The sequence below is a fragment of the Streptomyces sp. NPDC058534 genome (genome assembly GCF_042717365.1).
Taxonomy (GTDB): domain Bacteria; phylum Actinomycetota; class Actinomycetes; order Streptomycetales; family Streptomycetaceae; genus Streptomyces.
In genome coordinates this window covers 21,121-69,530 of the sequence record NZ_JBHXNW010000002.1, presented here as the reverse complement: position 1 = coordinate 69,530, position 48,410 = coordinate 21,121, and the positions used below count along the sequence as shown (strand labels likewise).

General features: G+C 72.3%; 28 protein-coding genes, 1 tRNA gene and 6 pseudogenes. 13 read left to right on the top strand and 22 right to left on the bottom strand.

The features are described 5' to 3' along the window. Positions 1-95: 95 nt before the first annotated feature. The 4 genes from ACFWR9_RS01355 to ACFWR9_RS01340 all read left to right on the top strand — a co-directional run bounded on the left by ACFWR9_RS01355 (position 96) and on the right by ACFWR9_RS01340 (position 11,413). Complete coding sequence (locus tag ACFWR9_RS01355) at positions 96-1,331, top strand: AAA family ATPase (protein ID WP_383833667.1); 1,236 nt, start codon at positions 96-98, stop codon at positions 1,329-1,331. Continuing rightward, positions 1,328-1,999 carry a hypothetical protein gene (locus ACFWR9_RS01350; RefSeq protein ID WP_383833664.1) on the top strand — a complete coding sequence of 224 codons (672 nt, stop codon included), beginning with the start codon at positions 1,328-1,330 and terminating at the stop codon, positions 1,997-1,999. The genes ACFWR9_RS01355 and ACFWR9_RS01350 overlap by 4 nt, the downstream gene beginning before the upstream one ends. Positions 2,000-2,243: 244 nt before the next feature. Beyond that, positions 2,244-9,149, top strand: a complete 6,906-nt coding sequence (locus ACFWR9_RS01345; protein WP_383833662.1) for a DEAD/DEAH box helicase — start codon at positions 2,244-2,246, stop codon at positions 9,147-9,149. Then, positions 9,146-11,413, top strand: coding sequence for a UvrD-helicase domain-containing protein (locus tag ACFWR9_RS01340; protein WP_383833659.1), 2,268 nt, complete (start codon positions 9,146-9,148; stop codon positions 11,411-11,413). The genes ACFWR9_RS01345 and ACFWR9_RS01340 overlap by 4 nt, the downstream gene beginning before the upstream one ends. Here the strand turns inward: ACFWR9_RS01340 and ACFWR9_RS01335 are convergent. From ACFWR9_RS01335 to ACFWR9_RS01320, 4 genes are all read right to left on the bottom strand, one after another. Continuing rightward, the gene (locus ACFWR9_RS01335) at positions 11,403-12,344 is read right to left on the bottom strand and encodes a serine/threonine-protein kinase (RefSeq protein ID WP_383833656.1); all 942 of its coding nucleotides are present in this window, start codon (positions 12,342-12,344) and stop codon (positions 11,403-11,405) included. The two genes, ACFWR9_RS01340 and ACFWR9_RS01335, sit on opposite strands and share 11 nt — an antisense overlap. 322 nt (positions 12,345-12,666) lie before the next feature. Beyond that, a complete protein-coding gene (locus tag ACFWR9_RS01330; protein ID WP_383833653.1) occupies positions 12,667-14,019 on the bottom strand; it encodes a M64 family metallopeptidase in 1,353 nt (450 codons plus the stop codon). A gap of 136 nt (positions 14,020-14,155) precedes the next feature. Continuing rightward, positions 14,156-15,187, bottom strand: coding sequence for an alpha/beta hydrolase (locus ACFWR9_RS01325; protein WP_383833650.1), 1,032 nt, complete (start codon positions 15,185-15,187; stop codon positions 14,156-14,158). A 72-nt stretch (positions 15,188-15,259) separates the two neighbouring features. Continuing rightward, positions 15,260-16,921 carry a phosphodiester glycosidase family protein gene (locus tag ACFWR9_RS01320; protein WP_383833648.1) on the bottom strand — a complete coding sequence of 554 codons (1,662 nt, stop codon included), beginning with the start codon at positions 16,919-16,921 and terminating at the stop codon, positions 15,260-15,262. 167 nt (positions 16,922-17,088) lie between these two features. Between ACFWR9_RS01320 and ACFWR9_RS01315 the strand changes: the two genes are divergently transcribed. Further along, positions 17,089-17,907, top strand: a complete 819-nt coding sequence (locus ACFWR9_RS01315) for an SAM-dependent methyltransferase (protein ID WP_383833644.1) — start codon at positions 17,089-17,091, stop codon at positions 17,905-17,907. Positions 17,908-17,997: 90 nt separating this feature from the next. Here ACFWR9_RS01315 and ACFWR9_RS01310 read toward each other — a convergent pair whose 3' ends face one another. From ACFWR9_RS01310 to ACFWR9_RS01295, 4 genes are read right to left on the bottom strand one after another with little or no spacing between them, the layout of a single operon-like run. Continuing rightward, positions 17,998-19,356 carry a GH1 family beta-glucosidase gene (locus tag ACFWR9_RS01310; RefSeq protein WP_383833988.1) on the bottom strand — a complete coding sequence of 453 codons (1,359 nt, stop codon included), beginning with the start codon at positions 19,354-19,356 and terminating at the stop codon, positions 17,998-18,000. A 35-nt stretch (positions 19,357-19,391) separates the two neighbouring features. After that, on the bottom strand, positions 19,392-20,246 hold the full coding sequence (locus tag ACFWR9_RS01305; protein ID WP_383833641.1) for a carbohydrate ABC transporter permease: 855 nt from the start codon (positions 20,244-20,246) through the stop codon (positions 19,392-19,394). Then, positions 20,239-21,249: a carbohydrate ABC transporter permease gene (locus ACFWR9_RS01300; RefSeq protein WP_383833638.1), complete on the bottom strand. Its 1,011-nt coding sequence runs from the start codon at positions 21,247-21,249 to the stop codon at positions 20,239-20,241. The genes ACFWR9_RS01305 and ACFWR9_RS01300 overlap by 8 nt, the downstream gene beginning before the upstream one ends. 58 nt (positions 21,250-21,307) lie before the next feature. Then, positions 21,308-22,624 (bottom strand): ABC transporter substrate-binding protein, encoded by a 1,317-nt coding sequence (locus ACFWR9_RS01295; protein WP_383833635.1) that lies wholly within the window; start codon positions 22,622-22,624, stop codon positions 21,308-21,310. 176 nt (positions 22,625-22,800) lie between these two features. On the opposite strand from ACFWR9_RS01295, the gene ACFWR9_RS01290 reads away from it, so the two are divergent. Continuing rightward, positions 22,801-24,117, top strand: a complete 1,317-nt coding sequence (locus tag ACFWR9_RS01290) for an ROK family protein (RefSeq protein WP_383833632.1) — start codon at positions 22,801-22,803, stop codon at positions 24,115-24,117. Positions 24,118-24,497: 380 nt separating this feature from the next. Here the strand turns inward: ACFWR9_RS01290 and fusA are convergent. Then, positions 24,498-26,542: pseudogene (fusA, locus tag ACFWR9_RS01285) on the bottom strand (elongation factor G). A gap of 406 nt (positions 26,543-26,948) precedes the next feature. Between fusA and ACFWR9_RS01280 the strand changes: the two are divergent. From ACFWR9_RS01280 to fxsT, 3 genes are all read left to right on the top strand, one after another. Next, the gene (locus ACFWR9_RS01280; protein ID WP_383833629.1) at positions 26,949-27,257 is read left to right on the top strand and encodes a trypco2 family protein; all 309 of its coding nucleotides are present in this window, start codon (positions 26,949-26,951) and stop codon (positions 27,255-27,257) included. 99 nt (positions 27,258-27,356) lie between these two features. Continuing rightward, complete coding sequence (locus ACFWR9_RS01275) at positions 27,357-28,844, top strand: hypothetical protein (protein ID WP_383833626.1); 1,488 nt, start codon at positions 27,357-27,359, stop codon at positions 28,842-28,844. Positions 28,845-29,039: 195 nt separating this feature from the next. Next, complete coding sequence (gene fxsT, locus ACFWR9_RS01270) at positions 29,040-32,936, top strand: FxSxx-COOH system tetratricopeptide repeat protein (protein ID WP_383833623.1); 3,897 nt, start codon at positions 29,040-29,042, stop codon at positions 32,934-32,936. An 82-nt stretch (positions 32,937-33,018) separates the two neighbouring features. Here the strand turns inward: fxsT and ACFWR9_RS01265 are convergent, their stop codons facing one another. The 4 genes from ACFWR9_RS01265 to ACFWR9_RS01250 form a co-directional block, all read right to left on the bottom strand. Next, positions 33,019-34,893, bottom strand: a complete 1,875-nt coding sequence (locus ACFWR9_RS01265; RefSeq protein WP_383833620.1) for an HEXXH motif domain-containing protein — start codon at positions 34,891-34,893, stop codon at positions 33,019-33,021. 29 nt (positions 34,894-34,922) lie between these two features. Next, on the bottom strand, positions 34,923-35,120 hold the full coding sequence (locus ACFWR9_RS01260; RefSeq protein WP_383833617.1) for a hypothetical protein: 198 nt from the start codon (positions 35,118-35,120) through the stop codon (positions 34,923-34,925). A gap of 119 nt (positions 35,121-35,239) precedes the next feature. Then, positions 35,240-36,343 carry a trypsin-like peptidase domain-containing protein gene (locus ACFWR9_RS01255; RefSeq protein ID WP_383833614.1) on the bottom strand — a complete coding sequence of 368 codons (1,104 nt, stop codon included), beginning with the start codon at positions 36,341-36,343 and terminating at the stop codon, positions 35,240-35,242. Positions 36,344-36,388: 45 nt separating this feature from the next. After that, a tRNA-Leu gene (locus ACFWR9_RS01250) sits at positions 36,389-36,473 on the bottom strand. Positions 36,474-36,613: 140 nt separating this feature from the next. Between ACFWR9_RS01250 and ACFWR9_RS01245 the strand changes: the two genes are divergently transcribed. Beyond that, positions 36,614-37,954 carry a DUF2254 domain-containing protein gene (locus ACFWR9_RS01245; protein WP_383833611.1) on the top strand — a complete coding sequence of 447 codons (1,341 nt, stop codon included), beginning with the start codon at positions 36,614-36,616 and terminating at the stop codon, positions 37,952-37,954. A 17-nt stretch (positions 37,955-37,971) separates the two neighbouring features. Here the strand turns inward: ACFWR9_RS01245 and ACFWR9_RS01240 are convergent. Beyond that, positions 37,972-38,400: pseudogene (locus ACFWR9_RS01240) on the bottom strand (aldehyde dehydrogenase family protein); the annotation flags it as partial. Between ACFWR9_RS01240 and ACFWR9_RS01235 the strand changes: the two are divergent. From ACFWR9_RS01235 to ACFWR9_RS01225, 3 pseudogenes are all read left to right on the top strand, one after another. Next, positions 38,399-38,931, top strand: a pseudogene (locus ACFWR9_RS01235) (MFS transporter); the annotation flags it as partial. The pseudogenes ACFWR9_RS01240 and ACFWR9_RS01235 overlap by 2 nt on opposite strands. Continuing rightward, positions 38,921-39,199 (top strand): annotated as a pseudogene (locus tag ACFWR9_RS01230) (zinc ribbon domain-containing protein); the annotation flags it as partial. The pseudogenes ACFWR9_RS01235 and ACFWR9_RS01230, both read left to right, overlap by 11 nt. A 36-nt stretch (positions 39,200-39,235) precedes the next feature. Continuing rightward, positions 39,236-39,433: pseudogene (locus ACFWR9_RS01225) on the top strand (MFS transporter); the annotation flags it as partial. Between the two features lie 102 nt (positions 39,434-39,535). Here ACFWR9_RS01225 and ACFWR9_RS01220 read toward each other — a convergent pair. The 8 genes and pseudogenes from ACFWR9_RS01220 to ACFWR9_RS01185 form a co-directional block, all read right to left on the bottom strand. Continuing rightward, a pseudogene (locus ACFWR9_RS01220) lies at positions 39,536-40,738 on the bottom strand (sugar phosphate isomerase/epimerase family protein); the annotation flags it as partial. A 112-nt stretch (positions 40,739-40,850) separates the two neighbouring features. Continuing rightward, positions 40,851-42,230 carry an alkaline phosphatase family protein gene (locus ACFWR9_RS01215; RefSeq protein WP_383833608.1) on the bottom strand — a complete coding sequence of 460 codons (1,380 nt, stop codon included), beginning with the start codon at positions 42,228-42,230 and terminating at the stop codon, positions 40,851-40,853. Beyond that, the gene (eboE, locus tag ACFWR9_RS01210; protein WP_383833604.1) at positions 42,227-43,399 is read right to left on the bottom strand and encodes a metabolite traffic protein EboE; all 1,173 of its coding nucleotides are present in this window, start codon (positions 43,397-43,399) and stop codon (positions 42,227-42,229) included. Before eboE ends, ACFWR9_RS01215 begins: the two co-directional genes overlap by 4 nt. 3 nt (positions 43,400-43,402) lie before the next feature. Continuing rightward, positions 43,403-44,251, bottom strand: coding sequence for a TatD family hydrolase (locus ACFWR9_RS01205; protein ID WP_383833601.1), 849 nt, complete (start codon positions 44,249-44,251; stop codon positions 43,403-43,405). Next, positions 44,251-44,988 (bottom strand): EboA domain-containing protein, encoded by a 738-nt coding sequence (locus ACFWR9_RS01200; RefSeq protein ID WP_383833598.1) that lies wholly within the window; start codon positions 44,986-44,988, stop codon positions 44,251-44,253. Before ACFWR9_RS01200 ends, ACFWR9_RS01205 begins: the two co-directional genes overlap by 1 nt. Before the next feature lie 14 nt (positions 44,989-45,002). Beyond that, positions 45,003-45,983, bottom strand: a complete 981-nt coding sequence (locus ACFWR9_RS01195; RefSeq protein ID WP_383833985.1) for a sugar phosphate isomerase/epimerase family protein — start codon at positions 45,981-45,983, stop codon at positions 45,003-45,005. Between the two features lie 128 nt (positions 45,984-46,111). Beyond that, the gene (locus ACFWR9_RS01190; RefSeq protein ID WP_383833981.1) at positions 46,112-47,083 is read right to left on the bottom strand and encodes an SCO3242 family prenyltransferase; all 972 of its coding nucleotides are present in this window, start codon (positions 47,081-47,083) and stop codon (positions 46,112-46,114) included. Between the two features lie 452 nt (positions 47,084-47,535). Beyond that, positions 47,536-48,410: inositol-3-phosphate synthase (locus ACFWR9_RS01185; protein WP_383833595.1), on the bottom strand; the 875-nt coding region annotated here is incomplete at its 5' end.

The following is a 48,410-nucleotide window of genomic DNA, read 5'->3' as shown; positions in this document are numbered from 1 at the left end:
GCCCCGCCCCCGCCCCCCCGGTTGTCCCCGGGGGGGCCCCCCCCCCCCCCCCCGCCCCGGGAAGCCGCCCTTCGCACCCACTCGATAGGTTCTCCATGCCCGGTCGTCTCCTCGAACTGCACGTCGAGAACTTCCGCAGCCTCCGTGACGTGACCGTGCCGCTCGGCCCGCTCACGGTGTTGGTGGGGCCGAACGGAGCGGGCAAATCCAACGTGCTCAAGGTGTTCGACTTCCTCGCCGACATCATCCGCACGGACCTCCAGCCGGCGCTCGACACGCGCGGCGGGTTCGACGAAGTCGCGTTCTGGGGCGGGAGCAGGCCGCCGACATCCATGCGAATCCATCTGAAGGCCACCTGGACCAGCAACTCGACGCTCAATGCTCCCGATGAGTACAACCTCAGCATTCGGCGTCGTTCCCTGCCTGCCAATCGGGACGGCAAGCGACTGACCTACGCCCTTTCCCGGGTGGAAAGCTTCGCGTTCAAACGCAGGCAGGGACGTGGTCGGCGCATCACCATCTCGGGTGAGGAAGCCCGTGTGGTCGACGAGCGGGCCGGTCAGACGAAGGACAGTGGCAATTTCAGCATTCGACGGCTGAGCAGCGGGCTGTCGACCCTTCCCCGCCTCGGGCCCGCCGACGGGGGCGACGAGGTGACACGGGTCGCCGACCGGCTGTCATCCTTTCGTGTCTTCGACGTCGACGTGGCGGCGGCCCGGCAACCCACCCGCCTACGGGGTGCGGACTTCGGCACCCTCTCCCCGAACGCCGAGAATCTTGCCGGCTTCCTGATCCACCTCAGTGGCCGCGAGGAGATCTGGGACGATCTCGTCGCCGACGCCCGTACGGTCCTGCCGCAGCTGGAGAACATCGAGTTCGAGGAGGTGGGCGGAGCGACCGACCAGCTGACCGTCGTGCTGCGGGAGCGCGGCCTGCGCCACCTGACACCGCTCGCCGACGCCTCCTACGGCACGGTCCGCCTGCTCGGCCTGCTCGCCCTGCTGTACGACCCCAACCCGCCGGCCTTCACGTGCATCGAGGAGATCGACCACGGGCTGCATCCGCAGGCGCTGGAACTCGTCGTGCAGCGGCTGCGCGAGGCGGCCGAGAGGACTCAGTTCATCGTCGCCACCCACTCGCCCGCGCTCGTCAACCGGCTGCGTCCGGAGGAGTTCGTCGTGTGTGACCGCGATGAGGACGGCGCATCGATCATTCCTGCCCTCACCGTCGACGAGGTGAAGGAAATCGTCGAGGAGTCGGGTGACCAGCCGCTCGGGGAGTTGTGGTTCTCCGGCGTGCTGGGCGGCGACCTCACCGGGGGTGAGCTGTGACCCCGAACAGGCAGCAGGGCGGCGGAAGGCCGACCCGGGCGCGGGAGCGGGGCGTCATCGTTCTGGCCGGCGAGGACCAGAACGACTGCGAGATTCTGGCCTCGCTCATACGCGCCCACCGGCCCGATCTCGAGGCGGCGGCCAAACTGGTCCGCATCAACGACCCCGTGCGGCTGCGCAGGAAGGCCGGACCGGACCTGGCCGCCGCGATGAAGACCCTGGTCGGCAAGGCGCGGGCCAAGGCATTACAGCAGCGCGCCGACCTGCTCGGCTTCGTCGTCCACGAGGACCTGGACGGCTACGCCGACGCGCGGTACGACCGGATCCGCGCAACGCTCGGCGCCGAACTCACGCGCCAGTGCCCGGGACTGTGGACGGCGCTCGCGCTCGCCGCGTGGGAGACCGAGGGCTGGCTGCTGCTCTTCCCCGACGCCTTCCCTCATGTGCGTCCGAAGTGGAAGGTCCCCGACCGCCTGGTCGGCAAGGACTCCGGTCGCATCAAGGATGCCAAGGAGGAGCTGAAGCGGGGGCTCGGCTCACCGGTCTTCCGGGAGAGCGACGGTCCCACGGTCGCGCGCGAGGCGCTGAAGCACCGGCTGATCCCCTCACCTCGCGGCAGCAACCGCTCGTACGAGGACTTCGTCGGAGACCTGACGCACTGGGCCTGAACCGGCGGGCTGACGGTGCCGGACGGATACCGGCCGGGCCTGATCACATGTACACGCGATCACCGTGACCAATTGCCGCTTCTGCCGCCTTTGTTCCCCTTGGCGGAAGCCCCAATTCGGCCGGGTGGGTGTCGATGTCCGAGGTGGGCGTTATTTTTGATGCTGATCGTCATGATGCCTTCGCCGGCTGTCACGGTGGTGCGCACGGGCGGTCGCCGCAACCCGACTTGCCCGAAAGGTCCTCGTGAAGCCCACCCTGGCCGCCGCGCAGCTCCGCGGCAGTCTCACGCAGTACCTCACGACGACGTACGCGCTGGCCGACGAGGACACGCGGCTCGCGCTGGAGCGGTTCCTCGGGGATCCGGAGACGGGGATCTTCCGGGGGCCGTATCTGCGGATCAGGACGCCGTTCCATCCGGCCGGCGACGGGTGGCAGGCCGCGCTGGAGTGGCAGCCGTCGTTCACGCCGTGGCGGCACCAGGCGAAGGCGTGGGAGCGGCTGAGCACGTACAAGGGAGCGGCCGAGCCGACGCTCGTGACGACCGGCACCGGGTCGGGCAAGACGGAGTCGTTCCTGATCCCCGTACTCGACCACTGCCGGCGGCAGAAGGCGCTGGGACGGCGCGGGGTGAAGGCCGTACTGCTGTATCCGATGAACGCGCTCGCCACCGACCAGGCCGGCCGCATCGGCGACTACCTGGCGCAGCCGGAGCTGGCGCAGGTGACGGCCGGACTCTACATCGGGGACAAACCGGATACGGACTTCCGGCGGGTGATGACGCGGCGCGAGGAGATGCGCCAGGCGCCGCCGGACGTGCTGATCACCAACTACAAGATGCTGGACCTGCTGCTGCAGCGGGCCGAGGACCGGCCGCTGTGGGAGGGCGCGGACCCGGCATACGTGGTGCTGGACGAGTTCCACACCTACGACGGCGCGCAGGGCACCGATGTCGCCATGCTGCTGCGGCGGCTGGCGTCCGCCGTGGGCGCCTCGAAGCCGGAGCGGCCGCTCGGGGCGATCTGCCCGGTGGCGACCTCGGCGACCCTCGGTGAGGGTGGGGGCGACAGCAGCGGCATCCTCACCGTCGCCGAGCAGGTGTTCGGCATGCCGTTCGGTCCGGATTCGGTGATCGGTGAGGAGCGGCTGAGCGCCGACGACTTCGTCGGCGACATCGACTACGAACTGCCGGAGCCTCCCGATCCCAAGGAGGTCATCGACGTCTCGGGCGGGCCGGGCGTCGAGTCGGACCCCGACCGGCTCGATCTGGACGGGCTCGCCGAGCGGCTGCTCGGGCGGCGCGGCATGGACGCCTTCCGGATCGGGCGGCTGCTGAAGAAGCACGACTTCACCCACGGGGTGCTCGCACTGCTGAACGGCGAGCCGCTCGACGAATGGGGACTGCGGGACCGCATGGCCCGCTTCGGGTACGCGTGGGCGCGCACCGCGCGGGAGAACCCGCGGCTCGCGCTGGAGGCGCTGTCGCGGTTCGTGGCGCTGCTGTCGTCCGCCCGGGACCCGGAGTCCGACGAGCGCCGGCCGCGTCCGCTGCTGCACATCGAGGCGCACCTGTGGGTGCGGCCGGTGGGGCGGGTGCTGAGCGGGGTGGGCGCCCGGCCGGAGTTCCGCTGGTACGAGGACGAGCGGACCCTCGCCCGGCGCTCCGCGCTCACCGCGGCGTCCGCGTCCGAGGAGTCGTCCGACAGCGACGAGTGGCCGGCGGCGGACTCCCGGCGGCCCGAGTCACTGCCCGGCTCCGACACCGTGCAGCGGCCGGCGCAGGCGCATCTGCCGGCCGTCTACTGCCGGGTGTGCGGGCGTTCGGGATGGGCCGCCCTGTCCCCCGAGGCCGATCCGCAGAAGCTGGAGACCGGACCGCCGAAGATCTGGCAGGCCTCCGTCGGACGCGACAAGCGGCGGCTGCGGTACTTCATCTCCGCGACCCCGGCCGAGGCGCGGGACGCCCTCGCGGCGCTCACCGGCGCCGCGCCGAAGCAGGCGGGCGGCGTCGACCCGCAGTCCGTGGTGGTTCTGGACGGGGCGGGGGGCACGTACCGGATGCCCGTCGCCGAGGACGGGGAAGGGCTGCAGGACGCCTGGTTCGCGCGGGCCGTCCTGGACAAGAAGACCGCCGACCGGGCCGCCAAGGACGACACCTGTCCCGCGTGCAACACCGACAACGGCATCCGGTTCCTCGGCACCGCGCTCGCCGCCCTGGCCTCCGCCACGGTCACCCAGTTGTTCACCGGCGGCCAGGAGATCGCGCTGGCGCCGGAGGAGCGCAAGACGCTGCTGTTCAACGACTCCACGCAGGACGCGGCGCACCGGGCCGGATACGTCGCCAACGCCTCGTACAAGTTCTCGCTGCGCTCGCTCCTCGCACACCGGCTGGACGACAACGGCGCACCGCTCCCGCTCAACGACCTCATCGGCGACGTCCTGGACTCCGTGGACGACCCGGGGACGCTGGCCGCGGTCGTCCCGCCGGACCTGCACGACGAACCGGGCGTGGACCGGCTCCTGTCGGGACGCGGCACCGGGGACGCCCGGACCTGGAAGCTCATCGGGGAGCGGCTCGCGTTCGCGACCGTCATGGAGTTCGGGCTGCGCTCGCGGCTCGGACGCACTCTCGAGCTGACCCGGACCACGGCCGCGGAGGTGGTGATCGCCGAACCGGACCGGATCGTCGGGCTCGCCCGCGACCTGCACCTGGCGCTGCCGGGACAGCTCGGCCTGGACGGCGGGCTGCCCACTCCCGACCGGTATCTGGCGTACGTGCGCGGGCTGCTGGAGCGGATGCGGCTGCGCGGCGGCGTCCGGCACCGGTGGCTGGACACCTGGATCAAGGAAGCGGGTGTCAACCAGTACCTCATCTCGGGTCAGCGGCCGGAGGGTATGCCCGCCTTCCCCGAGGGGTACGTGGCACCGCCGAGGTTCCTGCTCGCCGGACCCAAGGAGAAGACCAAGTTCGACACGATCGCGGGTCGCGGAAACTGGTACCAGGACTGGACGCGGCGCTGCCTCGGCCTGGACGCGGCCCAGGCGACCGAATACCTGCGCCGTCTGCTGCCCGTACTCGCGGACGAGGGCGTGGTGTCGGCGCGCACCGCGAAGGACCGCACCACCCGCGTGTACGGGCTGCAGCCTGGCCACATCCAGGTGCGCCTCCTCGCGGACGACCTGGTCAACAAGGCGTTCGTGGCCTGTGAGGAGTGCGGTTGGCAGCAGGTCGTACCGCCCGAGCGGCGCACGCGCTGGTACGGGCATCCCTGCCCGCGCTGGCGCTGCACCGGCGTCCTCACGCCTCCCCAGTACGGCATGTCGTCGACCGGGGCGGGCAGTGGCGGCTTCGGCGGGAAGCTGGAGCGCGACTACCGGGCGGACTACTACCGCCGCCTGTATCTGACCGGCGGCACCTACCGGGTCGTCACCGCCGAGCACACCGGCATGTTGACCCGGCCCGAACGGGAGGGCGTGGAGCGGGCGTTCCGTCAGGGCGTCCACTACACCGACCCCAACGTGCTGTCCTGTACGCCCACACTGGAACTGGGCATCGACATCGGCGACCTGTCGACGGTGCTGCTCGGTTCGCTGCCGGGCGGCCCGGCGAACTACGTGCAGCGTGCCGGGCGCGCCGGGCGCCGGACCGGCAACGCCCTGGTGGTCGCCTTCGGCGGTCGCCGGGCCCGCGACCGTTATTACCTGGACGACCCGACGGAGATGATCGCCGGCGACATCGTGCCGCCGGGCTGCTACCTGTCGGCCGTCGAGATCCTGCGCCGCCAGTACACCGCGCACCTGCTGGACCGGGCGGCGCGCGGCGAACTGACCACGGCCGACGGCGAGCCGCTCATGCCCGTGCCGCGCCTGTCGTCGGCGCTGTTCGGCACGACCGGCTGGTGCCAGGACCTGTCGGACGCGGCGCTCACCCACGGGGCCCGCCTGGTCGAGGAGTTCCTGGCGCTGTTCCCGCAGGCGCCGGGCGGTCCGGGCGACGACCGGGGCGTGTCCCCGCACGCCGCGGAGGAGCTGCGCGCGTACGCGACCGGCGGCATCGCGCGCACGCTGGCCGAGGCCGAGGAGGAGTGGACGGCGCGCCGCGAGGAACTGCGCCGTCGCATCGCCACCATCGACACCGCGGTCGACGGACTGCTGGCCGAGGACCGCGAACAGGGCGCCGAACGACGCGAGTTGCTCGCGGAACGGCGCGCCACGGGCGAGCTGCTGCGCCAGCTGAGCCAGACCGGTGCCCACGGCGCCCTCGTCGAACTCGGCCTGCTGCCCAACTACAGCCTGACCGATACCACGACATCCCTGGAGGCCACTCTCTACTGGAAGGAGGCCGCCGGCAGCGACGACGGGGCGGACGCCTCGGAGGGCGACGAGGAGCGCCGGGAATGGGTGTACCGCAGCCAGATGCGCGACTACGAGCGGTCCCGCAAACTGGCGCTCACCGAACTCGCGCCCGGCAACAGCTTCTACGTCAACGGCTACCGGCACGTCGTACGCGCCCTCGACATCGGCAGCCCGGAGCGGCGCGCCTGGTCGGTGTGGCGTCTCTGCCCGGCCTGCGGGTACGCGCGCACGCACGGCGACCCGAAGAGCGACACCTCGCCGTGCCCGCGGTGCGGCTCCCGGGAGATCGCCGACGCGGGTTGCGTACACCACGTACTGGAGCCCCGCCGCGTGACGTCCCGGGACAAGCGGGACGACGCCCGGGTGCGGGACGACCGCGACGAGCGGGACCGCAGGCGGTACGCGGTCCTCACCACCGTCGACATCGACCCGGCGTATCTGGCGGCCGGATCGTGGCGGCACGACAGGGCGGTCTTCGGCGCCGACTTCACGCGCAAGGCCGTCGTCCGCACCCTGAACCTCGGGGTCGACCGCCAGGACGGCAGCAGCACCGTCCCGCTGGCCGGGGACGACGTACGCCTGAACCCCTTCTACGTGTGTACCAGTTGCGGCGGTGCGACGGCCGACGGACGGCCCGTCGTCGACCAGTCGCAGCACGCGCTCACCGCGTCACTCGCCCGTTCCACCCGCGCGAGCGCCCACCACCAGCTGTGGTGTCCGCGCCGCCGGCTGCGCGGCGACGGGGAGGGACAGGGCGCCGGGGTGGACGTGCCGCTGCTGCTGGCGCACGAGCTGACCACGGAGGCCGTGCGCATCCTGCTGCCGGCGTCCGTGGCGCGCGCCAAGGAGAGGCTCGCCTCGTTCACCGCCGCGCTGTTCGCGGGCATAGCGGCCCGCTACGGGGGCGATCCCGACCACATCGACATCACCGCCGCGTCCATGCCGGACGGCGAGGACCGTGACTGGCCGCGCCGGTTCCTCGTGGTCTACGACCGGCTGCCCGGCGGCACCGGGTACCTGCACCGCCTGGCGACCTCCGACGGCTTCCGCGAGGTCCTGCTGAAGGCCCGCGAGGTGATCGAGGGCTGCGGCTGCCTGGAGAAGGGCCTCGACGGCTGCCACCGCTGCCTGCTGCGCCGCGTCCCGCCGGCCGACTACGACAAGGTCAGCCGCAACGAGGTCCGGCAGATGCTGGACGAACTGCTCGGCGCGGACGGCGAGCGCTGGGCCACCTCGCCCGTCACCACCACCCAGCACATCCCGATGCACCAGCAGGCCGAGAGCGACCTCGAGGTCCTGTTCATCGACACGCTGCGGGAGTGGGCCCGGCTGCCCGAGAGCCGCGCCGGCGGCGACGCCTACATCACGCCGGCCGGCACCCATGCGCTGGACCTGCGGCTGACCGCGGCCGACGGCTCCACGCTGAGCTGGCGGGTGTCGCAGCAGCGGGTCCTCGACGGCACCCGCCCCGACGTCCTCTTCGAACGGCTCGACGCGCCCGGCCCGCGCGTGGCGCTCTACCTGGACGGCTACGAGTTCCACGCCGGCCGGGAGCACAACAGGGCGGGCGACGACGCCGACAAGCGCACCCGGCTGCGCGCGGAAGGCCTCCGGGTCTTCCAGCTCACCTACGGCGACGTGCGGGACTGGCTGCGCCGCGTCCGGGACACCGGCAACGGGGGCTCGGGACCGGCCGACCCGGTGTGGGAGCCGTACGGCGACCGGGCCAGTGGCAAGGCCCGTGACTACTACGCCAACGTGCGGGGCGGGCTCCCCGGCGAGCTCGCGGAGACGGTGTGGGTCAACCCGGCCGTGCAACTCGTGGAGTACCTGCGCCGACCGGACGCGGAGCGCTGGCAGTGGCGTGCGGAGGCCGCCCTGGCGGGCTTCATGGGCGCCGGGGCCAGCCCGTCGGCGCTCACTCCGGACGTGCTGGGCGCGCAGATCACGGCGGCCCTGCGTGGCGCGGCGCCCGCCGGGCCGCGCGGCCCGGTGCAGTTGTTCGCGGTGACCGACCGCTCGGAACTGCCGCTGGTCTTCGCCGCCGACAGCCGGGCCAAGCCCCCCGCGTGGACCGGCATCGTCCTGCTCGACGACACGCCAGGCGTCCACGCCAGGGAGAAGGCGCACAAGCGCCGCTGGCGGGCCTGGCTGTACTGGTCCAACCTGCTGCAGTTCCTGGACACCGGCGGCGGCGACGCCGTCCAGCTCACGACCGGCCACCTCGACGGGTTCCCCGTGGAGACGCTGGCGGTCACGGGCGGCGGAGGCGTTCTGGAGAGCGTCCGCGCCACGCTCGCCGTCACCCCGCCCGCCGACCGCACGCCCGCGCCGGCCGAGACCGAGCCGCCGGTGCCCGCGGCCGCCGAGGTGTCCACCAGGGGTGGCACGCCGCCCGCCCGGGACACGGCATGGGACCGGGTGCTCGAGTACCTCGACCCGGACGAGCCCGGCCTGCCGGCGCTCGCCGAGGCGCTCGCCGCGCGCCGCGTCCCGGCACCCGAGGACGGCTACGAACTCGACTCGAACGGCTGGCTGGCCGAGCTGGCCTGGCCCGCCGCACGTGTCGGTGTCGTCCTCGCCGCCCGCCCGCCGAAGGGCGAGGACGAAGACCCGGAGGCCGTCGACCGGGACCGCGCGTTCGCCGCGGCAGGCTGGGAGGTACGGCCCGCCGCCGACTGGACCGCCGACGCCCTCGCCGACCGCCTCGGCGGCGCACAACCATCCGGCGACCGGGAAGGTCGTACCCAGCCAGACGGCACCACCAAGGACAACGGGGGGAACGAACAGCCGTGACCGGCAAGAACGTCACACTGCGCCTGCTCGACAAGGCGGACCGGGAGATCCTCAAGCTCCCCCGCCCGGTCAAGGGCGCGATCTACGACTTCCAGCACAAGTTCAAGACCAACCCCGACTCCGCGGGCCTGCGCCTCAAGCAGTTGCAGGGGCACGACAAGCTGTACTCGGCGCGGGTCAACGACGAGTACCGCGCGCTGCTGCTGCGGCTGGCCGACGACGACTGGCTGATCGTCTCGGTCAAGCACCGCAAGGACGTCTACGCGCATCTGGACCGCCTCACCTACTCGGTGAACCGCGTCACCGGCGGCATCGAGTACGTGGACCTGCAGGTCGTTCACGAGTCGGTGCTCCGTCCCGCGGCTCCGCCGACCGCTGCGCCCAGCGAACCCGTCGAGCCCGCCCGTCCCGCCGAGCCGACCGCTTCCCGGCCGCTGTTCGAGAAGTGGTCGGAGCAGCAGCTCACCGACCTGGGTGTGGCACCGTCCCTCGTCCCGGTCGTCGCCGCGCTGACCACCGAGGACCAGCTCCTCGGCCTCGTCGAGTACGCGCCGCAGCTCACCGGCGAGGTACTGCTGGCGCTGTACGACGGCAAGGAGTACGACGACGTCCTGGAGCAGGTCACCGCCCCCGTCGCGGCGCCCGACCCCGTGGACACCGAGGACTTCCAGGCCGCCGTCGAACGACCCGCCACCATCGTCACCACGACCGACGACGCGCTGCGCGAAGCGCTGGAGGGCGAGGACTTCGGCCGCTGGAAGGTGTTCCTGCACCCCACCCAGGCCAAACTGGTGGCACGGGACTACAGCGGCCCGGCACGCGTCGGCGGTGGTCCCGGCACCGGCAAGACGATCGTGGCGCTGCACCGGGTCAAGCACCTGGTCGGGCAGCTCCCGGCCGGTCGGAGCAAGCCGGTTCTGGTGACCACCTACAACAAGAACCTCGCTGCCGACCTGCGTTCGCGGCTGCTCGCCCTGGGCGGCGAGACGCTGCTGTCCCGCGTCGAGATCAGTCATGTCGACCAGCTCGCGCTGCGCACCGTGCGGGAGGCCGAGCCGGGCAACCGGAAGCGGATCGTCGACGAGGCGCAGGCGGTCCGCGAATGGCGCTCGCTCCTCGACGAACTCGGCGAGGGCGGCTGGGACGCGGAGTTCCTGCACGATGAGTGGACTCAGGTGATCCTCGGCCAGGCGGTGACCTCACGCACGGACTACTTCCGCGCCCGGCGTGCCGGGCGCGGACGCACGGTCAGTCGGACTGAGCGTGCGGAGATCTGGCAGCTCGCCGAGCGTTTCACCCAGCGTCTGGACCGGCTCGGAGTGCAGACGTGGGACCAGATCGCGGAGCGGGCGGCGCAGTTGGAGGTGGCTCGCGCCCGGCGCATCCAGGCCATCGACCAGCAGCGGGAGGAGGCGGGCGGCCTCGACAACGTGCACGTGGCCGACGGTTCGGGGGGCTGGTTGCGCTACCGGTACCGGCACATCGTGGTCGACGAGGCGCAGGACCTGCGGCCCGCGCACTGGAAGATGCTGCGTGCGATGACCGCTCCTGACCGCAACGACCTGTTCCTCGTGGGTGACACCCACCAGCGCATCTACAAGAACCAGGTGACCCTCGGCAGTCTCGGCATCAACATCCGGGGCCGGTCGTCGAAGCTGTCGCTGAGCTACCGGACCACCCGGCAGATCCTGCGCTCCGCACTGAACCTGCTCGGCGAGGAGAGGTACGACGACCTCGACGGCAGCAGCGAGACACTGGCCGGGTTCCGTTCGGTGCTCAGCGGTGGGGTCCCGGACCTGCACAGGCTCGACGACTGGCAGAACGAGCGAGAGGCCATCGCCGTGTTGATCGACTCCTGGGGTCAGGTGCCGCACGAGCAGATCGCGATCGCCGTGCCGACCAATCAGATGGCGAGCGAAGCCGCGTACACGCTGGCCCAACACGGCATCAGGGCGCTGGAGATCGGCCCCGACGGGCCCCGGGGCGACAGTGGAGTCCACATCGGCACGATGTTCCGTTTCAAGGGACTCGAGTACCAGCACATGATCATCGCTGGGGTGACCGACGGTCTCGTACCCCGCGCGAACGTCCAGCAACGACGGACCACGGACCCGGCACGTTACCGGGCGGAGATGCAGCGCGCCCGGTCGCTGCTGTTCGTGGCGGCCACGCGCGCCCGGGACAGCCTGGACGTCTTCTGGCACGGGGAACCGAGTCCGTTCCTCACGGAACTGATTCAGGTCCGACTGCCGGTCACTGGTTGACTGGGCCCTGGGGGACGAGGAAGGGTCGTCGAGGGTCCTCCGGCGGCATTCTGCGGGCGGCGAGCTCCGGTTCGGGGCCCGGCAGGTGCGGGGCGAGGGCCGCGTACACCTCCACCGCGCTTGCGGGGCGGTCCTCCGGGCGCTTGGCCAGCAGCGCGCGGGCCAGGTCCTGGAGCGTGGACGGCGCGTCGACGCCGTGATCGACCAGCCGGGGAGGAGCCGCGGTGAGGTGCGCGGTCACCAGCTCGGCGATGCCTTGGCTGTGGAAGGGAGGGTGGCCGGTGAGCATGTGGTGCAGCAGGCATCCCACCGCGTAGAGGTCCGCGCGGCCGTCCAACGGCTCGTCGCCGGAGAGGAGTTCGGGAGAGGCGTAGGCCACGTTGCCTAGTGTCTCGCCCGTCATGGTGAGCCGCGGGTCGGTGTTCGAGAGCACCTTGACGAGACCGAAGTCGAGGATCTTCACCAGTCCGCTGGCGCGGACCATGACGTTCTGGGGCTTGAGGTCCCGGTGCACGAGGCCGGCCGTGTGCGCGGCGGACAGCCCCGAGCACAGTTGCGCGGCGACGGAGACCGCGGCCGGCACGGGCAGGCGTCCGTCGTCGGCGCCGTCGACGACGTTGTCCAGCGTTGTCCCGTCGACGAGCTGCATCACCAGGCAGCAGACGTCTTCGGTGACGGCTGCGTCGTACACGGTGGTGATGTTGGCGTGGTCCAGACGGGCGGCGGCCTTCGCCTCCCGCTCGAAGCGCGCCAAGGCGGTGCCACGCCAGTCCGGCAGGGCGAGGAGATCCGTGGCGACGGTCTTGACCGCGACATGACGCTCCAGATACACGTCCGTCCCCTGCCAGACGTGCCCCATGGCACCCCGGCCCAGAATCCGGTCCAACCGGTACCTACCGCGCAGAACCCTGCCCGCAGCGAACTGCTCCACGTTCACTTCCCTCGATAATCCCGGATCGCCGCTACCGAATACTCTGCGAGAGGTTTCCCGTGGCGGAATACGGTCCAGAAACGACCATCCGTTGCGGTTTTTTCGGATTGCCGTGCGGCTTCATGGCCCCCACCACGACTGCCGCCGCTCCACTCGGCGTCTCGTACTCGCCGCGGACGGGGCCTGAGAGGATCGTAACCGTGCGCGACGAGGGGTCGTAACAGCCGTTGGTCCTGTGGCCTTCGCACTGCCGCATGTTCAGGTTCGTGCGGTGGTACACGGCCGCCCAACACTACCCGCGGCCAGCGGCAGCCGCCAGATGTCAGCCCTGGACCGTCCACGTGACCGAGTTGGACGTCAGATCCCGCACTTCAGTGCTCCGTACCGCCGCCGTCCTGTCCACCACCTGGGCCGTCACCGTGTGTGCGCGGCGGCCCGACGGGACGCCGAGGGCCGCCGGTACGACCGACGTCCTGCCGCGGGCCTGCCTCGCCTCGCGGCCGTCGACGTACCAGCGGAGTTGGGGGCCGGCGAGGGTGTCGGCGGGCAGGGTGGCTAGGGAGACGGAGAGGCGGGCGAACCGGGAGGTTCGGGTGGTGGGGTCGGCCAGGGGGGTGAGGGCGTTCGCCGAGCGGTAGAAGCCGGCGATCATCGCCTCGCGGCCGGGGAGGTTGAACTGGTCGGTGTTCAGGGAGCGCATGATGGAGTTGGCGGTGGGGCGGTAGATGCCGTACTCGTAGTAGTCGCCGCCCTCGAAGGTGTCGACGACGCCGCCGCTCGGGTCGGTCTCTCCCAGCCAGTCGGCCCACTTGGTGCCCTGCGCGGCCATCCGGTCCGCGGTGAGCGTCGAGACGTTGGGCGCGGTGGGTTCGTCGCCCGGGTAGTCGCCGTAGCCGTCGTACTGGTACTCGTCGGCGAGGAGGCCGATGGAGTGGGCCATCTCGTGGGCCGCTATCAGGGTGGACTGGGCGTTGTCGGAGGAGAGGGTCGAGACGCCGTCGTAGCCGTAGTCGCCTGCGAGTCCGGAGTAGCCGGCGCCGCCGTACTTGGTCGAGTTGGAGACGACGATCACCAGGTCGGTCGCCGGGGCCTTGTCGGCGTACGACTTGGTCTTGTCGAGGTCGACGCAGATCAGCCGTTCGATCTCGTCGCACCAGAAGTATGAGCCGAGTGCGGTGTTCCTCGTCACGTCCTGCGTCGGGTCGCCCGTGACGCCCGAGTCCTGTGAGACGGCCTGCACCGCCCAGACGTTGAAGAGGCCCTCGTAGCTCTTGTACGGCTCGATGTCCGTCACCGCGTCCCACTTCGCGCGGGCGTCCTGGAGGAAGTCCTCCTGCTGTGCCGCGGTGTAGCCGTCCCCGATGATCGTGACGTCGAGGCGGTCGCCGGTCGGGCCCGTCTCGGCGATCGGGACCACCTCGCCGTCCTGCGCGGCCGTCCGCTTCCGGGCGTTCGTCGGCGGCTGGGTGTGCGGGCTGTCCGCCGGGACCCGCGTGCGGGCGCCCTCGCCAGCCGGGTCGGGGAAGTACTCGACGCCGACCCGGCTGGTCGTCTCCGTCCCCGTCCCCGTCGCCGTCGGGGCTTCGGCCGCGACGGCCACCGTGCTGGTCGCGGGCAGGATGACGGACAGGGCGAGGGCGGTCGCCGCCGCGGATCTGCGAATGCGTATGTGCACGGTGCCAGGTCCCCACGACGACGAAAGTGACGTAAGCAGTGATGTAAGCAGTGGTGTAAACGCCCTTACAGGCGGTGCTTAAGTTAAAGGGTCTACCTCCCTTTGGGCAAGGGGTGTTGACGATGTGGTGGGCGCGTCAGACGGACACCCCCAACGCCCCCAGCAGCATCGGCAGCGACGCGTGCAACTCCCTTTCCCAGTACGCCCAGCCGTGGGTTCCCGGGCCGTAGAAGTTCGTCGTCACGTGCCTCGCGCCCACCCGCTTCAGCTCCGCCGCCAGCGCGTGGTTCTGGCGGTTGAAGTCGGCCTCCAGGGCGCTGGTGGCGCCCGGCGGGTCCAGTGGGCCCGTGGTGCCGTCGCCGCAGGACAGGTAGACCGGGATCGACCTGAGTCGTTTGGCGAGGTGGAAGGGGTCGTGGGACTGCCAGATGCGGCGCTGTGCCACGGGGTCGCCCCAGACGCGGAGGGGGTCGTCTCCCTGGCCGGCGAAGAAGCCCATGATGCGGTCGGTCGACTCGTCGTTCAGGAGAGGGTGTGCCGAGCCCGAGTAGGCCGCCGTCGCCCGGAACATGCCGGGGTGCCGGGCGGCGTACGACAGGGCTCCCTGGCCGCCCATCGACAGGCCCGCCACCACGCGGTTGCCGCCGGCGCCCCAGTCGCGTTCCAGGAGCCTGCGCAGTTCCACCGTGTGGAAGGTCTCCCAGGCCGGGTCGCCGCCCTTGCCGTGGTTCCACCAGTCGCTGTACCAGCCGTTCCAGCCCGCCTCGGGCATGACGACCAGCACGTCGCGGAGGCTGTCGGTCTGCGCCACGTCGGTCCTCGCGGTCCACGACGTGTAGTCGCCGCAACAGCCGTGCAGGAGCCACAGGGTGGGCCAGTGTTGGCGGTGGTGCCGGTCGGACGGCTTCCAGCCGTCGGGGGTGAGGAGGCGGACCTTGACGGTGCGGCCGCCCAGGGCCGTCGACCGGACCGACAGGTCGACCTGCCGGTCCGCGACCTGGGTGACGGCCACCACCTCGGCGCCGGGGCGGGAGGTGTCGGGCGGCCCCGCGGCTCGCGCCGGGGCCGTCGGAGCGAGGGTCGCGAGCAGCACGATCAGGAGTAGTGCCGGGGCGAGTAACGCTCTGGCACGTAGGCGGGTCGGGACGGTGGGCACGTTCGCGAACACGGCGGCTCCCTGGGGGTGGGTTGCTCTTCGTCGCGCTGTGGTGCGGGTCCTCGTATGTCAGTCACATGGGCGTCAGTGGCCGTGCTCGCGGGGCAGGATCAACAGGGCGTCGCCGACGGGGCGTTCGCCGGTCGCGTCGGACGGGGTGTTGATGACGGTGTCGTCCGTCACCATCGTCGTGGAGCCGCCGCCGTCCAGGTTGACCGCGTCGCGCAGGCCCAGCGACCTGGCGACCGCGGCGCTCTCGGCGATGCTCAGTCCGAGGGATCGCGTTCCGCGTCCGTCGGCGGTGACGAGTACGGTGCGGCCCGCGGTGTCGACGCCTGCCAGGGTGCGTGGATTTCGCTTGTGGGCCCAGCCGTAGTACCAGCTCGGATCGTCGGGGTGCACCATGCCGTCGGCGGCGGGGGTGATGTGGATACGGCCGTCGCGGACCAGTTCCGGGCCGGCGTTCACGATGTCGGTGCGGGGTGAGGGCCTGTACTCGTGGCCGCGGGCGTCCAGCAGCGTCGTTTTCACGCGCAGGCGGTCGCCCACGTGGGCCACGGCCGTCAGGTCTGCCACGCGTCGGCCCGTCGCCTGGAGCGAGCTGCCGCCCGGCGGGAGGGTTCCGCCGCGGGGTGAACGCAGTTCCACCACCCGGTCGTGGGCGTCCAGTACGGCTTCCAGTCCCTCGCCCCCGGGTGTGCGGCCGCCGGCGTAGTCGGGTGTGAAAGCGACCAGGTCGTTCGGGTTGGTGCAGGTGACGTCGTGCAGCGGCAGCGACGTGGGGATGTCGCCCTTGGTGCCGCCGCAGTTCCTGATCAGTCCCGGTACGCGGTTGACGCCGTTCAGGCGGAGGGAGGCCGTGGCACCGGTGACCCGGCCCCGCCAGGTGAAGCGGGCGACCCGCGTACCGCGGGCGTTGTCGTTGAGCACCAGGCTCGGGCGGCCGGCCACCGGTTCGCTCAGCAGGCGTCCGTCGTACACGCCCACGCCGGTCGGGTCGCCCGGTGCGCCCGCCTTGGGGTCGAGGACGAAGAAGCCCGCGTTGACCGCGGCGGTCGCGTCGGCCGCCGCCGACAGCCGGCTGGTCGTCTCGCGGGCCTCCAGGTCGGGGCCGTACGACGCGTCGAGGCTGCCGCGGAACCTGCGCGGGTCGATGGTCAGTACGTCCACGCGCCACGGGCCCCGGTCGGTGGCCTCGCCGTCCCAGCCCGTGTACACGGCGGATCCCCTGTAGCCCGCCGCTGTCAGGCGGGCGCGTTCGGCCGTCGCGGCGGACTGGGCGTCGTACGTGCCGATGCGGACCCGCCAGCCGAGGGTGCCGCCGGTGTAGTCGGCCGTTCGCGATGTCCGCACCTGCTCCACCCGGGCCTCGAAGCCCTTCTGCCACAGGTCGGTGGCGAGTTCGTCCGCGCTGGCGCGGTCCTTGAGGGCCGTCGGCGGCGCGTCCGGGTCGGGGGAGGTGTCGCCGCCCGGGATGGAGACCTCCACCGTCCAGTGGAGTGCCGGGTCGTCGGCGTTCCCGCGCACGATGCGGGTGAGGGTGACGCCCGGCTGGAGGGTCGTCGTGGTGCGGGTCTCGGGGAGGTCGCCGGGGCCGAGGGGGAGAGGGAGGGTGGCGTGGCTCGACGGATTGTGCGGAATCGCCGACGAAAGCGGGTCTGCCTGGGCCGGCAGTGCGCCCAGCGTGGCGATGATGCCGAGTGCGGCGCCCGTGGCGCACAGTCTCATGTTCGTCCGGCTCTTCATCCGACCCGCCTCGTGCCGATCACGGACACCAACCGACGCATGCTGCGCACAAGTATCGACCCGTTCCGGCTCGCGTCAAGACGCAGTCTGCCAGGATGATGTTCCGACAGCCGGTCGCCATGCTCCTCCCGCCGGTGGCCCGCGAGTTGAGGACGGAGTCAGGCCGCATGACCTCCCTGAGCGGTGGCGAGAGCGCCGCCCACCCGTACCGGGTCGACACGAGCAAGCCCCACCCCGCCCGGATGTACGACTACTTCCTCGGCGGGAAGGACAACTACGAGGTCGACCAGCGGGCCGCCGAGCAGTTCATGAAGGCGGCGCCCGAAGTGCGCGAAGGCGTCCTCGCCAACCGGCGCTTCATGCACCGCGCGGTCCGGCATGTGGTGGCCGAGGGCGGCGTCCGTCAGATACTCGACGTGGGCACGGGCCTGCCCACCGAGCCCAACGTCCACCAGATCGCGCGGTCCATCGCCCCTGAGACCCGGGTCGCCTACGTCGACAACGACCCGATCGTCAGTACGCATTCCAGGGCACTGTCGGACGATCCGGACACCGCTGTCGTCCTGGCCGACCTGCGCGACCCCCGCGCGATCCTCGACCACCCCGAGGTCCGCGAGGTCATCGACCTCGACCGGCCGGTGGCGCTGCTGCTGGTGGCGGTCGTGCACTTCGTCTCCGACGCGGAGGACCCGGCGGGCATCGTCGCCACGCTGCGCGACGCGCTGCCCGACGGGTCCTACCTCGTGCTGTCGCACGCGACGGGCGACGTCCACGAGGACCGGCGCGAGGACGCGGCGGCCGTCTACAACAACGCCACGGCCTCCCTGAGTCTGCGCCGGCACGCCGACGTCCTCGATCTGTTCGGCGACTTCGCGCTGGTCGAGCCGGGGCTGGTCCGGGTCACCGACTGGCGCCCCGAGGAGACGCCGCGGCCGGACGCCCCGCCGATCGGCATCTACGGCGGAGTGGCGAGGAAGGGCGCCTGACGGACGGGGCAGTCCAACCGCCCAGTCCGCCAGCCCTTCTGCTCCACCCGCACCCAGTCCACCTCGGCCTGCACCCCGCCCGCCGCGTGGTCAGGCCGCCTTGCGCTCGCTCGCCCGCGCCCGGCGGATGATGTCCGCGTAGTGCCGACCGCTGCCCTTGACCGTGCGGACCTGGGTCGCGTAGTCGACGTGGACCAGGCCGAAGCGCTTGTCGTAGCCGTACGCCCACTCGAAGTTGTCCAGCAGCGACCAGGCGAAGTAGCCCGCCAGCGGGGCACCCCGGCGGGCGGCCGAGGCGCAGGCCGCGAGGTGGGCGGTCAGGTACTCCTGGCGCTCCGGGTCGTCGATCGTGCCGTCGGGGCGGACCACGTCGGGGAAGGACGAGCCGTTCTCGGTGACGTACAGCCTGCGCGGGCCGTACTCGTCCGTCAGGCGCAGCAGCAGGTCCTCGATGCCGCCGGCGTCGATCTCCCAGTCCATGCCGGTGCGCGGGACGCCGACCCGGCGGACGGTGCGGACGTGGGGGGCGGGGCCCGTGGGGTCGGCGGCGACGGTCTGGGGGAAGTAGTAGTTCAGGCCCAGCCAGTCCAGTTCGGCGCCGATGAGGTCCATGTCGCCCGGCTGTTCGGGGAGTTCGACGCCGTAGACCTCGCGCATGTCCTCGGGGAAGCCGCGGCCGTGGGTCGGGTCCAGCCACCAGCGGTTGGTGTGACCGTCCATCCGGCGGGCGGCGGCCAGGTCCTCGTCGCGGTCGGTGGCGGCGTGGATGGTGGAGAGGTTGTTGACGATGCCCACCTCGGCGCCCGGGGCCGCGTCGCGGATGGCGCGCATCGCCATGCCGTGGCCGAGGAGCAGGTGGTAGGAGGCGCGCACGGCCGCCGTCAGGTCGGTTCGGCCGGGGGCCATCTTGCCCTCCAGGTGCCCGATCCAGGCCGAGCACAGCGGCTCGTTGAGGGTGGCCCAGTGCTGGACGCGGTCACCGAGACGTTCGGCGACGACGGAGGCGTACGACGCGAAGTGCTCGGCGGTCGCCCGCTCGGGCCAGCCGCCCCGGTCCTGGAGCGTCTGCGGCAGGTCCCAGTGGTAGAGGGTCACGGACGGTGCGATGCCGGCCGCCAGCAGGTCGTCGATCAGCCGGTCGTAGAAGGCCAGGCCCTTCGCGTTGACCTGGCCGTCGCCGCCCGGTACGACGCGCGGCCACGCGACCGAGAGGCGGTAGGCGTTGGTGCCCAGGCGCCGCATCAGCTCGATGTCCTCGTGGGTGCGGTGGTAGTGGTCGCAGGCGACGTCGCCGTGGTCGTTGTTGTCGATCTTGCCGGGGGTGTGCGAGAAGGTGTCCCAGATCGACGGCGAACGTCCGTCCTCCGCCACGGCTCCCTCGATCTGGTACGCCGATGTGGCCGTGCCCCACAGGAAGTCGTGCGGGAGTGCGGCGAAGTCGATGGTCACGTGGGTCCTCTCGGGTTCGGGAAGGTTGGTCGCGGTCACTTGACGGCACCCGCCGTCAGCCCCGCGACGAGGTAGCGCTGGAGGAGCAGGAAGCCCGCCACCACGGGGACGCTGACCACCAGGGAGGCGGCCATGATCTGGTTCCAGTACACGTCGTTCTGCGTGGAGTAGCCCTGGAGACCGACCGCGAGGGTGCGGGTGGCGTCGTTGGTCATCACGGACGCGAACAGGACCTCGCCCCAGGCGGTCATGAAGGCGTAGACGGCGACGGCGACGATGCCGGGGATCGCGGCCGGCACGACGACCTTGAACAGGGCGCGCAGCGGCCCGCAGCCGTCCACCAGGGCCGCCTCGTCCAGGTCGCGCGGCACCGAGTCGAAGTAGCCGATCAGCATCCAGATGGAGAAGGGCAGGGAGAAGGTCAGATACGTGAGGATCAGGCCGCCGCGGGAGCCGAACAGGGCGATGCCGGTGGCGTTGCCGATGTTCACGTAGATCAGGAAGAGGGGCAGCAGGAAGAGGATGCCGGGGAACATCTGCGTGGACAGCACGGTCACCGAGAAGACGCGCTTGCCGCGGAACTCGTAGCGGCTGACCGCGTAGGCGGCGAAGACGGCGATCACGACGGAGCAGACGGTCGCCGCGCCCGCCACGATCAGCGAGTTCATGAAGTACTTCGCCAGCGGGACCGTCGACCAGATGTCGATGTACGGGCGGACGGTCAGCTCGCTGGGCAGCCAGCGGAACTCGCTCGACACGTCCTGGAGCGGCTTCAGCGAGCTGGAGACCATGACGTACACCGGCAGCAGGACGAAGCCGGTGAGCAGGGTGAGGAAGACGCGGCGGGTCCAGAGGAAGGAGCGCGGCGCCGCCATCGGGGACCTAGACATCGGCCGTCTTCCTTCCTCGCGGGCCCCTGGAGGTCAGGAACAGGTACACGCCCGTCACCAGCAGTAGGAAGAGCAGCAGCAGGACCGACATCGCGGAGCCGGCGCCGAAGTTCCAGGTGACGAAGGACGACTGGTAGATGTGGAGGGAGATCAGGTCGGCGGCCTCCGGCGCGGCCTTGCCGAACAGGACGAACGGCGTGTTGAAGTCGTTGAACGTCCACAGGAACAGCACGAGGACCAGGACCTGGTTGACCGGACGCAGCGACGGCAGGGTGATGCGGCGGATCTGCTGCCGGACGCCGGCGCCGTCCAGGGCGGCGGCCTCGTACAGCTCCTTGGGGATGTTCTGCAGGCCGGCCATGACGATGAGGAAGGCGAACGGCCAGCCCTTCCAGACCGACACCACGAGCAGCGCGACGAAGCTGTTGTCGCCGATCAGCCAGAAGGAGGGCTTGTCGGTGAGGCCGAGCTGGTCGTGCAGGACGTGGTTCACCAGTCCGTTGTCGTGCTGGAACATGAACGCCCAGGTGACGACGGCCGCGTAGACCGGCAGCGCGTACGGCACCAGGAAGATCGCCCGGAGCAGGCCCCGGCCGCGGAAGGCGTCCTGCAAGCAGATCGCCGCGGCGGTGCCGATCAGCCAGCACAGTCCGACGGACAGGATCGTGAAGGCGCAGGTGACGAGGAAGGAGTGGAGCAGGGCCTCGCCGACGGGGGCGTCGAAGTCGACCGACATGCCGTAGTTGTCGAGGCCGGTCCACGGGGCGACGGTCCAGTCGCGGATGTAGAACTGGGTGAGCTCCTTGAAGCTCATCACGATGCCGATGACCATCGGCACCAGGTGGACGAGGAGTTCGAGGAGCAGGGCCGGCAGGAGCAGCAGGTAGGGCAGGCCGATGCGGCGGATCCGCCCGGGACGGCGGCGGGGTCCGCGCGCCGTCCCGGGGGAGCTCTTGCCGACCGTCCGCTCGCCGGGCTGCGCCGAGGCGGTCGTGGTGGTCATGGCGAGATCCGTGTCGTCGTGTCGGAGTCGGTGCGGGTCCGTGGGGGCCGGGGCGTGCTCACTTCGTCGGCATCTGCTGCTGGGCCTTGGCGAGCTTCTCCTCGACCGACTCGGTGGTCACCTCACGGCCGGCCGCGGCGTCGGCGAAGAGCTCCTTGACGGCCGTGCCGACCGCGGTCTCGAACTGCGACTCGTCGGGCACCTGGGGCAGCGCGGCGGCGCTGGTGGCGAGGGTCTCGCGCAGCACGGCGGTGGCCTGGGTGTTGAACGCCGGGTCGGACTGGGCGGCCTTGACCGGCGGGATGGAGCCGTACGCCTCGTTGAGGATCTTCTGCTCGGCGTCGCTGGTCATGAACTTCACGAACTTGGTGGCGCCGTCGACGTTGTCGGTGTTCTTGAAGACGGCCATGTTGATGCCGGCGACCATGGAGTTGGTGGCCTTGCCGGTGCCGGGGGTGCCGGACGCGACGGGTGCGGGCGCGACGCCCCACTCGTCCTCGTCCATGCCCATGGTCTTGAAGGTGGCGGAGGCGGTCTGCCACAGCACCATCGCCGTCTTGCCCTTGGCGAAGTCGCTGAGGGACTGGTTCTGCGCGTACTCGGCGTTGCCGGGGGCGATGACCTTGTCCTCGGCCATCAGGTCGACGTACTGCTTGACGGCCGCGACGGCGCCGTCGGAGGTGAAGTCGGGCTTGCCGTCGGCGGTGAAGAAGTCGGCGCCGTGCTGCTTGCCGAGGACGAAGACCTGGTGGATGTTGTTCGACAGGTTGGAGCCCTCGGCGCCGAGGCCCCACTCGCCGTCCTTGGAGATCTTCTTGCCGGTCTCGACCAGCTCGTCCCAGGTGGCCGGGGGCTTGGTGATGCCGGCGTCGGCGAACATCTGCTTGTTGTAGTAGAGCGCGTAGGCCATCGAGTACAGCGGGACCGCCGCCGGGTCCTGGCCCTCGACGCCGGTGGAGCCGAGCGCGGACTCCACGAAGCGGTCCTTGCCGCCGATCCTGTCGAAGTTCTTCGCGTCCCAGGGCAGCAGGGCGCCGGTGGCCTGGAGGGAGGCGCTCCAGGTGTTGCCGATGTTGAGGATGTCCGGGCCCTGGCCCGAGGTGGTGGCGGTGAGGATCCGGTTGAGCAGGTCGGACCAGGGCACGACCTCCAGTTTCACCTTGATGCCGGTCTCCTTCTCGAACTTGTCCAGTTCGGGCTGGAGGACCTTCTTGTCGACCTCGACGCTCGCGCCCTGGTTGGAGGCCCAGTAGGTGAGTTCCTTCGGCGAGTCGTTGGATCCGCCGCCCGAGGAGGAGCCCCCTCCGCAGGCCGAGGCGGCGAGAGCGAGAGACATGGTGACGGCGCCTACGGCCGCGGCTCGGATACTGCGCATGGCTCCTGGGCTCCTTCCGGGAGTCGGTCGGGAAGTCCCGACGGCGGCTTCGGGCGTTTCCCTTCCGAAGCCCCTCATGGCTTAATTTAGGACGTGAGTTAAACCCCGAGAGAAAGACTCGTCAAGGTGTCGCGCGCGGTCGACCGGCGGGCGAGGGCGCGGAAGGAAGGGGCCGGATGGCCAGGCACAGCGGGCGAACGGTCCGTGATCTGCGGCGCGAAAGCCGTACCGCGGTTCTGCAACGGTTGTATTTCGACGGGCCGATGAGCCGGCTCGCGCTGGGTTCGGCGGCCGGACTGAGTTCGGGTTCCGTCAGCAACGTCGTCGCCGAACTGATCGCCGACGGACTGGTCGAGGAGGCGGGCAGCCTCGGCGCGGACGGCGGCCGGCCGCGCACCCTCGTCCGCGTCGTGGCGGACCGGGGCCGGCTGATCGGGGTCGACGTCGGCGAGACCCGGGTGCGCGTCGAGCTGTTCGACCTGTCGATGTCCGAACTGGCGCGGACAGAGCGGGCGTTGCCCGGTCACGGGGCGCGCACCTACGACGTGGAGGTCGTCGCCGGGCACATCCTGGACGGCATCGCGGAGGTCCTCGGCGCCCCCGCCCAGGGGCATGGCGAGCTGCTGGGCGTCGGCGTCGGGGTCCCCGGGATCGTCGAGCACACCGCCGACGGCACTCTGGTGCACGGGCAGACCATCGGGTGGGACGCGGTGCCGCTGGAGGCGCTGCTGCGGGGGTCGGGGCGGCTGCCCGCGCACGTGCCGCTGTTCATCGACAACGGTGCCAAGACGCTGGGGCAGGCCGAGATGTGGTTCGGCGGCGGACGCGGGGCGCGCAACGCCGTGGTCGTGCTCTTCGGTTCCGGCGTCGGCGCCTGCGTCGTCACGGACGACGTGGAGCGCGGCCGGGCGGTGGAGTGGGGGCACCTGACGGTGCGGGTGCGGGGGCGCCGGTGCCGGTGCGGGGCACGGGGGTGCCTGGAGGCGTACGCGGGCGCGGAGGCGCTGCTCGCGCGGTGGCGGGAGGCGGGTGGGCAGCCGCCGCCCGGCGCCGACGAGGAGGCCGCGCTGGCCGCCCTGCTGTCCGCCGCGCGCCCCGGGGACGGGGGCGCACCGGACCCGGTGGCGGCCCGGGTGCTGGCCGAGACCGCCGAGTACCTGGGCGCGGGCCTCTCCGACCTGATCAACCTCTTCCAGCCCGAGCGGGTCGTCGTGGGCGGCTGGGCCGGACTCCAACTGGGCGCGCCCTTCCTGGAGTCGGTACGGGCCCACGCGCTCGCCCACGCGCTCCGGCACCCCGCCGGCCGGGTGGGCATCGCCCTCGGCCGCCTAGGCCCCGACGCGGTGACGGTGGGCGCCGCGACCCTGCCCCTCGCGGCCTTCTTCACCCGCGGCGGCCAACGCCCACCGGTGACCTCCCCCGGGCCGGTGCCGGCGTGGCGGGCGGCGCTTGGGGGGCGGTTGGCGGGGCAGCGGGGTGAGGGTGGGGGGTGACGGGGGCACGGCGGGGCGGCTGTGGCTCGGCGCGGTGAACTGGGGTTCGGGGGGTTGGGCTGTGCCCCCGTGCGGGAGGTAACGACCCCGCCGGGCGGGCTGCGACCCGGCGCGACAGGGCGCGCGACGCGTAAAGGGAGGAGTGGAGCTGGACCCAGCAACCTGGGACCCCGCGCGGGAGCCAGCGGCCCCGCCGAGCCAGCCCCGACCCGGCGCGACAGGGCGCGCGACGCGTGAGAGGCCGGTGGGGGCTACGCCCGGCAGGCCGTCGCCCCGCGCGGAAGGCAACGCCCCCGCCGGGCGGGCTGCGACGCGGCGGCAGGGTGTGCCCGGCCGGAGGGCCGCCCCCCCCCGGGCTGGGCGGGGGCGGCCCGGCGCCGCTACCGCGCCGGTGCCGCGGCCGGTGTCGGCGCGTAGCCGGTGGGTCGGGCGGTGAAGGTGCCGCGGCCCTGGGTGCGGCTGCGCAGTCGGGTCGCGTAGCCGAACAACTCGGCCAGCGGCACGGTGGCCGTGACCACGGTCGCGCCGGCCCGCGGGTCGGAGCCGGTGACCCGGCCGCGGCGCGCGGCGAGGTCGCCGAGTACGGCGCCGACCGCGTCCTCGGGCACGGTGACCGCGACCTCCACGACCGGCTCAAGGAGGACCATCCCCGAGGCGCGCAGGGCGTCGCGGAGACCGAACCGGCCGGCGGTGCGGAAGGCCGTGTCCGAGGAGTCCTTCACATGGGCCCGGCCGTCGGTGAGCGTGACCCTGAGGCCGGTCACCGGGTGCCCGCCGAGCGGACCCTCGGCCAGGGCGTCCCGGCAGCCGGCCTCGACGGCCCGCACGAACTCCTGCGGCACGCCGCCGCCGGTCACCGTCGAACGGAACACGAAACCGCCCTCCTCCCAGGGCTCGACGTCGAGCACGACATGCGCGAACTGCCCCGCGCCGCCGTCCTGTTTGACGTGCCGGTGGACGAACCCGGTCACTCCCTCACCGACCGTCTCGCGGTACGCCACGCCGGGACGGCCGACCGTGACCTCCAGTCCGTGCGCGCTCCTGACCCGCTCCACCGCGACCTCCAGATGGAGTTCGCCCATGCCCGACAGCACGGTCTGCCCGGTCTCCGGATCGGTCCGCACGGCCAGCGAGGGGTCCTCCTCGGTCAGCCGGGCGAGCGCGGCGGCCAGCTTGTCGGTGTCGGTGGAGCGCCGGGCCTCCACGGCGACGTGCACGACCGGTTCGGCCACGCCCGGAGGCTCCAGGACCAGCGGGTCGCCCGGCGCGCACAGCGTCGAGCCGGCCCGGGCGGTCTTCAGCCCGACCACGGCGACGATGTCCCCCGCGACCGCCCGCTCCAGGGGGTCGTGCCGGTCGGCCCGCACCCGCAGGATGCGGCCGATGCGCTCGGTGCGGCGCGTGCTCGCGTCCCACACGGTGTCTCCCTTCTCGATGGTGCCCGAGTACACCCTCAGGTACGTCAGCCGTCCCGTCGGGGTGGCGTTCACCTGAACGCCAGTGCCGTCATCGGTGCCGCCGGGTCGGCGGGCCGTTCCTGTTCCGTGCCGTCGTGGGTGCCGCGTACCGGCGGCACGTCCAGCGGTGACGGCAGGTACGCCACGACGGCGTCCAGCAGCGGTTCGACACCGCGGTTGCGGTAGGCCGAGCCGCACAGCACCACCACTCCGTCGCCGCCGCGCGTGAGGTCGCGCAGGGCGCCGGCGAGGGTGTCCGCGGTGAGCGTCTCCCGGTCGCAGAACTCCTCCAGCGCGGCCGGGTGGCGTTCGGCCACCGCCTCCTCCAGCAGCCGCCGCCTGCGTTCCGCCTCGTCGCGCAGGCCGTCGGGTACGGGGCCCTCCTCGGCCGTCTCCGCGCCGTCGGACCACACGAGCGCGCGCATGCGCAGCAGGTCGACGACGCCGGTGAAGCCGTCCTCGGAGCCGATGGGCAACTGCACCACCAGAGGTGCGGGGTGCAGTCGCTCCCGGATCGAGGCGACGGCCGTGTCGAGGTCGGCGCCCGCCCGGTCCATCTTGTTGACGAACGCGATCCTCGGCACGCCGTGCCGGTCGGCCTGCCGCCACACGGACTCGCTCTGCGGCTCCACCCCGGCGACCGCGTCGAACACGGCGACCGCGCCGTCCAGGACGCGCAGCGAGCGCTCGACCTCGTCGGCGAAGTCGACGTGCCCGGGGGTGTCGATCAGGTTGATCCGGTGGCCGTCCCAGGCACAGCTGACGGCCGCGGCGAAGATGGTGATGCCACGGTCGCGCTCCTGCGGGTCGAAGTCGGTGACGGTCGTACCGTCGTGCACCTCGCCGCGCTTGTAGGTGGTGCCGGTGGTGTAGAGGATCCGCTCGGTGACGGTGGTCTTGCCGGCGTCGACGTGGGCGAGGATGCCGAGGTTGCGGATGGTGGTGAGGGGGTCGGTGCGGGTACGCACGGCCGGTGGCCTTTCGCTGGTCTGCGAGCAGGGCGGCGCGATTCCCGGGACGGGCGGCACGTCGGAATGACGCCACGGCCCTCAGGGCATGCGTGACGGGACGTCAGAGACCGGTCGCGGGCGTCCGGTGCCGGCCGCGCGGCGGACACCGGAGGGCCGAGGACACCAGGATCACCTCGTACCGGGACGGGGGAACGACGGCAGCGGTGCGGATGCGCACGGCCCTGCTCCCCTCACTCGGTCTCGATGTCGTGGTGAGTGTAGGGAGATCGTTGACGTCGGCGCACCGCGTTTTCCGGCGTGGGCGGACGAGTCTTCATCCCAACGGAGCTTTCTGCGCAAGAGTGGCCCGGAGCACCCGCGGCGGTCGGTAAGATCGCCCCGCACCGTCGTCGCGGGAGGATTCATGATTGAACTGGCGGACATGGTGCGGGAGTTGAGGGATCAGCTCAACACCGCACTGACTTCGGCGGGCCCCGGCCCGGTCCGCTTCGAACTGGGGCCCGTGGAGATCGAGGCGACCGTCGCGATCGTCCGGACCGGTGGCGCCGGCGGCAAGGTGAACTTCTGGGTGGTCGAGGCGAACGCCGACGCGTCCGTCACCTCCTCCCGCACGCATCGCGTCACGCTCACGCTGCAGCCCACACTGGTGGCTCCCGACGGAACCCGCCGCCACGTGCTGGTCTCGGACGACGAGGCGCACGGGGAGCGTTGAGGATTCCGCCTTGTTCGCGCCGCTGACGCAGTGGGAAGGCTAGTCGTACGCTGTCCGGACCGGGCGCGGACGAACTCGATGACGGCCGGGGGAGGTCAGGTGGAGGGGCGCAGCGCCGCACGCGTTCGAAACGAACTTCTGGCCGAGATGGCGGGCGTCCTGGCGACGACGGACACCGTGCGCCGGCAGACGGGTACCGAGATGCTGGTCCAGGATCTCTCGTCGGAGCTGCGGCTGACCGTGGACCCGCACCAGGACCAGCCGCTCGCCCTGTGGTCACGGCAACTGGTCAAGAAGTGCGCCGAGATCGACGAAGGACTTCAGACACTGGCCCGCTGCCTGGGGTACGCCGAGCAGGGCTCGGTGGGCCTGTTCTCGATGTGGCGCCTGGTGGACGAGTGGGAGGCCACCTCCTTCTTCAAGGACACCGACCTGCGCCCGCTGCGTCCCCTGCTGCACGAGCTGCGGTCCGTCTCTCTCCTGACGGCCCTCGCACGCCGGGCCAGCCATTCCCGTACCCAGGAGCTCCAGGAGTGGTGCGACACGGGCTGGGAGGTCTTCCTGCGTCTGGCGGGCGACAACACGGCGGTGGACGAACTGCCGCCGTCCATGGCGTTCCTGTCGCTGGCCGCCGAGCACCTGGTGAAGGAAGGACACACCGAGGAGGCGGAGCACTTACGCCGCTGGAACCGCAAACAGGCTCAGCTCCGCGGGCTGGCGGAGGAGATGGCCGACTGGCAGCAGGGCGACTTCGCCCCGCCCGGTGAGCCCTCGCTCCACCCCGCCTATCTTCTGATCCAGTTCGAACCGGACGGCGTGGACCCCGACAACTTCTGGGTGGCGCACTGGCGTCAGTCCGACTCCGACGGCTGGCATCCCATCCCCGGCGAGACGGTCAAGCTGCACCGGGACGACCTTCCCGGCGCCGCGGACAGCCTGATCGAGGAGGCCGAGGAACGCTGGTCCGATCTGCGCCAGCCCGTGGTGATCGAGTTCATCCTGCCGTGGGAACTGCTGGCGGAACCCGTCGAGTGGTGGCACAAGGAGGCCGACGCGCCCGTGCCCACACCCCTGGTCATGGACTACACCGTGGTGGTACGCAGCTTCGAGCGCCTGCGCAAGGCCGCCTGGCACCGGCCCTGGAACAACCGCTGGCGGCAGCTCAAGGACAGACCGGCCGAGAGCCGGTCGCACTGGAGCCCGCCGGACCAGTCCGCCTTCCACCTCGAACGCGAGCTCAAGGACGACCAGCAGATCGTCTGTCTGGTCCTCAGCGCACCGCCGGGCACCGAATCGCCCGTCGCCCAGCAGGAGTTCGTGGCGGCGCTGCGGTCCGGCATCCCGGCCATCCTCTGGGACCGGGGCGACTCCGGGACGGCCTTCCGGGAGGCGGCCGCGGACATCCTGCAGGAGCGCGGTCTGGCCGGCGTACTGGAGCGCACCCGGCGATGGCGCGACCGGGCTCTGGCGCTGGGCCCCGAGGAATGGAACGGGCATGTCGGCCGCCATCTGGCGCTGCTGCTGGACGATCCGGAACGCATGCCCGGCCCCTCGGCGCCGGGCGGCGGTCCCGACCGTGCCGGATGAGCGATGGACCGCCGACGGGGTCAGAAGGGAGGGCACTCGTGATGCCAGGTGCGCCGACCGGGGAGTACGGTCACCCGCCCAGGCCGCGGGGAGGCCGGCCCTCGCTCGGGGCTCTCCTCGCGACGCGGAGCAGAGACAGCTCGGGAGGCGCCCCGCCTCCGGCACCCCTTCGACTGCGAGACCGTGGGCGTGATCATGGCCAGTGACAGTGACCGGCACGAGCGGTTGCGGCCCGAGGCCGACGTGGCCCGGCTGTGGCGCGACTGGCATCCCGAGGGCGACACGGCACCCGGAGAAGCCGTCCTCGTGGTCGACTCGCACGTGACGATGCGGGTCTGGGACCAGGTCGTCGACGCCCTGACCGCGGCCCTGACCGAAAGCTTCGCCGCAGTCCGGGTCGTACCCCTGCTCGGCACGGACGAGGCGCTCCCGGCCCGGGTCCGCACCGAGCGTCCGTTCGGCACGCCCCCGGCCGGTACGCGGCGGGTGGTCCTGGTGGTCACGGACGCGCTGGCGGCCGGCTGGCACCTCGGTGCGGTGCAGCCCCTGCTGCTGGGCTGGGCCGGGTCCTGGCCCGTCGCCCTGCTCGACCCGCTGCCGCCGCACGTCTGGTTCCGCACCGGCCTCGACGTGCTGCACGCGCAGGTCAGGACGGTGCGTCCCTGGGCGGCCAACGCCGACTGGGAATGGCACGAACGGGAGCTTCCCGTCGCCCCCGGCGACGCGACGACCCCGGCCCGCCCGGGCGGCGCCGAGGGCGAGGAGGTCCGGCTCGCCGTCCCCGTCCTGTCGCTGACCCATCATGGGGCGCGCGCCCTCTCCGACGTGCTCGCCGGGTCGCAGCCCGGCCCGCTGGACCTGCCCGTGACACAGGCGCACACCTGGAAGGGGCGGCCGGACGCGGCACGGGTCCTCCCGTGGGCCGCCGAGTCCCCCGCGGTAAAGGGTCCACCGTCCGCCTCCGACCGGGTGTTCGATTTCCGTGCCGCGGCCTCTCCCGTCGCCTTCCGCCTCGGCACCCGCCTCGCCGCCGCGCCACTCACCCTGCCGGTCATCCGCCGGGTGATCCGGTCGACGCACGGGGCCGGACCGGTGCACGCCGCCGAGTTCTTCATGAGCGGCCTGGTCCGCCCCACCGGCATACACGAAGACGCCCCCGGGGCGGTGGTCTACGACTTCCTTCCCGACGTCCGCGAGCAACTGCTCGCCCAGGGGCGGCGCGCCGCTACCATCCGCACCCTGCACGACGTCCGCGAGGTGCTGGCCTCGACCCCGGCCACGGCATCCCTGCTCCCGCCGCCCGACGAGGCGTCGTACAAGCCGTCACCGCCGAACGTGACCCGCGAGAACGCGCCGTTCCTCCGAATCGAACTGAAGGCACTGGCCGCTTTGTCCGGGTCACACATTCAGCGCGCCAAATTGTTACGCCACGCCCTGAAATGGCACGATCAGCGGTATGCAGTGCCGCTCGCCAAAGTCCCGCCCGCCGACCCCTCCCTGACAACCGCCGCCGCCGCAGCTAGCGAAGGAGCCACCCCGATGTCCACCACACCCCAGCGCACCTTGGAGGGAGAGCGCGCCGTTCAGCCACGCGTCTGGGGGAACCTGCCGCCGCGCAACCAGAACTTCACCGGGCGCAGCGAGCTCCTGGACCTGCTCGGCCAGCGGCTGCGGGAGGGCACGACCACGGTTCTGCCCGAGGCGATCCATGGCATGGGTGGTGTCGGCAAGACCCAGCTGGCGATCGAGTACGCCTACCGGCACCAGTCGGAGTACGACATCGTGTGGTGGATCCCGTCGGAGCGGCCGGGCCAGGTCGGCCAGTCCCTGGTGGAGCTGGCCAAGCGGCTGGGACTGGTGACCACGTCCGAGGCGAACATCGCCGGGCCGGCCGTCCGGGAGGCGCTGCGCGAGGGACGCCCGTACTCCAGGTGGCTGCTGATCTTCGACAACGCGGACAGCCCCGAGCAGGTACGCCCGTACTTCCCGACCGGGGGCACCGGCACGATCCTGGTCACCTCCCGCAACCGTCGCTGGGGCCTGGTGGGCGGGTCCCTGGAGGTCGACGTGTTCACCCGCGAGGAGAGCAAGGAACTGCTCCGCGGCTCGGGACCGGAACTCGCCGACCAGGAGGCCGAGGCGCTGGCGGAGGCGCTGGGCGATCTGCCGCTGGCCCTGGTCCAGGCGGCCGCCTGGCGGGCCGAGACCGGCATGCCCGCCTCCGAGTACCTGCGGCTCTTCGAGAGCAAGCAGAACGAGCTCCTCGAGACGGCGCCACCCCCGGACTACCAACTGCCCGTCGCGGCCGCGTGGAACGTCTCGCTCGACCACCTGGAGACCCGCAGCCCGGCCGCCCTGCGACTGCTGCAGCTGTGCTCCTACTTCTCCCCCGACCCGATCTCCAGGCAAATCCTGTCCGGCCCGGGGTACAACACCATCTTCCCCGAACTGGACGCGGCTCTGAACGACCCGATGAAGCTCGCTCGCGCGATACGGGAGATCAACCGGTACTCGCTCGCCCGAATCGACCACCGAACGAACAGCATCGAGATGCACCGGTTGGTCCAGCACGTACTGATCAACCGTATGAGCCCAGAGGAGCAGAACCGCATGCGCGAAGGCGCCCACGCCCTGATGGCGGCCGCGGATCCGAGGACGCCGACCGACCCGGAGAGCTGGCCTCGGTATGCGGAGCTCTACACCCATGTGATCGCCTCCGGCGCCGTCACCTCCGACCAGCCCTGGATGCGCCAGCTGGTGATGAACATCGCCAAGTACCTCTACTACTGGGGTGACCACGAGGTCTCGCTCGACTTCTCCGAGACGGCCTGGAACGCCTGGGTGAACCGCTTCGGGGAGGAGGACGTGCAGACCCTCCTGATGGGGCGCTGGCTGGTCTTCGTCTACCTGATGGTCGGCCGGTACACCGACGCCTCCACCCTGGTGGAGCACATCCGCAGCGTCCACGAACGCGTCTCGTCGCCCGACAGGGAGGAGTCGCTGGACGCGGCCCAGATGGAAGCCGCCGTGCGACGCGCGCAGGGCCGCTTCCTGGAGGGTGCCGAGCTGGACCGGCTGGTCCACGACCGGGCACACCGGGCCTTCGGCGACGACGACCCGGCGAGCCTGAACATGGCGCACAACCTGGGCGTGAGCCTGCGCCTGTCGGGTGAGTTCCACGAGGCGCTGCAACTCGACCGGAAGACCTGGCACCTGAAACTGCGGCTGTTCGGGCGCGACGACCAGCGGAGCCTCATCACCGAGAACTCGATCGCGATCGACGTCCGCGAGTCGGGCGACTACATCGGCGCCCTCCGGCTCCAGGAGGCCGCGCTGGAAGCGTTCCGGGACGTCTTCGGCGACAGCAACCCGGCCACCATCAGCACCGAGCGTGAACTGGGCATCGCGTGCCGCAAGGCCGGCAACCATCCCCGTGCGCTGGACCTGGCCATCAAGGCCCACGAGGCGTTCACCCGGCGTTACGGGGACACCCACCCGCAGTCCCTGGCCACGGCGCTGCCCCTCGCCATCGCTCTGCGTCAGAACGGCGACCTGGAGGCGGCACGGGCGCGTGGTGCCCAGGCCTGCGCGGGCTACCGCAAGGTCTTCCACGCGCAACACCCCTACACGCTGGCCGCGGATGTCGGCCTCGCGGTGTCCGAGCGGCTGCTGGAGCGGCCCGCCGAGGCCCGGCGCCTGGACGACGAGGCGCTCGCCGGGCTGTCCGAGACCCTCGGCGCCGACCACCCCTTCGCGCTGGTGGCTGCCGTGAACCTGGCCAGTGACCTGGCCGCGCTCGGGGAACTCGACGACGCGGTGTCCGGCGGGCGGGACACGCTGGCGCGGTGCAGGCGGACCTTCGGTACCGACCACCCGACCACGCTCGCCTGTGCCGCCAACCTCTCTCTGGACCTGGTGGCCGCCGGCCAGGGGGACGAGGGGGAGACGATGCGGGCCGACACGCTGGAGCGCATGGGCCGGGTACTCGGCGCCCAGCACGAGGACCAGGAAGAGGCGGCGCCCCACCCGGCGACCGTGGCCGTCATGAACGGCATGCGGGCCAACTGCGACATCGACCCCATGCCGTTGTGAGAGTACGGTTCCTCGCCGCCTGAGGAGGCGACACGGGACCAGCGAGGGCTGCGCGGCGGGTGCCGGGCGGCCCTCGTGGCGTTCAGCCCGTGGGCCGGGGCTCCTGCCCGGCGCGGCTCAGCCACGCGGCGAGTGCCATCGGCTCGGGCCGCTCGCCGTGCTCGGCGAGCAGGGTGTCCCGTACGGCCCGGGCCCATTGGGGCGACCCGAGCAGGAAGCGCGCGGCGGCCCGCTGTTCCGGGTCGTCGGCCGTGGCCCGTCCCAGCGCGGCCCAGGACCCCACCGGAGGGTCGTCCCGCAGCAGTTGGTCCGTGAGGATCCGCCGGGCGTCCGAACGGGCACCGGCGGCCAGCAGGACGTCCACCGGCCCGGCCCCTCGCACCGTGGCCGTACCGGGGTCCCGCCAGGGGCCGTCCGGATCCGTCAGACGGTGCCGGGCCAGCACCGCCGCCGTGTCCAGGAAGCAGGCGTCGGGGTCCGGCCGCAGGAGCGACGGGGTGGCCCGAAGGGCCGGCGGGCAGCTCTCTCCCCGTCGCCAGGCGCGTACCGCCTCGTACACCACGTCGGAGGAGGGGCGCAGATGGTGTTCGCGCCACCGGGCCCGATGGCTGGCGGTCGCCTCACGCGCGAGCCCCAGCTCCTCGGCGGGAAGGCGCTCGGTGAGCCATCCGGCACAGATCTGGGCCAGGGACTCCAGGAGCCGGTTCCCCAGGGCCGTCAACCGCTCGTGGCCGCGGGCGCTGTCGAGCGTCGACCACACCGCGTCCCGCCACAGGGCGAACTCGAAGTGCGCCAGCGGCCCGTGGCCGGTGTCGGCGGCGTGCCGGTGGGCACGCCAGAAGCGGGTCACGCCGAAGAAGGCGTAGATCCCCTGGAGCAGGCCCTCCAGCGGACGGGGGTCGTCCCGCCACGGCGCGTGGAACAACCGCGGCGGCTCGTCGGTCTTGTCGGTCCGGGTGACCAGGGGCCCGAGGTGCGTGAGTGCGCCGAGTTTGATGTGCTGGAACTCGTGCACCAGGGTGGCGGCCAGTTCCGGACCCTCGTCGGGCAGCGAGGCGTTGATTCCGCCGAACGCCTCCGCGGAGGAACTGCTGTATGGCCGAAACCTTTCTCCTCTGGGCACGGGAGTGATGGACCTCAGCCCTCGGCGCATCGCTTCCGTCTGGTCCGGCTCGTCGCGCAGCAGGTCCCAGGCGTCGTCGACCGCGCGCTGCCAGGCGCCGGCCTCCTGCTCGGAGAGCGGGCGTGGCGCGGTGGGCCCGGAGAACATGCGAAACGGGTCGTGTTCTTCGAGGGCCAGTGAGCCCGCCGAGTCGCCTCGCCCCAGCGTCAGCCGCCGGGTGGGCCGCCAGCCGGGAGCACGACGCTCCCAGTCAGGCCCCACCACCACGTCGCCGGACGGTCCGCTGATGCGCAGGCGCTCCCCGTCCCCGGTGACACGCACCGCCGTCCGCCCGCCCGCGCCGGGCAGGACCGCGCACCCCAGGCCGGGGAGGGAAACGATTCCCTCGCTCACCGCGACCCACAGGGCGAAGCGGATGCGGGCACCGGCGGCGCCCGCGACGGCCAGGGCGGACAGGTGGCCCAGGGTCTGCCGGACGGGGGCCTCGCCCTGAGGGGCACCCCGCAGCAGTCGCAGCGCCGACGACAGCCAGGTACCGGTCCCCGGTGCCATCAGGACGCCGTCGACCGCCCCCGGGGCCCGGGCCTGCGCACGTTCGAGGAGGTCCCAGGCGTCGTGGAGGGACAGCGGCCGTTCCCCGTCGTGGCCGTGCGCCCGGTCGGCGCCGCGGTCCAGCAGGGCCCGCAGCAGCAGGAGCCGGCGACTGCGCTCGGCGCTCAGCAGCTCCTCGATGACGTCACCGTCGCCGCCGCCCCGCACGAGCCCGCGCAGGCCGGTCTCCGAGATCCCGTGGAAAACGGATCGCCCGGCAGGCGTGCTGTCCGTGGGACCCACTGGTACTCCCCCCGCACACGGCTACGGTCCTAGTTTCCGAGCCCTGTGTGCGTCTGATTGACGCCCGCGACCGTGATCGCATGAGGATCGTCGACATCGGCCAGCAACCGTTCGAGAGACGCGGACATGACTGGACCGTCAAGAGAACGCAACGCCTCGAGCGATACCCCCGAGAGGTCGATGAGTCCGGACTCAAAGGCCGGCGTCGCCCGCTCCACGGCTGCCAAGTCCCCTCCCCGTATGGTCTCTTACGCGCCGTCGTCCTCTACGCGCCCTCGTTCCTCCTTCATCATGACCCAGGGGGAGGCGGCCCGAAACCTGTGTACCGGCCAGCTGCGACATCAAGTCAGTTGTGGCGCAGGGCCAGTTCGGCCATCGCCCGGTCGACCTCGCGCAGTTCCTCGGAGCCCTCCTCCCACGTCCGCAGCTCCGCCAGGAACGTGTCGAGGGTGCCGGGGAAGCGCAGGCACGTGCGCAGAACGCCGTACACCTCGAACCTCAGCCGGTCGTCGCGCGGCCGGTGGGCGGCCACCCGGGGGTCGATTCCGGCCAGGACGGCGTCGAGGCCGTTCGGCCTGCGCAGCGTGGGCAGTGCGGTCAACACGTCGACCAGGTGGCGGAGTTCGCCGAGGGTGAGCGTGTGCGGCAACGAGGCGAGGGACGGAGGATCGGCGGATGGATGCCGGGTCGCCGTCCCGGGCTCGGGGCCGGCCACCGGTCCGGGACGGTCCGGGAGGCCCGCGCGGGTACGGAGGATGTCCAGTTCGGCCGGGGTCAGCAGCTCGTACCAGCGCCCCACCCGCACCGCCGCGAGGCGTCCGAGACCGTCGGAACGGTGGTGGGTGGTGATCAGGCCGATGATCGCGTCGTCGGACCAGAGTGGCGCGCCGGACATTCCCTCCCACGGGGACCGGTCGGGTTCGACGTCTTCGGCCGGGGGCGGGACGGCGACCTCCAGCGTTCCGGCCCGGCGGTTGGAGAGTGCGGACACCGCTCCGTCGACGTGGCAGGAGTCCCGGTACCGGCCGGGCGGGCCGCCGGTGTTGGGTTCGTCCGCTCCGCCGTACTCGCGCAGTTTGAAGCGGGGGAACCCCACGGCGGTGACGGGGAGGGTGACGGCCTCCTCGGGCAGGACGGCGTAGCGGGGCGCGTGGTGGACCGGGCGGGTCTCGGGGAGCGTGCCGGTGAGTTCCAGCAGAGCCAGGTCGGCGGGGCGGGAGCTGAGGACGACCCGGGCTTCGGTGGACCACTCGGTGGGGTGGTCGGCGTCGAAGCGGACCTTGAGCGTGGCCGGCGGGGGCTCGACCAGGTGGGCGGCGGTGAGGACGTACCGTTCGGTGACGCGGTAACCGGATCCTCTGCGTCCGGTGACACCACCCGGGCGGCCGACGATCATCTCCGCGACACGGGCGATGTCCAGCCCGTCCGCTCCCCCTCGGCCCGTTCTCACACGGGGCCTCTACCCCGTGGAACGGCGCCTCAAATGCAAAGAGAGTGTCCGAGGGGGGACTTGAACCCCCACGCCCGATAAAGGGCACTAGCACCTCAAGCTAGCGCGTCTGCCATTCCGCCACCCGGACCAGGTGTCTGTCGTGGTGCGGGGGTGTCCCCGCGGCGACATGGACAACCATACCAAGGTTTCGCAGCGCCTTTCACCTGCGTTTCCTTCCCCTGAGCGGCGGTCCGCGACCGGCGGTGCCGGGGCGCCTAGGGTCGCACCATGAGTGACTGGATGGTTACCCGGAGCCCGCTTCCGCGTCGCCGGTCGCGGGCGCTGTCGCCGCTCAGGGAGCATCTGCGGGACACGTTCTGGTTCGCGCCCACCGCGGCGATGGTGGGCGTCTTCGTGGTGTGGCTGGTGGCTCAGGAGCTGGATGCCGCTCTCGTCCGTTCGCTGCAGGACGGCGGTGACTACGACACGCTCGCCGAACTGCTGCGGTTCGCGGACGACGCGAAGACGGTGGTGTCGGCGGTCGGCTCGGCGATGATGACGTTCATCGGGGTGGTGTTCAGCATCTCGCTGGTCGCGGTGCAGATGGCGAGCGGTCAGTTCACGCCGCGCGTGGTGCGGCTGTTCGTCCGCAGCCGGATCACCAAGGCGACCTTCGCGGTGTTCCTGGCCACCTTCGTCCTGACACTGCTGGTCCTCACCAGCTACGACAGCACCCCGGACCCCCGCGCCGCCACGTCCGTGCCGCTGGTGCAGTCGGTGCTCACTCTCCTCATGGTCGCGCTGAGCCTGCTGCTCTTCGTGATGTACGTGAACGGCACGCTGCGGCTGATGCGGATCGGCCATGTGATCGCCCGGATCGCCGCGGAGTCCTTCCGGGCGGCGGCGCTGATGCCGGCACCCGCTGACGACGCGGACGACGGGGAGGCGGACGGGCTGAGCCCGGTCACGGCGTGGGTCGCGCACGAGGGGCGGGCCGGGGTGCTGCGGGACGTGCACATCGCACGGCTGGTGCGGGTGGCGCGCGGGCACGGGGTGGTGCTGCGACTGGTCCCGCGGATCGGTGACTTCCTGGTGCCGGGCACGCCCGTGCTGGCGGTGCACGGCGGGGCCGCCCCGCCGCGCCGGGCCCTGCGGTACGCGCTGTCCGTGGGGGTGGAGCGCACCTTCCACCAGGATCTGGCGTTCGGGCTCCGTCAGCTGTCCGACATCGGGCTGCGTGCCCTGTCCCCCGCGATCAACGATCCGACCACGGCCGTGCAGGCCCTGGACCGGGTCGTGCAGATCCTGGCCGCCCTGTCCCGTCGGCCGCTGGACGCCGTGGTGCACCGTGACCGGCGCGGTGCGGCCCGGCTGGTGCAGGCCGTGCCCGGGTGGACGGAGCTGGTGGACCTGGGCTTCGCCGAGGTCCGTGGCTGTGCGGTGGGGGCGCCGCAGGTCTCGCGCCGGCTGCTGGCCGGGCTCGACGACCTGCTGCTGCTCGCGCCGCCGGGCCGGCGCGAACCCCTGCTGCGCCACCGCGAGCTGCTGCGGCAGGCCGTCGAGCGTGACACGCCGGCCCCGGCGGACCGGGCCTTCGCGCTGTTGCCGGACCGCCAGGGCATCGGCTGACCCGGGGTGCATGACGGCTACGGCATGAGGTGGCCGTCCGGGAAGTTCCCCGGCAGCCGCTCCCCCGCCGGGCCCCGGGTGACGGCCCGCACCAGCAGCTCGCCACCCACGAAGGCGCCGCGCCAGGACGCGCCGTGGCCGCCGAACAGCTCGTCGCGGTCCCCACGCGAACGTGGCACGCCGTGGCCGACCTTGAAGGCGCGGATGTGCGGCGCCAGCCTGTCGTACGTCGCCGGGTCGTCCGTGGACAGGGTGGCCACCAGCGCGCCGTTGGAGGCGTTCATCGCGGCGAGCAGCTCGGCCTCGGTGTCGACCAGGACGATGGTGTCGACCGGCCCGAACGGTTCCGCGTGGTGCAGCGGCGAGGACCGGGGCGGGTTGAGGAGGGTGACCGGATGGACGTAGGCGGAGGTGTCCTGGCCGGGGAGGAACCGCGCGTCGGCGGCGCACCACTGGTCCAGCGGCAGCATCTACTGGATGATGACCGCCTGGATCTTCTGTCCGGCCGCCGTCGCGTTTCCGGCGGGGCGGCTGCGTGAGAACGGCAAGCTGCCGGCCCGCTGGGCGATGATGCTGGGTTCGGCCGGCACGCTGCTCGGCTATCGTCCCTGGCGTTCGCGCCGCATGTCGTGCTCGCCTTCATCGGGTTCGGCGTGTCAGCGGCATGGGTGCGGGCATGGTGTACGCGACCTGAGTCAACATGGTCGGCAAGTGGTACCCGGAGCGCAGGGGCGGCAAGACCGGCTTCGTCAACGGCGGTTTCGCCTACGGCTCGGTACCGTTCGTCTTCCTCTTCCTCGGCTACGTGGACGGCTCCAACTTCCGCTGGGTGCTGGTCTCGGCGGGTGTCTTCCTCGCCGCGACGGTGGCTCTCGCCGGCGTGTACTTCCGGGACCCGCCGAAGAACTGGTGGCCCGCCGCCGTCGACCCGCTGAACCCGCCCGACGACCCGCGGGCCCGGCGTTCACTTACAAGACCACCCAGCTCGGCGGCACCCTGCACAAGGTCGCCGCCCCCGGCACCTCCCGGCGCTGCTCAGCGTGCGGCTTCACCACGCCTGGCAGTCGGGAGTCCCAGGCCGTGTTCGTGTGCAAGAACCCGGACTGCGGCTGGTCGGGCAACGCCGACCACAACGCGGCCCGGAACGTCCTGCACCTGTACCGGACGGGCCTCGCGCTCATCCCGGCTGCCGCGAGGGCAGTCGTCAGGCGCGCCAAGCGCGTCAAGCCCGCTGCCGCAAGGTAAGCAGGAATCTCCGCGGCTTCAGTCGGGAGAGCACTTCAAAGCTCCAAGCTCGTCTCCGGTCTGGGCGCGGGCATGGGTGCCGTGGTCGTGGGCGCCTGGGGCTACAACGGAGCCTTCACCCTGGCGGGCTGCATCTCGATCTTCGCCGGATTCATGGCGCTGTTCCCGCAACCGCCGGGACGGTCGAGGGACAAGCGCATCACGCCCAACACCCGGCCACTCGGGGAGGGATGACCGCACGACGCTTCCCTCGCACATCCTTCGCACGGACGGGCGGCCCTCCCGCGGCACGCGGGGAGGGCCGCCCGTCCGGGACGCGGGTCCCAACATGTTGGGCAGGGCCCCCACGGGGTCGTTACTGATAATGTCCTCCCGCAGCGACTGCGCGGGGTCGGTGGCGCTCGGGGAGTTGTCGTCCTCGATCATCGGGTTGTGGTAGTTCCGCTCCCCGACCCGGGAGAAGAACGTGCGGTAGTCGATGACCCCCGTGCCGAAGGGCACCATGTCGTAGCCCATGCCGTTGGTGGTGCTGACCACGCCGTCCTTGGCGTGGAACAGCGGGTAGCGCTTGTTGTTGCGGGCGACCAGACCCGCCGGGTCGAAGACGTCCTTCCGGGTCGAGCCGTCGTGGGCGGTGTAGGAGTGGAACTTGTACTGGGCCACGTGCGCCCAGAAGATGTCCATCTCCAGCCAGACCACCTTCGGGTCGGTGACCTTGAGGAAGTACTCCAGCTTCCGGATGCCCGAGCTGCGGGTCGGCCGGCCCTGGTCGTCCAGCGGGCCGCCGTCGAGCAGGAAGCCGTAGGCGCCGTCGTGGTTGTGGGTGTAGAGCTTGATGCCCTCGCGGCGGGCGATCCCGCCGAGGGCGTTCCACTTGTCGGCGGCCACGTCCCAGTCGGCGCGGTAGGAGCTGCCGGTGGGGTCGCCGCCGGTGCCCATGTGGTCCAGGCCGAGGATGTTGGCGATCTCCAGGTGCTTCTTGAAGGTGTCCTTGTCCTCCGCGGTCAGCGGCCAGGAGGACGGGATGAAGCCGTGGTTGCCCTGGGCGCGCAGACCGTAGTCGTCGAGCCAGGAGCGCAGCAGCCTGGCACCCTTGACGGACTCCAGGCTCGCGCCGCCCGGGGCGTTGGCGTGCTGGTTGTATCCGGCGAACTCGACCTGCCGGTAGCCGTGACGGGCGAGCTGCTTGAACACCTCGCGGAAGCCGGAGGGCAGGTCGGAGGCGAGGGGGTCGCGGGCGGTGGCGTCGCGGACGGTGTAGAGGATGATGCCGCGCTTGTCCGCCGGGACGAGGACCGGCCCGCGGTCGTGGTCGTGGTCGTGGTCGTGTCCATGGCCGTGGCCTCTGTCCCGGTCCTGTGCGAGGGCCGGGGCGGCGCCGAAGACGGGGGCCGCGACGGCTCCGGCCGCCACCGCGGTGCAGGTGCTGAGGAAGCGGCGCCGGCCCACGCCGAGGCTGCGGCGGAGGCTCTCGTCCGGGCCGTCAAGGGCCGGGTCCGTGCCGGCGTCGGTGCGGGACGGGTCGGTGAACGGGGTCACGGTGCCTGCCTTCTGGGTCGTGGCCTGCCCCGATGCGGCTCGGGCGGGCCGTTGTCAGTGCCGTGTGTTTCACTCTCAGTAGCTGGATCTCGGCGGAGCGTGTGACGGGGCGTCAGCCGAGGCCGGCCAGCCGGAGCAGGAGTTGTTTCACATCGGTGGCCGCTACGCGGTCTCCGACAGCGCGGGAGGTGGAGCAGATGAGGAGCGGACCGTCGTCGTCGCTCGCGGGGAGGCGGCCGTGGCTGCCTCGAATAGGTGAGGCATCCAGAGGCACCACCGCCATGCGGTAGCGCATGCCGAGTTTCTTGCGGGCCAGGGCGGAGGCCGCCTTGACCTTGACGTAGGGGTCGAGCGGGTCCATGAACAGCTCGACCGGGTCGTAGCCGGGTTTGCGGTGGATCTCGACGAGCTGCGCGAAGTCGGGCGCGCGGTCGTCATCGAGCCAGTAGTAGTACGTGAACCAGGCGTCCGGCTCGGCGACGGCGACCAGCTCGCCGGCCCGGGGATGGTCGAGACGCTGGGCCTTCTTGCCCTCGTCGTCGAGGAGTTGCCCGAGGCCGGGCAGCCCCTCCAGGGCGGCGCGGGTCGCGTCCAGGTCCTCGGGGCGGCGGACGTACACGTGGGCGATCTGGTGGTCGGCGACCGCGAAGGCGCGCGAGGCCATCGGGTCGAGGTATTCCATGCCGTCCTGGGTGTGCACCTCAAGGAGCCCGGCGCGGCGCAGGGCGCGGTTGATGTCCACGGGCCGGCTGACGGGGGTGATGCCGTACTCGGAGAGCGCGACGACGGTGCGGCCCTCGGCGCGGGCGTCCTCGAGGAGCGGGGCCAGCGCCGCGTCCAGGTCGGCGGCGGCCTTCAGGGAGCGGGGGTCGTCGGGGCCGAAGCGCTGGAGGTCGTAGTCCAGGTGAGGGAGGTAGCAGAGCGTCAGGTCGGGATGCCGGGTGGCCATGATGTGCCGGGTGGCGTCGATGATCCACTGGCTGGAGACCAGGTCCGCGCCGGGTCCCCAGAAGTGGAAGAGCGGGAAGGTGCCGAGCTTGTCGGTGAGTTCGTCGTGCAGGGCCGGGGGCCTGGTGTAGCAGTCGGGTTCCTTGCGGCCGTCGGCGTAGTAGACGGGACGAGGGGTGACGGTGAAGTCCGTGTCGGCGCCCATGGCGTACCACCAGCAGATGTTGGCCACGGTGTAGCCGGGGTGGGCGCGGCGGGCGGCGTCCCAGAGCTTGTCGCCGGCGACGAGTCCGTTGTGCTGGCGCCACAGCAGGACGTCGCCGAGTTCGCGGAAGTACCAGCCGTTGCCCACGATGCCGTGCTCGGAGGGGTGGGTGCCGGTGAGGAAGGTGGACTGGGCGGCGCAGGTGACGGCGGGCAGCACGGTGCCGAGCGGTGCGCGGGAGCCGGACTGGCCGAGCCGCTTGAGGTGGGGCATGTGGTCGAGGAGACGGGGGGTGAGGCCGACGACGTCCAGGACGAGGAGGGGGGTCGGGCGGGTCATGGCAGTTCCTTGAGGCCGAGGTCGGTCAGCAGGTCGCGGGCGAGGGTCAGCTCGGCGGCGATGCCGTCGGTGAGCTGCGCGCGGGCGCGGGGCCGCAGCTCGGGCGGGAGGGCCTGCCAGGTGTAGGTCTCGACCTCCAGATGGCGGGTGAGGGGACGCGGGCCGCCGACCAGCCGGGTCAGCGCGGCCTTGAGCACGGGAAGGGTGGAGGTGAGGGGCGCGGCGGGGGCCGCGTGCAGGGGGACGTGGAAGTGGGCGCGCCAGGGCGCGGTGTCGGGCAGCGGGCCGCCGTCGGCCAGGGCCTCGTCGAGGTCGTCGGTGCCGTGCCGGCCGCCGGCCGTGGTGGTCCGGGTCTGGTGCAGGAAGCGCGGCTCGGCGAACGCGGCCAGCGCCTCCCGGACCGCGGGGTCGCCGGGCTGCTCGGCGTGCAGGGCGGCGGACAGCTGGGACTTGACGACGGGGACACGGGCGGCGGTGAGGGCGCCCAGAGCGGTGTCCGGATCTTCGAAGGAGGTGGCGAGGTGGCAGGTGTCGACGCAGATGCCGATCCGGTCGTGGCCGATCGCGGTCAGCGGGGCGATCGCGTCGTGGGTGGTCTCCACGACGCAGCCGGGTTCGGGTTCCAGGCCGATGCGGATGGAGCGGCCGGTCAGCTCCTGGAGCGCGTCGAGGCGTTCGGCGAGCGTGACCAGCGCGGCGTGCGCCTTGTCGGCGCGGGTCTCGTCGTACGCGGTGCGCCAGGCGAGGGGCAGCGTGGAGATGGTGCCGTCCGTGACGTCGTCGGGCAGCAGTCCGGCGAGCAGACGGGCCAGGGAGGTGGTGTGCTCCAGGCGCTCCGGGTCGGCCCAGTCCGGCTTGTAGACGCGGTACTTGACCTCTTCGGCGCCGAAGCCCTCATAGGGGAAGCCGTTGAGGGTGACGACCTCCAGGCCCCGCCGGTCGAGCTCCGTGCGCAGGCCGCGCAGCGCGGCGGGGTCGGTGACCAGGGCGTGGGCGGCGTCCCGGGCCAACCACAGGCCGATGCCGAGGCGGTCGCGGCCCAGACGTTTGCGGACCGGCTCGCAGTGGTCGCGGAGCTGGGCGAGGACGCCGTCGAGGGTCTCGGCGGGGTGGACGTTGGTGCAGTAGGCGAGGTGGACGGTGGAGCCGTCGGGGTGCCGGAAGCGCATGGCTCACTCCCCGCCGCGCAGGATGGAGTTGCCCTCGTGCGTGGCGTCGGCCGTGGCGACGTCCAGTTCCAGCCGTCCGCTGAGCCCGTAGAAGGCGACGGGGTTGCGCCACAGGACCAGGTCCACGTCGTCCTCGGTGAAGCCCTCGGCGAGCATCAGGTCGCCGACCTTGCGGGTCTTGAGCGGGTCGCTCCTGCCCCAGTCGGCGGCGGAGTTCACCAGGACCCGCTCCGGGCCGTAATCACGCAGCAGGGCCACCATCCGGGCCTCGTCCATCTTGGTGTCCGGATAGACGGAGAAGCCGAGCCAGGCGCCGCTGTCCTTCGCCTCCTTGACGGTGGTCTCGTTGAGGTGGTCGACCAGCACGTGCTCCGTGGGCAGCGCGGACTCGCGGACCGCGTCCAGGGTGCGGCGCAGGCCGGCCAGCTTGTCGCGGTGCGGGGTGTGCACGAGGGCGGGCAGGCCGTGGTCGGCGGCGAGCTGGAGCTGGGCGGCCAGGGCGGTGTCCTCGGCCGGGGTCATCGAGTCGTAGCCGATCTCGCCGACCGCCACCACGCGGTCCTTGACCAGATAGCGGGGCAGCTCGTCCAGGACGGGGAGGCAGCGGGGGTCGTTCGCCTCCTTGGGGTTGAGGGCGATCGTGCAGTGGTGGGCGATGCCGTACTGGGCGGCGCGGAAGGGTTCCCAGCCGAGCAGGGCGTCGAAGTAGTCGCGGAAGGAGTCGGGGGAGGTGCGGGGCTGGCCCAGCCAGAAGGAGGGTTCGACCACGGCGCGGACACCGGCGGCGTGCATGGCCTCGTAGTCGTCGGTGGTGCGGGAGGTCATGTGGATGTGGGGGTCGAAGATGCGCATCAGGACTCCTTGCCGTGGGGGCCGGCGTTGCCGGGCGCGGGAGGCTGCTCGGACTCGGTCAGGGCCAGGACTCGGTGCAGGTCTTCGGGGACGGTGCGGCCCGCGGCGGTGCGTTCGGCGGCGTAGTCGGCGAGCATGCGGGCGAGTTCGTCGTCGCCGCGGGCCCGGCCGGCGAGATCCGCCACGTGGTCGAGGGCGACACCGGTGAACAGGCACTTCAGTACGGCGTGCCGCCACTGGTGGGCGTCGAGGTGACGGGCCGCGTACGGGCCGAGGGCTGCGGCGACGAGCCGGGTGTCGTTGGTGCGCAGCGCGTCCTCGACGAGCGGGAGGGCGTCCGGGCCGGGCACCAGGTGGGGCAGGGCGTGCAGGACGGCGCGGCGTTCGTCTGCGGTGCCCTGGGAGTAGACCCGGCTCAGGGCCTCCGTGCCGGCGCGGGCGGCGTGCAGGACGAGGACCCGGGCGGCGTCGGCGTGGGCGGGACCGCAGCGCCGGCCCGCCTCGGCGAGGCGCAGCTCCCACACGGAGATGGGTCCGTGGGTGCCGGGGTGGGCGGCGGCCTCGTCCAGGGCCTGGTCCAGCCAGGCGCGGGCGGCTCCGCCCAGCTCGGCGGTGAGGGCGGCGCGCAGGTCGGCGGGCGGGACGTGGGCGGGGTTGGTGCCCTGCGGGTCCTGCCCGGCGGGGTTGCCATCCGTGACCTGGGCGGGGGTGGCGTGGGTGGCGTGTGGCTGCGTCATGGGTGTGGCTCCCTTCAACGGGTGGCGGAGGGCTCGCCCGAGCGGTTCGTACGGGGTGACGCCGCCGCGGCCCGGCGGAGGAACGGGAGGGAGCGTTCGGCGAAGTGGGGGCCGGCGTGGGAGTGGCGGGGCAGTTCGACGACGGTCAGGCCCTGGTAGCCGGTGGCGGCGAGGGCGTCGAGGACGGGCGGGAAGTCGATCTCGCCGTCACCGAAGGGGAGGTGTTCGTGGACGCCGCGGCGCATGTCCTCGATCTGGACGTGGCGCAGCCAGGGGGCGGCGGCGCGCACGCAGTCGGCCGGAGGGAGGGGTTCGAGGCACTGGCAGTGGCCGATGTCCAGGGTGAGGCCGAGGTGCTCGGGGTCGCCGAGGGCGCCGCGCAGGGTGTGGAAGTCGGCGAGTTCGGCCAGGAGGTGGCCCGGTTCGGGCTCGACGGCCAGGGGGACGCCCGCGGTGGCGGCGGCTTCCAGGACCGGGGTGAGGGACTCGGCCAGCCGCTTCCACGCCGTGTCCTCGTCCGTGCCGGGCGGGGTGATGCCGCTGAAGCAGTGCACCGCGTGGGCCCCCAGGTCGGCGGCGACCCGGACGGCGCGGACCAGGAGGTCGGCGCGGCGGGCGCGGTCGTCCGGGTCCGGGTCGAGCAGGGAGGGGCCGTGCTTGCAGCGCGGGTCGAGCACGTAGCGGGCGCCCGTCTCCACCGTGACGCCCAGCCCGAGGGCGTCGAGGCGGCGGGCGACCCGGCGGGTGCGGGCGGCCAGGTCGTCGCCCAGCGGGTCGAGGTGCATGTGGTCGAGCGTCAGGCCGACGCCGTCGTAACCCAGGTCGGCGAGGAGGCCGAGGGCGTCGTCGAGCCGGAGGTCGGCGAGGCCGTTGGTGCCGTAGCCGAAGCGGAGCGGGAGCGGCGGGGCGCCGCCACCCGGGTTCGGCCCGGTACCGGCCCTCGCATCGGCACCGGGTGCGCCCGGACTCGCGTGCGGTGTGGTCGGCGTGGGCAGGGGCGCCCCCGCCTCCCCGGTCGCGTGCCCGCTCCGGGCCGCGTCCGAAGTACCGGTCGAGTCGGCAGCCGCGGTCCCGTCCACAGCCGCCTTCGGGTACCCGTTCGGGCCCCGGTTCGGGTTCCGGCTCACGTGATGCTCACCTTCCTCATGGCGGCCCTCCTCGCGAACATCCGGCCCGCCGGGGCCAGGGCCGCGATCAGCAGGGACGTGGCGGGTGCCCCGGAGCGGGCCGCGAGGGCGGCCTGGAGGGGGACCGTGGCCCGGATGCCGCCGCCGACGGCGCGTTGGGTGAGCGGAGGTGAGGGGTTGAGCGTGGCGTGGACGTAGGGTCGGGCCGCGGTGGCGGCGTATGCGGCGCCCAGGGCGGTGGCGAGGACGTCCCACCGGGCCCCCGGGGTGCCTTCGGCGGGGTGGGAGCCCGACAGGCCGGGGGCGGCTGCTGCCCACCGGCCTGCCGGGAGTCGGGTGCGGCGGTGGCCGACCAGCCGGGTCAGCACCCCCGTCGTCGCCAGGGCCGCCAGCGGGGCCAGGACCGAACCGCCGGTGGTCTCCTTGCGGGAGACGGCCGTGACCGCGAGGGTGTGGCTGCCGAGCAGCGCGGCGGAGGGCAGCGCGGCCCGGGCCCCGCCGGAGGTGGCCGCCGCGCCCAGGAGCAGGTCAAGGCCACGGGCGGCGGCCATGGCCGCGGGGCCGGCGGGGGTGTGCTTCAGGACGAGGTCGTAGGCCCAGACGGACCCCGCCAGCGGCGCGGCCACCGCCAGGGCGGGGCGCCCGGCCGCGGCGGCGAGCGCGAGACCGGCGCCGGTGAGGCCGCAGGCCGCGGCGAGGGCGGCGGCCGGACGGATACGGCCGGACGGAATCGGGCGGTGCGGACGCTCCACGGCGTCCTCGGCACGGTCCGCCCAGTCGTTCAGGGCCATGCCGGCCTCGTACAGGCACAGGGATGATCCGATGGCGAGCAGCGTGCGGGGCCCGGGGCGCGCCCCGGCCGCGGCGGCGCCGGCCAGGGCGTCTCCGGGGACGGTGAACAGGGCGGGCAGCCGCAGCAGTTCGGCCCAGGCACCGGCGCGGCCGGAGCGGGGGCCGGGGCGGGGTATGCGGGTCGCGACACCGTCGGCGGACGGCGCCGCAGCGTCAGCCGCCTGGCCGTCGGCGGACGGCGCCGGAGCGTGAGCGCCCTGGTCGCCGACGGACGACGCCACGGCGTCAACGCCCTCGCCGCCGACGGACGACGCCACGGCGTCGCCGCCCCGGCCGTCCGCCGACCCGCCGGGCACCCCAGACACCCCAGGCACCCCAGGCGCCCCGGACGACCCGGATGATCCTGGCGACCCAGGCGCCCCGGACGACCCGGATGATCCTGGCGACCCAGGCGCCCCGGACGACCCGGATGATCCTGGCGACCCAGGCGCCCCGGACGACCCGGATGATCCTGGCGACCCGGGTGCCCTGGACGACGCAGACATCCCAGACGTCCCTGCCACCCCGGATATCCCAAGCCCGCCAGGCACCCCGGACGACCCGGACGCGTCCCGCGCCCTGGCGCGGCTCATCGCCCCGCCCCGCGCTCGACGGCGTCGTCCCCGTCGTCCCGCAACCGCCCCGCGAAGCCCCGCAGCTCCGCGTACTGCTCCGCCAGGGACGACGGGCCGTCGCCGACCGGGTCCTTGAAGTAGAAGCCCAGCTCGCTCAGCGGGCCGGACAGGCCCTTCTCGTGGGCGCGGGCGGCCAGCCGGGCCAGGTCGAGGACCAGCGGAGCGGCCAGCGCCGAGTCGCAGCCCTGCCAGGTGGTCTGGAGGACCATCCGGGCGCCGAGGAAGCCGTCGAAGGCGATGTGGTCCCAGGCGGTCTTCCAGTCGCCGAGCGCGGGCACGTCGTCGATGTGGACCTCGCCCTCGGGTGCGGCACCGAGGGTGTCGACGAGGACGCGTTCCTTGCCGGCGTTCTTGGCGGCGGCCGCCGCGGGGTCGGCGAGGGCGGCGCCGTCGCCGCCGCCGAGGAGGTTGGTGCCGGACCAGGCGCGCACGGCGAGGGCCCGCTGGAGGAACATCGGGCCGAGCACGGAGCGCAGCAGGGTCTGCCCGGTCTTGCCGTCGCGGCCCGCGTACGGGAGCCCGGAGGACTCGGCGAGCGCGGCCAGCGCCGGGTGGTGCAGGCCGGTGGACGGGGTGAAGTTGACGTAGGGGCAGCCGGCGCGCAGGGCGGCCGCCGCGTAGAGGGAGCTGGGGGGCAGGGAGTCGTCGGTGGGCGCGGGCTCGGTGGAGGCGACGTTGACGACGACGGCGCCCGCGAGGTCCTGGCGGCGCACGAAGTCGCGGATGTCGGCCGCGAACACGTCGATCAGTTCGTCCTGGCCGGGGGCGGGGCCGCCCCCCCGGGGGGGTGTTTTTTGGCGAGTCGCCGGGGGGGGGCGCCGGCGGGGGC

Coding starts and splice junctions, on each gene's coding strand:
- ACFWR9_RS01355 (WP_383833667.1), top strand. CDS start 96: ATGCCCGGTCGTCTCCTCGAACTGCACGTCGAGAACTTCCGCAGCCTC.
- ACFWR9_RS01320 (WP_383833648.1), bottom strand. CDS start 16,921: ATGAAGAGCCGGACGAACATGAGACTGTGCGCCACGGGCGCCGCACTC.
- ACFWR9_RS01315 (WP_383833644.1), top strand. CDS start 17,089: ATGACCTCCCTGAGCGGTGGCGAGAGCGCCGCCCACCCGTACCGGGTC.
- ACFWR9_RS01305 (WP_383833641.1), bottom strand. CDS start 20,246: ATGTCTAGGTCCCCGATGGCGGCGCCGCGCTCCTTCCTCTGGACCCGC.
- ACFWR9_RS01300 (WP_383833638.1), bottom strand. CDS start 21,249: ATGACCACCACGACCGCCTCGGCGCAGCCCGGCGAGCGGACGGTCGGC.
- ACFWR9_RS01295 (WP_383833635.1), bottom strand. CDS start 22,624: ATGCGCAGTATCCGAGCCGCGGCCGTAGGCGCCGTCACCATGTCTCTC.
- ACFWR9_RS01290 (WP_383833632.1), top strand. CDS start 22,801: ATGGCCAGGCACAGCGGGCGAACGGTCCGTGATCTGCGGCGCGAAAGC.
- ACFWR9_RS01280 (WP_383833629.1), top strand. CDS start 26,949: ATGATTGAACTGGCGGACATGGTGCGGGAGTTGAGGGATCAGCTCAAC.
- fxsT (WP_383833623.1), top strand. CDS start 29,040: ATGGCCAGTGACAGTGACCGGCACGAGCGGTTGCGGCCCGAGGCCGAC.
- ACFWR9_RS01245 (WP_383833611.1), top strand. CDS start 36,614: ATGAGTGACTGGATGGTTACCCGGAGCCCGCTTCCGCGTCGCCGGTCG.
- ACFWR9_RS01215 (WP_383833608.1), bottom strand. CDS start 42,230: ATGACCCGCCCGACCCCCCTCCTCGTCCTGGACGTCGTCGGCCTCACC.
- eboE (WP_383833604.1), bottom strand. CDS start 43,399: ATGCGCTTCCGGCACCCCGACGGCTCCACCGTCCACCTCGCCTACTGC.
- ACFWR9_RS01205 (WP_383833601.1), bottom strand. CDS start 44,251: ATGCGCATCTTCGACCCCCACATCCACATGACCTCCCGCACCACCGAC.
- ACFWR9_RS01200 (WP_383833598.1), bottom strand. CDS start 44,988: ATGACGCAGCCACACGCCACCCACGCCACCCCCGCCCAGGTCACGGAT.